Source organism: Thalassoglobus neptunius, from assembly GCF_007859735.1.
GTDB classification, from domain to species: Bacteria; Planctomycetota; Planctomycetia; order Planctomycetales; family Planctomycetaceae; genus Thalassoglobus; species Thalassoglobus neptunius.
In genome coordinates this window covers 1-57,671 of the sequence record NZ_SIHI01000022.1, presented here as the reverse complement: position 1 = coordinate 57,671, position 57,671 = coordinate 1, and the positions used below count along the sequence as shown (strand labels likewise).

The 57,671-nt window shown below is 52.3% G+C and carries 40 protein-coding genes (1 of these 40 running past the window's edge); 19 read left to right on the top strand and 21 right to left on the bottom strand.

What is annotated here, in order from left to right; genetic code table 11:
- The 5 genes from KOR42_RS19465 to astB form a co-directional block, all read left to right on the top strand.
- On the top strand, nt 1-982 hold the 3' portion of the coding sequence (locus KOR42_RS19465) for a hydrolase (protein ID WP_146511510.1). The gene continues 257 nt to the left of window position 1, outside the view; 982 of the gene's 1,239 nt are visible here — the last part of the coding sequence; its start codon lies beyond the left edge, outside the window; the stop codon is at nt 980-982.
- Nucleotides 983-1,028: 46 nt separating this feature from the next.
- Entirely contained in the window at nt 1,029-2,420 is a 1,392-nt protein-coding gene (locus KOR42_RS19460; protein WP_146511509.1) for an aminotransferase class III-fold pyridoxal phosphate-dependent enzyme, read from the top strand.
- A 277-nt stretch (nt 2,421-2,697) separates the two neighbouring features.
- Entirely contained in the window at nt 2,698-3,762 is a 1,065-nt protein-coding gene (locus KOR42_RS19455) for an arginine N-succinyltransferase (RefSeq protein ID WP_146511508.1), read from the top strand.
- 7 nt (nt 3,763-3,769) lie between these two features.
- Nucleotides 3,770-5,236, top strand: coding sequence for a succinylglutamate-semialdehyde dehydrogenase (gene astD / locus KOR42_RS19450; RefSeq protein ID WP_146511507.1), 1,467 nt, complete (start codon nt 3,770-3,772; stop codon nt 5,234-5,236).
- The gene (astB, locus tag KOR42_RS19445) at nt 5,233-6,576 is read left to right on the top strand and encodes an N-succinylarginine dihydrolase (protein WP_146511506.1); all 1,344 of its coding nucleotides are present in this window, start codon (nt 5,233-5,235) and stop codon (nt 6,574-6,576) included. Before astD ends, astB begins: the two co-directional genes overlap by 4 nt.
- 16 nt (nt 6,577-6,592) lie before the next feature.
- Here the strand turns inward: astB and KOR42_RS19440 are convergent, their stop codons facing one another.
- The gene (locus KOR42_RS19440; RefSeq protein ID WP_146511505.1) at nt 6,593-7,399 is read right to left on the bottom strand and encodes a DUF1338 domain-containing protein; all 807 of its coding nucleotides are present in this window, start codon (nt 7,397-7,399) and stop codon (nt 6,593-6,595) included.
- 287 nt (nt 7,400-7,686) lie between these two features.
- On the opposite strand from KOR42_RS19440, the gene KOR42_RS19435 reads away from it, so the two are divergent.
- The 3 genes from KOR42_RS19435 (at nt 7,687) to KOR42_RS19425 (ending at nt 14,738) form a co-directional block, all read left to right on the top strand.
- The gene (locus KOR42_RS19435) at nt 7,687-9,009 is read left to right on the top strand and encodes a DUF1501 domain-containing protein (RefSeq protein ID WP_197441364.1); all 1,323 of its coding nucleotides are present in this window, start codon (nt 7,687-7,689) and stop codon (nt 9,007-9,009) included.
- A 173-nt stretch (nt 9,010-9,182) separates the two neighbouring features.
- A complete protein-coding gene (locus tag KOR42_RS19430; RefSeq protein WP_146511503.1) occupies nt 9,183-12,992 on the top strand; it encodes a PVC-type heme-binding CxxCH protein in 3,810 nt (1,269 codons plus the stop codon).
- Nucleotides 12,993-13,160: 168 nt separating this feature from the next.
- Nucleotides 13,161-14,738 carry a glycosyltransferase family 39 protein gene (locus KOR42_RS19425; protein ID WP_197441363.1) on the top strand — a complete coding sequence of 526 codons (1,578 nt, stop codon included), beginning with the start codon at nt 13,161-13,163 and terminating at the stop codon, nt 14,736-14,738.
- Nucleotides 14,739-14,805: 67 nt separating this feature from the next.
- Here KOR42_RS19425 and KOR42_RS19420 read toward each other — a convergent pair whose 3' ends face one another.
- The 3 genes from KOR42_RS19420 to KOR42_RS19410 form a co-directional block, all read right to left on the bottom strand.
- Nucleotides 14,806-16,320, bottom strand: a complete 1,515-nt coding sequence (locus KOR42_RS19420) for an NAD(P)/FAD-dependent oxidoreductase (protein WP_197441362.1) — start codon at nt 16,318-16,320, stop codon at nt 14,806-14,808.
- Nucleotides 16,308-17,252, bottom strand: coding sequence for a radical SAM protein (locus KOR42_RS19415; RefSeq protein WP_146511500.1), 945 nt, complete (start codon nt 17,250-17,252; stop codon nt 16,308-16,310). Before KOR42_RS19415 ends, KOR42_RS19420 begins: the two co-directional genes overlap by 13 nt.
- Nucleotides 17,253-17,354: 102 nt before the next feature.
- Nucleotides 17,355-18,683, bottom strand: a complete 1,329-nt coding sequence (locus KOR42_RS19410) for an asparagine synthase-related protein (protein WP_146511499.1) — start codon at nt 18,681-18,683, stop codon at nt 17,355-17,357.
- 437 nt (nt 18,684-19,120) lie between these two features.
- Here KOR42_RS19410 and KOR42_RS19405 point away from each other — a divergent pair, with 437 nt between their 5' ends.
- The 6 genes from KOR42_RS19405 to KOR42_RS19380 all read left to right on the top strand — a co-directional run bounded on the left by KOR42_RS19405 (nt 19,121) and on the right by KOR42_RS19380 (nt 24,721).
- Entirely contained in the window at nt 19,121-19,600 is a 480-nt protein-coding gene (locus tag KOR42_RS19405) for an FxsA family protein (protein ID WP_146511498.1), read from the top strand.
- 146 nt (nt 19,601-19,746) lie between these two features.
- Nucleotides 19,747-20,142, top strand: coding sequence for a DUF2254 family protein (locus tag KOR42_RS19400; RefSeq protein ID WP_146511497.1), 396 nt, complete (start codon nt 19,747-19,749; stop codon nt 20,140-20,142).
- Nucleotides 20,078-21,109 carry a DUF2254 domain-containing protein gene (locus tag KOR42_RS19395; RefSeq protein WP_146511496.1) on the top strand — a complete coding sequence of 344 codons (1,032 nt, stop codon included), beginning with the start codon at nt 20,078-20,080 and terminating at the stop codon, nt 21,107-21,109. The genes KOR42_RS19400 and KOR42_RS19395 overlap by 65 nt, the downstream gene beginning before the upstream one ends.
- Before the next feature lie 33 nt (nt 21,110-21,142).
- Nucleotides 21,143-22,210, top strand: a complete 1,068-nt coding sequence (locus KOR42_RS19390; RefSeq protein ID WP_231741016.1) for a DUF4185 domain-containing protein — start codon at nt 21,143-21,145, stop codon at nt 22,208-22,210.
- Between the two features lie 235 nt (nt 22,211-22,445).
- A complete protein-coding gene (locus KOR42_RS19385; protein ID WP_146511494.1) occupies nt 22,446-23,522 on the top strand; it encodes a ZIP family metal transporter in 1,077 nt (358 codons plus the stop codon).
- A 341-nt stretch (nt 23,523-23,863) separates the two neighbouring features.
- On the top strand, nt 23,864-24,721 hold the full coding sequence (locus tag KOR42_RS19380) for a transporter (protein WP_197441361.1): 858 nt from the start codon (nt 23,864-23,866) through the stop codon (nt 24,719-24,721).
- Between the two features lie 95 nt (nt 24,722-24,816).
- Here KOR42_RS19380 and KOR42_RS19375 read toward each other — a convergent pair whose 3' ends face one another.
- The 6 genes from KOR42_RS19375 to KOR42_RS19350 all read right to left on the bottom strand — a co-directional run bounded on the left by KOR42_RS19375 (nt 24,817) and on the right by KOR42_RS19350 (nt 33,899).
- Entirely contained in the window at nt 24,817-26,310 is a 1,494-nt protein-coding gene (locus KOR42_RS19375; RefSeq protein ID WP_231741015.1) for a sulfatase, read from the bottom strand.
- A 99-nt stretch (nt 26,311-26,409) separates the two neighbouring features.
- Nucleotides 26,410-29,016 carry a DUF1588 domain-containing protein gene (locus KOR42_RS19370; RefSeq protein ID WP_146511492.1) on the bottom strand — a complete coding sequence of 869 codons (2,607 nt, stop codon included), beginning with the start codon at nt 29,014-29,016 and terminating at the stop codon, nt 26,410-26,412.
- The gene (locus KOR42_RS19365) at nt 29,004-30,311 is read right to left on the bottom strand and encodes a DUF1552 domain-containing protein (protein WP_146511491.1); all 1,308 of its coding nucleotides are present in this window, start codon (nt 30,309-30,311) and stop codon (nt 29,004-29,006) included. Before KOR42_RS19365 ends, KOR42_RS19370 begins: the two co-directional genes overlap by 13 nt.
- Before the next feature lie 189 nt (nt 30,312-30,500).
- Complete coding sequence (locus tag KOR42_RS19360) at nt 30,501-31,430, bottom strand: alpha/beta hydrolase (RefSeq protein ID WP_231741014.1); 930 nt, start codon at nt 31,428-31,430, stop codon at nt 30,501-30,503.
- Nucleotides 31,431-31,552: 122 nt separating this feature from the next.
- Complete coding sequence (locus KOR42_RS19355; RefSeq protein ID WP_197441366.1) at nt 31,553-32,968, bottom strand: sulfatase; 1,416 nt, start codon at nt 32,966-32,968, stop codon at nt 31,553-31,555.
- Between the two features lie 304 nt (nt 32,969-33,272).
- On the bottom strand, nt 33,273-33,899 hold the full coding sequence (locus tag KOR42_RS19350) for a TetR/AcrR family transcriptional regulator (protein WP_146511489.1): 627 nt from the start codon (nt 33,897-33,899) through the stop codon (nt 33,273-33,275).
- A gap of 308 nt (nt 33,900-34,207) precedes the next feature.
- On the opposite strand from KOR42_RS19350, the gene KOR42_RS19345 reads away from it, so the two are divergent.
- Together KOR42_RS19345 and KOR42_RS19340 are read left to right on the top strand one after the other, a co-directional pair.
- On the top strand, nt 34,208-35,509 hold the full coding sequence (locus KOR42_RS19345) for an efflux RND transporter periplasmic adaptor subunit (protein WP_390620904.1): 1,302 nt from the start codon (nt 34,208-34,210) through the stop codon (nt 35,507-35,509).
- Nucleotides 35,506-38,859: an efflux RND transporter permease subunit gene (locus KOR42_RS19340; protein ID WP_315861343.1), complete on the top strand. Its 3,354-nt coding sequence runs from the start codon at nt 35,506-35,508 to the stop codon at nt 38,857-38,859. Before KOR42_RS19345 ends, KOR42_RS19340 begins: the two co-directional genes overlap by 4 nt.
- Nucleotides 38,860-38,888: 29 nt before the next feature.
- Here KOR42_RS19340 and KOR42_RS19335 read toward each other — a convergent pair whose 3' ends face one another.
- The 5 genes from KOR42_RS19335 to KOR42_RS19315 form a co-directional block, all read right to left on the bottom strand.
- A complete protein-coding gene (locus tag KOR42_RS19335) occupies nt 38,889-40,139 on the bottom strand; it encodes a cytochrome P450 (protein WP_197441359.1) in 1,251 nt (416 codons plus the stop codon).
- Between the two features lie 271 nt (nt 40,140-40,410).
- Nucleotides 40,411-42,414, bottom strand: coding sequence for a SulP family inorganic anion transporter (locus KOR42_RS19330; RefSeq protein WP_146511486.1), 2,004 nt, complete (start codon nt 42,412-42,414; stop codon nt 40,411-40,413).
- A 3-nt stretch (nt 42,415-42,417) separates the two neighbouring features.
- Nucleotides 42,418-43,881: a proton-conducting transporter transmembrane domain-containing protein gene (locus KOR42_RS19325; protein ID WP_146511485.1), complete on the bottom strand. Its 1,464-nt coding sequence runs from the start codon at nt 43,879-43,881 to the stop codon at nt 42,418-42,420.
- Nucleotides 43,881-45,269 carry a proton-conducting transporter transmembrane domain-containing protein gene (locus tag KOR42_RS19320; RefSeq protein ID WP_146511484.1) on the bottom strand — a complete coding sequence of 463 codons (1,389 nt, stop codon included), beginning with the start codon at nt 45,267-45,269 and terminating at the stop codon, nt 43,881-43,883. The genes KOR42_RS19325 and KOR42_RS19320 overlap by 1 nt, the downstream gene beginning before the upstream one ends.
- A complete protein-coding gene (locus KOR42_RS19315; RefSeq protein WP_197441357.1) occupies nt 45,266-48,421 on the bottom strand; it encodes a DUF2309 domain-containing protein in 3,156 nt (1,051 codons plus the stop codon). Before KOR42_RS19315 ends, KOR42_RS19320 begins: the two co-directional genes overlap by 4 nt.
- A gap of 329 nt (nt 48,422-48,750) precedes the next feature.
- Between KOR42_RS19315 and KOR42_RS19310 the strand changes: the two genes are divergently transcribed.
- The 3 genes from KOR42_RS19310 to KOR42_RS19300 are packed head-to-tail and all read left to right on the top strand — an operon-like array spanning nt 48,751 to nt 52,176.
- The gene (locus KOR42_RS19310; RefSeq protein ID WP_146511482.1) at nt 48,751-49,416 is read left to right on the top strand and encodes a carbonic anhydrase; all 666 of its coding nucleotides are present in this window, start codon (nt 48,751-48,753) and stop codon (nt 49,414-49,416) included.
- Between the two features lie 31 nt (nt 49,417-49,447).
- Nucleotides 49,448-50,815 carry a two-component system sensor histidine kinase NtrB gene (locus KOR42_RS19305; RefSeq protein WP_146511481.1) on the top strand — a complete coding sequence of 456 codons (1,368 nt, stop codon included), beginning with the start codon at nt 49,448-49,450 and terminating at the stop codon, nt 50,813-50,815.
- 5 nt (nt 50,816-50,820) lie between these two features.
- On the top strand, nt 50,821-52,176 hold the full coding sequence (locus KOR42_RS19300; protein WP_146511480.1) for a sigma-54-dependent transcriptional regulator: 1,356 nt from the start codon (nt 50,821-50,823) through the stop codon (nt 52,174-52,176).
- Between the two features lie 47 nt (nt 52,177-52,223).
- Here the strand turns inward: KOR42_RS19300 and KOR42_RS19295 are convergent, their stop codons facing one another.
- The 6 genes from KOR42_RS19295 to KOR42_RS19270 all read right to left on the bottom strand — a co-directional run bounded on the left by KOR42_RS19295 (nt 52,224) and on the right by KOR42_RS19270 (nt 57,074).
- The gene (locus KOR42_RS19295; RefSeq protein WP_146511479.1) at nt 52,224-52,751 is read right to left on the bottom strand and encodes a hypothetical protein; all 528 of its coding nucleotides are present in this window, start codon (nt 52,749-52,751) and stop codon (nt 52,224-52,226) included.
- 80 nt (nt 52,752-52,831) lie between these two features.
- Nucleotides 52,832-53,386, bottom strand: a complete 555-nt coding sequence (locus KOR42_RS19290) for a sll1863 family stress response protein (protein WP_146511478.1) — start codon at nt 53,384-53,386, stop codon at nt 52,832-52,834.
- A gap of 89 nt (nt 53,387-53,475) precedes the next feature.
- A complete protein-coding gene (locus tag KOR42_RS19285; RefSeq protein WP_146511477.1) occupies nt 53,476-53,685 on the bottom strand; it encodes a dodecin in 210 nt (69 codons plus the stop codon).
- Between the two features lie 150 nt (nt 53,686-53,835).
- Nucleotides 53,836-54,306, bottom strand: coding sequence for a hypothetical protein (locus KOR42_RS19280; RefSeq protein ID WP_146511476.1), 471 nt, complete (start codon nt 54,304-54,306; stop codon nt 53,836-53,838).
- 322 nt (nt 54,307-54,628) lie between these two features.
- Nucleotides 54,629-55,132 carry an MgtC/SapB family protein gene (locus KOR42_RS19275; protein ID WP_146511475.1) on the bottom strand — a complete coding sequence of 168 codons (504 nt, stop codon included), beginning with the start codon at nt 55,130-55,132 and terminating at the stop codon, nt 54,629-54,631.
- Between the two features lie 397 nt (nt 55,133-55,529).
- Nucleotides 55,530-57,074, bottom strand: a complete 1,545-nt coding sequence (locus KOR42_RS19270; protein ID WP_390620903.1) for a hypothetical protein — start codon at nt 57,072-57,074, stop codon at nt 55,530-55,532.
- Nucleotides 57,075-57,671 lie beyond the last annotated feature (597 nt).

Genomic DNA, 57,671 nt, shown 5'->3' with positions numbered 1-57,671 from the left:
TCGACCAGAGGCGCCGCGCCGAGTTTTACTTGTGATCCATATGGATACGGTCTACGGAATAGAGTCTCCATTCCAGACCGTCAGACGCGATGACGTTCACCTTTATGGACCTGGAGTTGCCGACGCGAAAGGCGGAGTGGCAGTGATGCTGGTGGCCCTGCAGGCGCTGGAACGGCACGTTGAGTCTTCAGGAATTCGGGAGCTTGGATGGGAAGTCCTCTTGAATCCCGACGAAGAAATTGGCTCCCCAGGATCAGCACGATTGTTGGAGGAAGCCTCGCGACGCAATCATGTCGGGCTGTTGTTCGAGCCTGCACTTCCGGATGGAAGTCTTGCTCATCACCGAAAAGGTTCGGCGAATTTTCACATTCGGTGTGTCGGGGTTTCCGCTCACGCTGGAAGGCATTTCGAAGACGGAAGGAATGCTGTCGCTGCGGCAGCCTTCATTGCTTCGGGAATTCATCAATTGAATGGGGACTGGGAAGGGACGACGCTGAACGTCGCTCGTATTGATGGAGGGGGACCATTGAATATGGTTCCGAGCATGGCGGTCCTTCGTTTTAACGTCCGTTACTCGAAATCAGAAAATGAACCGGCGATTGCAGCTGCTCTTGATGAGCTGCAACAACAGGCCTCTCGGCAATTTGGTGTTGATGTCGAACGATTCGGAGAGTTCAACACTCCCCCCAAAACGATCGACGATCGAGGTCAGTTTCTGTTTGATCAGATTCGTGAGACCGCAAAAAGTTTGGAAATTGATTTGAACTGGAGATCGACCGGAGGTGTCTGCGATGGAAATCGTCTCGCAGGTTGGGGAGTTCCCAATGTCGATACCCTTGGCGTGCGTGGAGGCGGAATTCACAGCACAGACGAATTCATGGTTTTGGACAGCCTCACGGAGCGAGCCACTCTCACCGCCCACACACTCATCAACTGGACGCTGAATTCAGACCTTTGGCCATGCCCTTCCCTGCCGAGCTAAGCAAAACACCGAAGACGCCCACACTGTACATTAGAAAGCGACTCAAATGCCTGATCCGACAACCCAAGCGGCCGCGTGTTTTCACGATGAGCGAATTTTGAAAGCTCGACAATTAATTCGAGAAACGATTTCGGAATACCGCGAAGCACTCACACGACCCTCTCCGCCGGTGGACGAGAACAAGCTTGAGTACGAAGTGATGCTGAAACACTTCGGGCATTTGCGGGGCGGTGCGTTGTATTACCCGTTTCTGGGAAGTGGTTTCGGAAATGGAGCGCTTGTTGAGCTTGCCGACGGGAGTGTCAAGTTCGACATGATCACCGGGATTGGGGTTCATGTTGCAGGACATTCGAATCCCGATTTGATCGACATGCTTGTTCAAGCGGCGATTTCTGATTCGGTGATGCAAGGCAACCTGCAGCAGAATCTCGAGTCGCTGAAGTTATGCAATGAAGTGGTCGGAGTCGCCCGCGAGAGCGGATCGAGAATTCGCCATTGTTTTCTTTCAACGAGTGGAGCGACGGCCAATGAAAATGCTTTGAAGATGATGTTTCAGGCAAAGTTCCCGGCCGATCGAATTCTGTCTTTCGAAAACTGCTTCGCCGGACGGACGATGGCACTCGCTCAACTGACGGATCGCCCCAAAAATCGTGATGGCCTTCCCCAGAACATTAACGTCGATTACATCCCGTTTTATGATCATGACGACCCGACGGGCAGCACCGAACGCTCGCTCGCTGCACTGAAAAAACTACTTTCGCGATACCCGGGGCGACACGCGGGAATGTGCATTGAACTGATTCAGGGAGAAGGTGGCTATTATTCCGCTCCACGAGAGTTCTTTCTGACGCTCATCGATCATCTCCGCGATCACGATGTCCCGATTTTCTTCGATGAAGTGCAGACCTTCGGGCGGACTTCAAGACTCTTCGCGTTTCAGGATCTTGAACTGGATGAGTATGCCGATGTCGTTTCCATTGGGAAAATGAGTCAGGTTTGTGCCACTTTGTTTACCGAGGAATTTAAGCCTCGTCCGGGTCTCGTCAGTCAGACTTTTACGGGGGCCACATCAGCGATTTACGCAGCGCGTTTCATCATCAATGAATTTCGTGAAAAGAACTTCCTGGGCCCCGAAGGCCGGACGATGCAGATTCACGAGCGCTTTGCCAAGCATCTCAACAAGCTGCAATCCAAGTTCAAAAAGTCGATTCACGGTCCCTGGGGATGCGGCGGCATGATCGCTTTCTCTGTCTTTGATGGAAGCCCGGAGCGGACGAAGGAGTTTCTCGACAAACTCTTCCATGCCGGAGTCATCGCGTTCCCAGCTGGGCAGCATCCGACACGGGTGCGCATGCTTCCGCCGCTGCTGGTCATTACTGATGAACAGATTCAACAGGTCTGTGAGATCATTGGTGACGTGTTAAATGAACTGGGGTGATTTCAGGAATCGGATCGCGCGGCTACGTCGTCTTATTTCGTCGAATGGTTCACGGACTCACTCGGCAGACGGTCGTGCGAATTGAGAATTCCGGGAAAGTCGTTTCAAGTCAAGTCGCCATTTCAGGAATGGATCGCTTCAGAACTTGACAAACAAATTCCACCGTTCGAAACGGGACGAAGTGCGTAGAATGCTGGAGAGCGTATTTCGATGAGGAAGAGTTTCAGGCATTTGGTGCGTTTTAATGCGTACAGATCGTGAACAACGGAGGGGAAATATGTTTGTCATCCGTCCAGTCGAACTTGACGATCTCGATGATCTCGCATCGCTTGCGGATCTGACCTCGTTCGGACTGACGACACTTCCGCGAGATCACGCACTTCTGGAGAAACGTGTCCGGGAATCCGTTCAGTCGTTTGCAAATATTCCCTCAGGAACTCCGCGCGGACAGTCTTATCTCCTCGTCCTTGAGGATTTATCAAGCTCAAGGGTGATTGGGACCTCCGGGATATTATCGAAGGTCGGCGGATTCGAACCGTTTTATGCTTATCGAATCGAAATGAGCATTCACGAATCGACAATGCTTCAGATTCGCAAGGAAGTGCCTGTTCTTCATCTGGTTGCAGAGCACGACGGTCCCTGTGAAATCGGAAGCCTGTTTCTTCATCCGGACTATCGGCACGGCGGCAACGGACGACTTCTTTCGCTTTCTCGCTTTCTCATGATTGCACAGTTTCCGCACCTGTTCGATTCGCAGGTGATTGCGGAAATGAGAGGAGTGATCAACGATCAGGGACAAAGCCCGTTTTGGGATGCGATCGGGAAGCATTTCTTCGATCTCGAGTTTCCCAAAGCAGACTATTTAAGCATCGTGAACAAAGAGTTCATCGGTGACCTCATGCCCGTTCATCCGATTTATATCAATCTTCTTCCTCAAGAGGCTCAGGCGGTCATTGGAGAAGTTCACGAGAACACCGTTCCAGCGAGAAAGCTACTTGAGTCGGAAGGTTTTCGATTCAATCAGATGATCGATATTTTCGAGGCGGGGCCAATTCTCGAAGCTGCGGTCGATTCAATTCGTGCAGTTCGGGACAGCCGTGGTGCGTGTGTGGTCGAACTCGTTGATCACATCGAAGATGGTGAGCTTCGCATTGTCGGCAATACGTCTCAAAACTTTCGAGCGACGACGGCTTCTCTGAAGTTGAGCTCAGAAGGAGTCACGATCGAACGGTCGACTGCAGAAGCTTTGCAGATCGAGTTGGGAGACATCGTGCGGCATGTCACACCCAAAGGGGCTCAGAGCCAACCATGGAACTTACGTGACTCCAATTCGGGAAGGTGAATCAACGATGACTCACGAGGGAAAGAACTGGATCGACGGAAGCTGGACTTCGGGATCGGGGGAGTCCTTCTCTTCTCTGAATCCGGCAACCGGTGAAGTTCTCTGGAACGGATGTCATTCGACCTCCGACGATATCAATTCAGCCATGCAGGCCGGGCGGAATGCAGCTGAGCAATGGGCAGGTCTGCCACTCAACCAACGAATTGAGATTCTCGACGCATTCGGAGCGGAACTGGATCAACATCAGGATTCACTGGCTCGCGCGATCAGCGAAGAAGTCGGCAAGCCTTACTGGGAGTCGAAGACTGAAGTTCAGGCGATGATTGCGAAGATTCCGACTTCGATCGATGCCTTGAAGGAGCGGCGCAGCCCGATCGAGTCACCGCAGAAATTTGGTTCCGCGAAAACGTGGTATATGCCTCACGGGATTATGGCTGTATTCGGTCCGTTTAATTTTCCTGGTCATATCAGCAATGGACACATCATCCCGGCGCTGCTCGCAGGGAATACCGTCGTTTTCAAACCGAGCGAATTAACTCCCCTCGTTGCACAGAAAACAGTCGAACTCTGGGAAGCTGCGGGCCTTCCTCCGGGAGTTCTGAACCTTGTCCAGGGAGGACGAGAGACGGGAGTGGCCATCGTCGATCATCCTGAGATCAATGGAGTTCTCTTTACGGGAAGTGTGCCTGCAGGAATTGCAATCTCGAAGGCTCTGGCAGCTCGTCCGGAAGTACTTCTCGCTCTCGAACTGGGCGGAAACAATGCATTGATCGTCGATCAAGTCCACGACCTTGATGCCGCTGTTTATACGGTGATTCAATCGGCCTATGTGACTTCTGGACAGCGATGCACCTGTGCACGTCGACTGATTCTCCCAGACGGAAATCAGAAAATTCTGGATCGGTTGATTGAAGTCATTCCAACACTGACAGTTGGAGCATGTGGTGACGATCCCGAACCGTTCATGGGACCGCTCGTCTCCTCTTCCGCTGTCGATCAGGTCCTTCAGCAGCAAAGTCATTTGAAATCGATCGGCGGGAAAATTTTGGTTGAAGCACGTCGGCTCCCCAACGGACCGGCCTTCATTTCACCGGGGGTGATCGATGTGACGGACATCGCCGAGCGTCCCGATGAAGAGATCTTCGGGCCCTTGCTGCAAGTGGTTCGGACTTCATCCTTCGACGAAGCAATCGCTGAGGCCAATCGAACTCGTTTCGGGTTAGTCGCTGGGCTGATTTCCGATGATTCTTCTCGTTACGAATTGTTTCAGCGGAGAATTCGTTCCGGTCTTGTGAACTGGAATCGACCGACAACCGGAGCAAGCGGTCGGCTTCCATTCGGAGGAGTTGGGCTCAGTGGAAACCACCGGCCTGCGGGATTCTTTATGATCGATTCCTGCAACATTCCGGTTGCTTCTCTTTCCGCTCCGGTCCTTGAACTTCCCGACCAGTTACTGCCTGGAGTTGAATTGTGAACGAGGCTGCTGTAGCGGTTGAATTGAATCTCGACGGACTTGTGGGACCGACGCATCACTATGGGGGGCTTGCTCCCGGAAACATTGCTTCGCAAAGTCACCGGTATCAGGTTTCTTATTCCAAACGGGCTGCGCTGGAAGGTCTCCGTAAGATGAGACGACTCGCAGAGCTTTCGATCCCGCAAGGGGTGTTGCCGCCTCACTATCGCCCGGACATCGACGCGTTGAGAGTGTTCGGGCTGACTGGAACGGATGAAGAAGTTCTCGCTCAGGCCCTGCAAGAACATCCCGATCTTCTTTCGAGCGTCTCGAGTGCATCGGCAATGTGGACGGCGAACGCGGCGACCGTTTCTCCCAGTGCTGATACGCAGGACGGGCGAGTTCACTTCACACCCGCGAATCTGCAAAGCACTCCTCATCGCCGGTTGGAAACGCAATTTACAACAACGGTCTTAAGAACCATTTTTAATAACTCTCAACACTTCGTGATTCACGATCCACTTCCCGCGACGGAAGAGTTCTCGGACGAAGGGGCTGCGAATCACATGAGAGTCTCAAGCGAGTACGGACAACGCGGTCTCGAAGTGTTCGTGTATGGTCGCAGCCCGGAACTTCCTCAATCTCAGCTCCCAGGGAAGTTTCCAGCGAGACAAACACGGGCAGCATGCGAAGCCATCGCACGCAATCATCTGCTCAATCCGGATTGGGTGAGTGTGGTGCAGCAGACACCCCGCGCAATTGACGCAGGAGTTTTTCATAACGATGTCATCGCAGTCGCGAACGAGAGATCGCTGTTCTGCCATTCGGCGGCGTTCGTCCAACAATCCAATCTGATTGACGAATGGAAATCTCTTTTGCCGGGCATGCGAGTGATCGAAGTCTCAGAAGATCGGCTGTCGCTTGAGGAAACTGTTGGAACGTATTTGTTTAACAGTCAACTCGTGACACTGAAAACGGGGGAAATGCTTTTGCTCTGTCCCGAAGAGTGTCGGAAGTCAGAATCGGTCATGGAAGTTTTGGACGAACTTCGACAGGATTCGGCTCTGAACTTGCGAATCGAATTTGTCGACCTTCGTCAAAGTATGCAAAACGGGGGCGGCCCCGCTTGCCTTCGGCTGCGAGTGGTTCTCACAGAACGTGAACTGCAAGCGATGAGTCCGTCGATCCGTTTGACACCCGAACTCGCATCGACGCTGGAGCACTGGGTGAACCGGCACTATCGAGACGAACTGACTTTGCCCGATCTTGCCGATCCCAAGCTCTTAGACGAAGTGCAAGCAGCGCTTGATGAACTGACCGGGATTCTGAATTTGGGGGCGATTTACTCGTTCCAGAAATGAAGGATTCCGTGAGTCCTTAGTTGGCGTTGCGTCGATCGGTACTCTGGAAGATCTTGTCGGCGCTCTTGGCAACAAATCCGCTGAACAGAGTTCCGTCGGCCATTGGGTATCTTTTCGCGAACTCATAGTAACAGCCGGGAATTCGCATCGGTCCGTCGGCGAAATTGACGTCGATCATCGATGCGAGAGTCGATGACTGTTCGAGGAAATCCGAAGGTGATCCTTTGATTTCACCCCCCTCAGAATTCAGTTCGAACCCCTGCTCTTTCAAGAGAGAATTCAGTTCTTCGAGGCTGTCGATGTGCGCGAGTGCATTCACGAGCACCGTAAAGTGGTTCGCACAGTATCCGTAAGCGGAGAGCCAACCGGCGTACTCGCTTTCTTCGGAAAGAGCCGTGTATTGCTGGCTGGTGACCGTCCATGGACGACCGAGCAAGCAGAGTTCCGGTGCCTTCGAAATGAGTTCTTCACCCTCAGAGAGTAGCTCTTGCACAGTGCTCTGCAGCTGCGGAGACATCTCTTCGAGAAGCAGTTCGCTGATAAATACTTTCGGTCGTTCAGGGAGTGGATGTTCGTAGTGACGGGCGAAAAGTTTCTTTTGCGGAAACTGGTATTCTCCCTTCGCTGCGTATCCGCTTTCGACAAACGGTTTCGCAAGAACGTCGATCGACACGCGCGGGTCGTTGAATGTCCGGAAGGCGACATGGTCATTCACGACACGTTCGCCCCGTTTTGTGAGCATCTCGACAATAGCACTTGATTGCGGATTCATCTCGCAAAAACTGATCCAGAGTTTGTCGAACAATCGGTCGATCAGATCCATGAAAGTCACCTTCAGCTTTCGGCGATGTTTCAACTCAATATTTGAATGACGTGCGTTCTCATTATACGCCTTCGCGTCCCACTGAACATCGGGTGTTATGAAATGCGTTGCGAAGACTGACGGAGCTTCGCGATGGGTTGTTGTCTCCTTTTGGGCGAGGCGCTTGCCAACGACTTTCCCGAACCACTACAACGGACACCACATATTCGAAAACACAATTGTTTGATTGAGTTGCACTGTTGGCTGCATGAGCTGCACTGTGAAACCGCCCTTTGGAGATGCAATCGATGCTTGAAGGAATTCCATTGGCTCGGCGATCTGTGCTTCAGATCGGGGCACTCGGGTTGCTCGGGAAAACGCTTTCGGCCGATGCCGGTCAAGAGGCTGTGCCTCCTCATCGCAGTTGTATTTTCATGCACCTTCAGGGAGGTGCGAGTCACATCGACCTTTTTGATCCGAAGCCGCATGCCGTCTCCGAAGTTCGTGGACCGTTTCAGTCGATCGAAACAAGCATCCCGGATGTGCGTTTCGGCGAGCTGATGCCTCATTCCGCCCGAATTGCGGATCAGCTGTGCGTCATCCGCTCAATGACACACAAGTTCACCAACCATATTGCCGGGACGTACATTTCTCTCACCGGATCGGAGAATCAGCAGGACCGGGATCGAGAAGCACACGGCGACGACTTTCCGGGACCGGGGGCGGTTCTGAACTATCTCTTCCCCGGCCAGCACAGCGTGCCACGAAGCGTCTCTCTTCCGAACTGGCTCAGCATTCCTGGTCCTTCCAACCGCATGCCGGGACAATACGGAGGGTTTCTTGGAAGCCTCCACGATCCGTTCGTCATCGAAGGAGATCCTGCGTCACCCAACTATCAGCCACTCTCGCTGTCTATTCCAGAGGGGCTCACTCCTCCGCGGCTTCGGAAGCGATTGTCTTTGACAGAGAAGCTGGAATCTGTTGCAAGAATCCTCGATGCCGATGTCGCGACTCGGCACGATCACTTGAGGCAATCGGCACTCGAACTTGTGGTCGATGGGAAAGTCCGGCAAGCGCTCGATTTGAGTCAAGAGTCGGATGCCATGCGTGATCGCTACGGGCGAAATCGACTCGGGCAGTCGCTGTTACTGGCACGACGACTGGTCGAAGCGGGGGTTCAATTCGTCTCGTTTAATGAATTCAACCAGAAGTGGGACACTCACGGAAATCTCGAGAATCGATATCGACACATCGTTCCTCCCATGGATCAGGGATTCGCTGCGCTTGTCGACGATCTGAGAGATCGCGGAATGTTGGAGTCGACACTCGTTGTGAACACAGGAGAATTCGGTCGGACTCCGGTGATCAACAATCTTGCTGGTCGCGACCATTGGCCGAATGTCTATTCGACTGTATTGGCCGGCGGAGGATTTCGGCCAGGAATCGTGTACGGAGAGAGTGACTCGAAAGGGGCAGAAGTGGCGAGTCATCCCGTCAGCCCGGCCGATTTGCTCGCCACATTCTGGTCACAGATGGGGATTGACCCAACGACCGAAATTCACGACCGGCTGAACCGACCAATGCAGATCTCCTCCGGGTCGATTCTCGACCCGTTGATCGCCAGGAGTTAAAGTGAAATTCATCGAAGTGCCTCGTTCGCTCGATTCGCGAAGTCGAGTTTCTCATCTAGGGAGAGAATCCGATGAGTCGGAACGATCACTGAAGTCGTTATTCGGTTACTGACAAAGACACGAGCTAAGAACCCGAACACAATTCATTCCTTGCCTCGCGGAAAGCACTAACAATGAGCAAACAGTTATCTCGAATACGTGTTGTGGAAGTCTTCGTGATGGCGAGTTTCCTCACATTTTTAGTCACTTCTTTCGACAGCCTTCCGGCCCAGTCGAAAGATTCCCGGTCTCGTCAACGCAGAGTCAACGACGCAAAGAATACCCGGACGGAAAACTCGGAACCCAAAGAAGATCCTGATCTGATTCAATACGGAATCTATCACGAAACGGCACCCCGAGCCGCAACGACAACTCCACGAAAAACGACGCTCCCGCTCAAGCTTCATCCCGATGATCGCATCGCTCTGATCGGGAACTCTCTTCTCGAAGGAACTCAGAAGTACGGAAACCTTGAAGCCCTGCTCCACCAGAAGTATCCGGAACACAGATTGATTGTCCGGAACCTGGCGTGGAGTGCTGACACCCCTGACCTGCAACCGCGTCCCGCAAATTTTGCAGATCTCCATCAGCACCTGACTCATGAAGAAATTGATGTCATCTTTGCTGCGTACGGGTTCAACGAGTCCTTTAACGGCGATGAGGGGCTCGAAGCTTTCCGGAAGTCTCTCACGCGACACGTCCAACATCTTCAATCACACGCTTACAATGGAGAGAGCGGACCGCAGATCGTACTCGTTTCTCCGATTGCCTGCGAGAACATTACAAACGTCCCGGCAGCAGACTTGAATAATCAGAACCTTTCCAGGTATCGGGACGTGATTCAGGGTGTGGCAGAAGATTTGCAAGTCGGATTCGTTGACGTCTTCGACGAAACGAACGCGACATTCTTGGCTAATGACACTGATTGGACAGTGAATGGAGTTCATCTCAACGAACATGGTGACGAGCTGTTCTCCCGCGCTCTTTATCAAGGTCTCTTTGGAGAAGAAGCTTCTGCCATCGATGCCAATTTAAGAGACGTCATTGTCGATAAAGATCGTCAGTATTTCCGGCGATACCGTCCCGCGAACACGTTCTACTATACGGGTGATCGCAACAAATCTTACGGGTATCTCGACTTCCTTCCGGCGATGCGCAATTTTGACATGATGGTTGCCAACCGCGAGGAACGGATTTGGGATCTCGCACAGGGGAAACCGACCGAAGATGTGATCGACGATTCCAACATCCCTCCGCTTCCGAAGACGAAAGAGTCCCGCGGCGCCAACGAGTGGATGACGGCAGATGAAGAACTCGCCTCGTTCGAGATTGACCCTCGATTCGAAGTCACGCTCTTTGCCGGAGAAGAGCAGTTTCCTGAACTGGGCGCGCCGATCCAAATGCGGTGGGACAATAAGGGCCGACTCTGGGTCAGCTGTTCGACGACCTATCCTCACGTTTATCCCGGGAACGAACCGGACGATAAAATCGTCATTCTTGAAGACACGGACCAGGATGGACGGGCTGACAAGTCAACGATCTTCGCTGACGATCTCCATATTCCTCTTTCTTTCGAGTTTGGCGATGGCGGCGTCTACGTCTCCGAGATGCCGCATCTGACCTTCCTCGAAGACGTCGACGGTGACGATCGGGCTGACCGTCGAACACAGCTGCTGACCGGATTCGGAACCGAGGACTCACATCATGCACTGCATGATTTTACCTGGACTCCCGATGGTGACCTTCTCTTTCGTGAGTCGATCTTTCATCACTCACAGGTGGAGACTCCCTACGGGCCCGTTCGCCAGCAAAACAGTGGTTGGTTTCGCTACGAGCCGAAGTCGCATCGTCTCACAAGCTTTGGAACCTACCACAGCACGAATCCCTGGGGAGTCACATTCGACGACTGGGGAAATCATGTCGCCAGCCATCCGATTTTCGCTGCGGCGTTTCATTCGCTCGATCCTGTCTATCCGAATCAGCATCCGAAACCGGCCGGTCTGCAGGCATACTCCGGAACGTGCGGTCACGAGTTTGTTGATTTCGCGTCCTTTCCCGAAGACCTTCAAGGCGGGTTTTTGAAAGCCCGCTATAAACCGACGAATCGCCTGGAGATTCATAAGTGGAACGAAACCCCCTTCGGGTTCGAAGAAGAGTATGTCAGTGATCTGATCTTTTCGCGGAATCTCAGCTTCATTCCCGTCGACCTTCGCTATGGGCCTCGCGGCGCGATGTATCTGTGTGACTGGTACAACCCGGTGAAGGGGCACGCTCAGTATTCGCTTCGAGACGAACGTCGAGACCGCCATTCCGGTCGAATCTGGCGAATCACAGCGAAGGGATATCCATTGAGTGAATCTCCGAAAATCGCAGATGCATCAGTCCTAGAGTTTGTCGAAAATCTCAAACGCCCCGAATATCGGATTCGATACTGGTCCAAGCGTGAGCTCAGAGATCGCGGTCCGAAGGAAGTTTTGCAGGCGCTCGATTCCTGGGTTGAAGGTCTCGACTCTTCCGACCCTCGCTACCGGCACCATCAAATGGAAGCCATCTGGACATACCGGTGGATCGACGAACGGAACGGAGAACTTCTTCGAGAGGTTCTCGCTTGTGATGACCATCATGCACGAGCAGCAGCAACGCAGCAGCTCCGCTACTGGCACGCATCTCTTCCCGATGCGATTGAACTTCTGAAGAAGTCCGCGAACGATTCGAATGGACTTGTTCGAATGGAAGCAGCCATCGCGGCAACGTATATCGGTACAGAGCCCGCCTTTGAAGCCTTGCTTGAAGTGGCTCAGCATCCTGCCCAAAGTCATCTTGCCTATGCAATTCAGTCAGCATTCGGGGCAGCTTCGATGGTTCGACATTGGGAAGATCGACCAGAGTTGAAAGTCGAATCGATTCTCGCACGACTTCGAAGCAGTAGCCAACTCAAAGAACCGAATCCGTCCGCATCTCAGAAGCAATTCGATCTTCAAGATGATCTTCTCACCGTACGAATCTCCTGCCTTCCGGAGAGGATGCGGTATTCAGTCACAGAGATCACCGCACTCGTCGGGCAACCGGTCAAAATTGTGTTCTCCAACCCGGACGCGACCGACCACAACCTCGTAATTGTCAAACCCGGCGCTCTTGAAGAAGTCGGGATGGCAGCCAACGAAATGGCAAAAGATCCGAAGAATGCGAACTCTGACTTTCTTCCTTCGGACAAACGAAATCTGATTCTGCATGCCTCTCCGATGATTGGGCCGACGCGGAAAACTCAGGTGGACGTGCTGCGATTCAAGGCGCCTTCGAAGCCCGGAATCTATCCGTTCGTGTGTACGTTTCCCGGTCACTGGGTCATTATGAAGGGAGATTTGATTGTCGCCAATGACCTTGAAGAAGCAGAGCGTCTCCGCGCGGAACGCGAACCGACTTTCGTTCAGGAATGGGTGATGGAGGACTTTGCAAACCTTCAAGTCGCCGACGATGACGAAACGATCATGCGGGGAATGCAGGCGTTCGCGAAAGCACGCTGCACTCAGTGCCATCAGATGCACGGTCACGGTGTGAATCTCGGCCCTGATCTGACGAAAGTTCACGAGCGATTTCAGGGAATGAAGCTGTTGGAGCAGATCATCGTTCCGTCCTCAGAGATTCACAAGGATTTTCAGAACGTTCAGTTCTTGCTGACCAACGGTCGAATTCTGACCGGTGTTGTTGTGAAAGAAACAGACACCGAGTATCACATCGCTTCGAACCTGTTGATCCCCGATCAGGTGACGCGAATTCGAAAGAAACAAATTGAGGAACAACATGTTTCAATGATTTCCCCGATGCCTGCAGGGCTTGCGAACGTGCTTGAGAAGCAGGAAATTGTCGATCTTGTCTCATTTCTGCAAGCTGGCGGGTATCACCCTCCAGAGCATCTCAAACACCACCATTCAACCAAAGAATGATCGACCGAGTTTCTTATGTGAAGCTCGGTGACCACTTTCACGCGGCAATATTTTGGGAATGCATTCCGATCGTTGAACGGACGTGAATTGTCGAGGCAATGATTTGTTCACGTTGCAAATGTCGAGGTCTTAAACCGTCTTCTCTCCATGGATGGCGAGCGATTAACTATGAACGAATCCGATTCGCAACAGCCGTTAAGATTGTCGTTTCCTGACATTCTTTTGTTTGTGCTCGGTGTTGCCATCGGGAGCTTCTTTTTTCTGAAAGGTGTCGCAACGCATCCACTTGTTTTGGATGAGCATGTCGCCTACTGGATCGCCGGGTCTGACAATCCGGAAAGTCTATGGCAGCGCAGCCTGAACTACTCAGCGACTCCGCCGTTCTCCTCCGCACTGCAATCGGTCGCGATGCAAGTGTTCGGGAAATCGGAACTCGCCATCCGGCTCCCGTCGTACATGGGCTATCTTCTGGCCATCACGGGCACCTTTCTTCTGAGCCGTGAACTCTTCGGAACCCGGGCAGCGGGCCTCGCGTCGTTGATTGTTGCCCTCCTTCCAGCTTCTCTCGAGTGGTCGCGCCTCGCGCGTCCCTACGGAGTCAGTTTGGGGTTGTCCGCCTTGAGTCTTTGGCTCACCGCTCTTCGACTTCGTCAACCCTGCCGATGGGATACACTTGTCGCATGGGGAGGATGCGGTGTTCTATTGATATGGACGCACTACCTAAATTCTCCACTCATCGCCCTTGAGTCAATCGTGCTGCTGGGGATCGGGGCCTGGACACGAGAAGACACCGTTCGACCTCGAATCAGAACGCTCGTGGCGATGGCCTTCATCGCTCTTTCTGTTCTTCCGCTGGTCCCGAGTCTCGTTCGGATGGCAAGATGGTCTGCGATCCTCAATTTTCGCCCGACTCCCCCGTCGACTCTGGAAATATTAGGACCGATGTGGTGGGCAGCTTTCCCGGCTTCACTTCTTCTTGCGGTCCTGATTTCCAGTTTAACGCTCAAGCGATCCACGCAAAGTTCCGCTCCGAATTGGAGAGTCTTCGGAATCGCTGCGTTCTGGGGTCTCGGTGGTGTGTTGCTTCTGGGAGTTGCATCGCAGTGGATTCCAACACTCGCTGAAGATCGATACCGCGTTATCTATTTACCAGCAGCGGCAGCGTTTTTAGGGGGGCTGCTGGACCATCGATTCGGGAGACCGATCGCAACATTGGCAGCGATCTGCCTCATCTCCGTGACGTGGTGCCTTAGCGAAGGAGTTCTCTGGAAGCCGGAAAAACTTTCAACGTCTGCCGCAATGAACTGGAGAGAGATGGCGAAGATTCTGGATGAAGAATCCCTCGATGATCAGCCTGTCATCGTGGGAAGCGGTTTGGTTGAAAGTCGCCTCGTGCCGGTCATGTTCGAAGATCCTGTGCTCATGGATTACATCGCCTGTCGAATGGGGCGATTCTATCTACCGGCTGATCAACAGCGGACTGCCCTCCCATGGGTCTGGATCGATGACATCAACCTGAACCGTTACTATCTCGAATTTCTTTCAGAGCATGCACAGTCGAAGTTATGGGTCGTGGCTGGGACCGATACTGATTTGGGACGAGGTGGTTTGATTGGGCTTACGAATCTTCTTCTACGGTCGGGGTATCAGAAAATCAGGGAGGTCAAAACGCCGACCACTGCCCTTCTCCAGTTCGAACGCACCGAATCGATTGGAGAAAGTGCGATGAACTCCATCGTTCCGTGAGAAGACGCTTCCCTCGGCCGTTTCTGCAAGTTCACACGAGCAAATGCATCGGGGTCATTGGGCAGATCTAAGTCTTCTCTGCCGCAGTCCTCGCGTACATTCCAGGGATCGACGGTTCGAACAGGCCGACGTGATTGTAGGGAGCAAGCTGATCGCGGAGAAAGTTGAGATGTTCCACGATGCGTTTTTCACAACGGCCTGAAGCATTGAGTTGATCAAGAGATTGAGAGAGTCGCGAGACCGTCTTAAGAAACGACGAATCGTCGCTGCAGAGAAAGTCTCTTCGGCCGGAATTGTAGTTCTTCTCGAAAGTCGTCGCAGCGGCAAAGTAGACCATCGTCCAGGCTGAGAACAATTCGAAACTCCAGAGCGATCGGTAACACCCCGAAACCATTTCATCGATCAAACGATGTTCGGTCAGAATCGACTGGGAATATGCCTGGAGTTGTTCTCTTGCCGACGTTGAGTTCCCGGAAAGAATGATTTTCGCGAGTCGCTGGATTCCGCTGAGAGAGTGAGCAATCCCGGTGCTGTGCAGTGGATCAATGAAGCCCACGGTCGAAGGGAGAGCTGCCCAGTCTGGCCCAGCCCCGGATTCTCGCAACCTTTGCAGACGCCCCGTTGAGAAGACTTGTCCGGGGATGGAAGAGCACTGACTCCCCCCAAACAGACTGGCCGGAAATCGGTTTTTGGGATGATCCCATTGGCCTGTTTCGAAGATCGGCTTCATCTCGCGAAATTCGCTCGAATCTGGAGTTGTCACAAAACCAACGCTGGTGGGACCACCGCGAAATCTCAATTGCCAAAGCCATCCTTCTTCGGTCACGTGGTGAACTGCTGAATGATCAATCGAATACGGGAAGTCCTTCGTCCTCGCCTGAGACTGTGCGAGCCAGTCCTCGCATGACGGGACGTGATCGAAATGGCTGAAGACGGCAGCTGTGTTCGTTCGGAGTAACTGAGTGACATCTGCAATATCCAACGACGAAAGCAGCACCCCGCTGGCCCCAGATGTATCGATCAGAAAGTCCGCTCGCATCCGCTCGGTTTGTCCGGCTCGAGTGACGGCGAGAGACCAACTTTGGGGCTCGACATGTTGAATCGTTTCTATGGTTGACGATGTCCAGTCGCTGGCTCCGAGATTGATGGCCTGTTCGAATATGAACTGATCGATATCCGTCCGATACCACTGAGTGTCCGCGAGTTCATTGGATTCGCTTGCTGTCACCAGTAACTCACAGTTGTGATTGGCGGTCGCTTGATAGCCGGAATCTCCTCCATGCCAGACATAACTGAAACCGCGTTTACATCCACATCGAATTTCCGGGTATGTTTGAGTCCATGATCCGTAGCGACACAGCGGTGCGAGTTCGTCGAGTTCATAGTCTTGCACGAGGCTGGAAAGAATCAGGTCAGCAGATGGAGTCGACGATTCTCCAATCGCAAATCGCGGGTGAGTGGCTGAGTCCACGAGTGCGACGTTGAGGCCATTCTTAGCGAGGATCGCTGCGATTAAGCTTCCGCTGAAACTGGCTCCCAGAATGACGACGTCCCAATGAGTCACTGGCTTCAACTCCGACATTCCGCACATTCGATCGAAGGTTCAATCATTTGTGTGAGGTTCATATTCTGGAGACGTTGAATCCGTTTCACACGGCAGTTTTCGCAAGAGAAAAAACGCTCTGCGTCCCAGAGGTCGATGGTGACTCGTCCGCGTTTCATCTCAAGACAGCGACTCAGGATCTGTTCCATTGAATCACCTTCCGGAGGAGAGAAATGCCCTTCCAACTCCAGCTGTTCCATGATTCCGTTTCCGGCCCGTGTTGGGATGACTGCACACAAACTGACTCCTCGGTCAAATGCAAATGTGACAGTTCGCTCGGCCCACTCAATGCCTTCCGCCTCATTCATGAAAGGAGGACGCAGTAAAACAAAAGCTCGAGTTCGAATTTGCGATTGATTTAGAAAATCAGTCGCTCGGTCGAAATCGGTGAGTGTCATATCTTTGTTGAGGGCAGCGAGAACTTCGGGGTGGCACGTCTCCAATCCAAGGGCAATCTCCAATTGGGCGGGAGCGATTAAATCGCGAAATCGCTTGCATTCGTCCCCGCAAAGCTTTGGATGGTTTTCGACGATAACAGTATCAAAGCGGCGGACGAGTTCTGCAATCTCACCGTATTGATGACGAGGTATTGCTTTCGGATCAAAGAAATTTCCGCTGTTATATAATTTAATCTCGCGTGCCAATGGCAACTCACCGAGGGCTGTTCGGATCTGATTCGCTATTGAAACTTCAGGGCCTGAGCGAGGGAGTGTGTTTTTCCAGAGATCACACATCAGACAGGTGAAAGGGCATTCCGCATTTGTCAGAAGGAGCGTCGCGACATCGACAACGGCACCGGATGCGTTGTGTTCTTTCTCAACGAAAAATGCATACGGTTTCTCCGGGACGACCGGGTTGCGGGCTGGGCGAGCGGCACGAATCTGTTGAGTGGTTCGGGAATTGATTTTCATCAGACCATTTTCATGGTTTCTCTGCACTCGCGTGAACCGAATTCGGTCGGAGAAAACTGCGTTTGCTTGTGCGAATCGCTTTCGACGAATCAAGAAGTTGCTCTAACGATAGAGCGAGTGGAAGCTTTCGCGATAAACACGTTCGTCCTGTGGGAAGAAATTTTCGAACTCGCCTGCAGGAGTGACTCCGTGTTGGAAACGTCTCTTTCTGTAAATCGGCATGTCGAATCCAGTGACTGCTTTCACACCACGCGAAACGATTTCTCCTTTTAAGTTGTAGAGCTTTTCATGATCCCAGTCAGTTAACTCAATAAAAGGGATTCCTTCAGCGACTTCAATGACATTAGGAAGCGCAAACGGGCTGAAGTCGTGAAAACCGAACATCCGTCCCGGTGCCCAAGAGCGGACATGACCGCGACTTTGACCTCCTGAATAAGTCAATGAGTGTTTAACGGCATCAACTCCCCAACCTTCCTGATACAACATGACGTTGTTCAAAACACTCCGGATCGTTAACTCGGGGTTCTCTTCAATAGGGTAATCTTTGAGGTTCTCGTCTCCGCCGTCGCCGTCGATCAGCCACTTCCAGTCGGGATACTTTTCGCGAATCTCTCGACAGAGTGCGACTGCCAACGTCGCCACTTGAGTGTCGAGCGGTTTGTAGTCCTCCATCACACGAATCCCTTCACGAAAATCAATCGTTTGGGCTGTGACAGGAACTGGTTCAAGAAAGAGTTCGAGATCTAGCTGCTTCAAGAAATCACGCGACTGAACTTCGTCCGAGCCGGATCCGTCGATGGAGAGCGTGAACGCTTTCAAGTGGGACGGAGACTCACCGCGTTTCAGCAAGAGATTGTACAAGACAAGAAAAACCGCTCCGCTGTCGATTCCACCGGAGAACAAGACTCCGAGCGGTTCTTGTGAACCAACGAAGTCGAGAAATCGTTCGCATTCGGTTTCAAGTGCGCCGATATACGCAGCTCCGATTTCATCGAGATTCGATGGCAATGTGTTTTGTTTCGGCGAAAAGAATCGGCGCGTGACGGGGTTTGGATCCGGACACCCGATCAGTTTGAGTTCCAGAAGGTGGTGTGCTGGAACCATTCGTGTATAGCTCGGATGGAACTGTCCATCGAGCCCTTCAGATTCCAGAAATTCCGCGATTTGATCAATTCTTTCGGCAACGATCAGGCACGGGCCTTCGGTACGCTTGGCCAGAAAATACCGCATTGGGCGTCCCAGCGACCGTGCCATGCGAATGAGTTGTCCTTCTTTCGCGAGCAGTGCGAAATGTCCTTCAATCTTTCGAATCTCAGCAACGTTCCCGCTTTGTACCACGCTGCAGGCGTCCTCAACACTCATGTTGAAGATTTGATTGGCTTCGGGATCGAGCAAGTTGACCAGACGTTCGACAGGTTCTTGAAACTTCATGTTTGATAGAAACTTTTGAGAGCTTTGTCCGAATGAAAATCATCGACTTGCATGGGCAGACTCATCGGATTGAAAGAGCCTGCGTCCGAATTTGCAAGAGGAAGAATGGTGTTCTTGAGCGTATCGTACCGTTTGAGGCGGTCTGATTGAAACCATGTACGGTTGGACGCATGAATGCGAGTTTCATCTCAGAGGATCAATATCGACTCGATACAGGCTCGGTGGAGCATCGTTCATCTTTGCTGTTGCGGAACTTTGAGATCAATTGATGCTGTTTCAAGTGGGGCCTCACGTCGAAATTTTCAGCATGTTGCGGAAGCGAATTTCGAGTCGCGCAGCTCGTTTCAAGCAGAGTTGAATCGGGAATTCCGAACGTTTGTTCACATCTTGCCTTCACGTCGCCTTGGATTCCACGCTTGCACTGTCATAATCGTGACATGATTTACCGTCTCTTTCTGCTCTTCACAATCGTTCCGGCAATTGAACTCGTCGTCCTGCTTCAAGTGCACCATTACGTGTCCGAAGCTTGGGGGATGGGAACGGGGTTGCTGGTGACGATCGGAACAATTTTCCTGACAGGAATCGTCGGCGCCTGGCTTGCTCGGCAACAGGGAGCGAGCGTTTTACGTCAGCTTCAAACGCAATTGCGAAATCAGCAAATGCCCGGGCAGGCGTTGGCAGATGGAGTTCTCGTGCTGATCGGTGCCGCTCTTTTGCTGACTCCGGGATTTCTGACAGACATTTGTGGTTTCAGCCTTTTGATCCCGACGACGAGAGCCACGTATCGTCGAATGGTGATGAAGTGGTTTGAGCAATACTTGCGTCGTCGACGTGCTGGCGGAGCCGACGTATTTGTTGTCGATGCTGTTCCCAGCGATAAATCTCCGACTGATCAGAAATCGGAGAAACGTCTGTAGACGCCGCTCCATTTTTGCGATTCGCTCCAGAATACTTCGCCTCACCGGTTTTAGAGGTTTCCGCACCGGATTGAGTCGTTCCATGGTAAGATGTGTCAGTTTCTGCCCTATCGAATCATCGGAAATTTGGTTGCAAAAGAGGTCGTATGCTTGAAACGTGGTTGATCAACCAGTGGGATCGTGTCCGCAATAGCCTATGGTTCATTCCGACGCTCGGGCTGGTGGTATCACTCATCGCTGCTGTCTTGATGTTGAACGTCGATGCCACGGTTCGTGCAGAAAGAATTCCCGCGATTTCCTGGGCCACGACGACTTCGTCGGCCGCAATGGCGACGATGACGACTCTTGCTGGCTCGCTGGTTGGCGTCACAGGTGTCGTGTTCTCAATTACAATGCTGACGCTCGCTCAAACCTCGTCAATGTATGGTTCGCGGTTATTGCGATCGTTCCTGAATCACGACATTGCCCAGGTGACTCTTGCGACGTTTTTGGGAACGAGTCTCTATTGCTTTACGATTTCTATGGGCGATCCGGGGCGATGAAGACTTCGGGACGTTTGTTCCTCATTTGTCCGTGGGGGTCGGGCTGATTGGCGGGATGCTGAGCTTCGTCGTCTTCATTTCGTTTATCAACCATGTTGCAGAGGCGATTCAGGCGACGAATGTGGTGAAAAGCGTCGCACACGATTTGTCCGATGCGATTGATCGATTGTTTCCGGAGGAAATTGGTCAATCACGCCATGAACACGACGATGCGGCGGACGAAGAGTCAGATGCTGTGAGCACCGGGAGTACGATTCGATCGACCAAAGAAGGCTACCTTCAGGCAATCGACGGAGAGACGTTGTTGCATCTCGCCCGCAAGGAAGATCTTGTCATTCAACTGCGTTGTCGGCCCGGTGACTTTCTCATCAAAGAAATGCCGATTGCAGCGGCTTCTTCCGTCGCAGATATTGACGAGGTCAACAAAGAGATCAATCAATGTTTCCTCGTGGGAAGTCGCCGAACTCCACGGCAAGATGTGGAATGTGCAATTTTGGAGTTGGTCGAAGTCGCGGTGCGGGCCCTTTCTCCCGGAATCAATGATCCACAGACCGCGATTGCCTGCTTGAACTACCTGGGAGCAGCCGTGGCCAAGCTCGCGGAGAGAGAATTTCCGGACCCTCGCCGCCGCGACAAAGATGGAAAAGTTCGAGTCATCGCGTTTCCACTTCGCTTCTCCAGTGCGTTCTCAACCGCATTCGACGAAATTCGTCGGCATTCGCAGAACACCTTCTCCGTCACTGTTCATCTGGTGAAAGTGATCGGAGTCCTCGCTCATCAGGTCCGCCGGACGCACGATCGGGAGGCGGTTCTCCAGTTTCTCGATATCATCGAAGCCGAAGCGACCGATTGTCCGCACAACATTGACGATAGGACTCAAATTCTTGTTCTCGTGAACAACGTTCGGCAGACTCTCAGCGTCGAGAGTTTGAGGTCCGATGGGGTATCTCAACCGAGTTTCGACTGAATCCGGGTGGATCATTTCATGAAAATGAGTCGAATGAAAACGCTTGGTGTGATTGCTTTGGCGTTGCTGATTTGTGAGGGGTTAAACAGGCGAATTCCTGCTCAGCAGAATTCGTCGAGACTTCCCCCGTATCCGAAAAGCAACATCATTCGTGATGTCCGGTGGGCTCCGATGGAAACCGTTATACGCAAAGCGAAAGGCGGTGATAACTGGCCGGTCACATGGGCACGGGATGGATCGCTCTATTCGACATATGGGGACGGATGGGGATTTGAGCCGAAACTGGAAGAGAAACTCAGCTTGGGGCTTGTTCGAATCGATGGCTCTCCGACGGACTTCAGCGGAGTCAATCTTCGTTCGCCAACAATCGAACAACGCGGCCAGGGACGAAATGGAAGAAAGTCATGGGGAATTCTGTCTGTCGACGGAGTTCTTTGTCTGTGGCTCGGACACAACAATCTTCAGGGCGGAGAATCAACTCTCGCATGGTCAGAGGATCATGGAGGAACCTGGTCCACTGTCGATTGGAAGTTCGAAGAGTTTGGACTGATGGGGTTCGTCAACTTTGGGCGAGACTACCAGGGAGCGCGGGACGAGTTTGTGTATGCCTATTCACATGATGGGCCGAATGCGGATAGCCCGGCGGATCATTTTGTCCTGATGCGCGCCCATAAGGATCATCTTCTCAAGCGGGATGCATGGGAATTCTTTGTTCGCAGAGATGCCAATCAGCAGCCGGTCTGGTCGAAACGGATTGATGAAAGAGGACCGGTTTTCGAACATCCTGACTCGTGTCTCCGGTCAGCAATTACGTTCAACCCCGGTCTCAATCGTTATCTGTGGTGGCAGGCCATTCCTCAACCGCCTGGTCATCCTGACCGTGGAGATACTCGATTCGAAGGAGGATTCGGGATTTACGATGCCCCCGAACCGTGGGGACCCTGGACGACGGTCGAATTCGTCCCGGCGTGGGATATCGGTCCCGGAGAACATGGCGATTTTCCGACAAAATGGATGAGCGAAGATGGACGTACGCTGCATCTCATCTTCTCTGGAGACGACTGTTTTTGCGTCCGGAAAGCAGTTCTCGTGACTCAATAGCTGAAATTGAACAGGTGCCGTTCAAATGGCTTCAGCTGGTTTGCAAAAGGTAAAGCCGGTCTTTCTACCCCGAAGTCACGGCGCCGCAGCGATTCGAAATGCTTCCGCGATTGTTTCTGAAACTTGATACTTTTTGCAGTTCTTGTGCGATTCAAGACGCAGTCGCTTGCATCCGCATCGAATCAGTCCTAAGAGAGTCGTTCTTGCGTTTGAATTTTGATAACAGGCGGCGAAGATGGACTTATGTCGACTTAACAGGTTTTCCTCGGTCATTTTGCCGACGTGGATCGTTCTCCTTGTCGCCATCGGAGCGACGCCGACATTCGCCCAGTCGGTCGATTCTCACGATCATGACCACGCACACGTCCATGAAAACGAAGATGGGCACGATCACGGGCATGACCATTCTCCCGCAGAAGGAAGTGACCCGATTCCAACCAAAGTCTGGTGGTTGATCGTCGTTTACAGCTTGCTGATCGCTTGTTCTTCATTGTCCGGCGGAATTCTCCCCGGACGTATTTCTTTAACTCACACGCGGATGCAGCACGTGATCAGTCTAGTGGGCGGGCTCATGTTGGGCACGGCGATTTTCCACCTGCTTCCCCATTCGCTCTATTACATGGGAAGTCAGGGAGTCGAAACCGTGGCGCTGTCGCTCATGGCCGGTGTTGTGACGATGTTCTTTCTGCTGCGTGCGTTCCACTTCCATCAGCATGAGTTCCCGGAGAACGCAGATCCCAATGAGATCGCCAAAGCAGCGGAAAGCGGAACGCACGAGCACGATCATTCGGACTGCGGCCACACTCATCATTCTCAGAGTGTTCACGAAATGAGTTGGGTTGGGGTCTTTATTGGACTTGCGATTCATACGATCATCGATGGGATTGCGTTGGGCGCAAGCGTTCAGGCGGAGGCGGGGCATTCGTCGGCGATCGGGCTTTTCGGGTTGGGGACGTTCGCTGCGATCGCTCTCCATAAACCGTTGGATGCGGTCTCGATTACGACGCTCATGGTTGCTGGCGGATGGTCGAATCGGTCTCAGTTGATTGTCAATATTGCCTATTCTCTCCTGTGTCCGATCGGAGCGGTTGTTTTCCTGTTTGGGATTTCTTCTTTCGCTGCGGAGTCGACCACGGTGATTGGAACAACGCTCGCGTTTTCCGCAGGAGTGTTCCTGTGCATTTCGCTCAGCGATCTTCTTCCAGAAATGGAATTCCATTCGCACCACCGTCGAACTCTCTCAGCAGCTCTGCTGTTTGGCATTCTGGTGGCGTGGCTTATCCGTTTTCTTGAGCCGGCTCACATTCACTAGTCTGAGGATCGGGACTGAAATCGAGTTCATTGACCGCGATGGCTGTCGCATTGAGTCAAATAAATGTTCAGTCTTGCTGAAATGCGACGTGTAATCTGAGGGCACGTTCGCTCTGCACGCGAGGGCACAAGATCCTCGTGATCGCTACAACCGGCATCCTCCGAAATAGTGTCGAGCGAGTTCCGGCTGCCCGGTCTTCCCGTGGAGTTTGGACCGTTCGGATCCGATCAATGTGAAAAGAACCGCACGTTCGATTGTAGAGATAGCGCACGTTATTACTCTTGACGGGGTTTCCCGCGACCTCTGTCTCTGGCTGAGATTTCCACAAGGACGCGATGTCGATGAATCAATCCACTCAATGGAAACTTCTTCTGCTGATCGTCCTTGCCTCGTCCTCGAACCTGCATGCGGGTGAAGATTTCTGGTCTCGATCGGCAATCTTCGGAAGCGGCGGCGAGAGCGAACGGGAAATGGAAACAGATCGTGATTCGTTCACGCCAGCGACGACAACTGTTCCCGGGCAAATGACGATGATTGAGTCGGCCTGGTCGTTTGTCGACAATCCAATCGTGTCTGACACGAACAGCTTCCCGGAACTTCTGGTGCGTCACGGTGTGAGCGACTGGCTCGAAGCACGCTTCGTCGTCAATTATGAAGTGGGCGGGGCTGGCAGTTCTGTGACGGGGGGATCGAATTCTGACTTGGATTTCGAGGAAGAAGATGCTGGTGAAATCGAACGTGAATCGTCCATCAGCTACGGTCTGAAAGCGGCCCTCACCCAACAAGATGAGTGGATTCCGGAAAGTGCATTCATCCTTCAGGCTTCAACGCCAATGTCTGGTCCGGAGACAGCTACGAGCTTTGTTTCCACTTACGTGATTGGATGGCGGCTTGCGAACGATTGGCTCTGGGATTCGTCAATTCGCTACGGTTACGGATCGGCGGAGGGAGATCACTTCAATCAATGGGCTCCATCGACTGTTCTCAAGATCCCATTCGCTGAACGTTGGAACGTTCACGCCGAGTACTTCGGAGTCTTCTCGGATGGTCAGGAGCAAGAGACTGTCCGTCACTTTGCAAGTCCGGGCATTCACTGCCTTGTCACCGAGAATCTCGAAGTCGGGATTCGTGTCGGATGGGGACTAAATCGACAGTCGGCTGACTTCTTCTCAAATATCGGGTTCGGCTGGCAGTTTTAGGGACACGCAGGTTTGGGTGCGCTCGCTTGAACTGATCAGCATTGGTGACCGCTGAATTGGCCCGCGCGACATCTTCGAGCTGAGGAGAAGCTGGTTTACGGATTCGCAGTCGTGCCAGTTTCGACACGGACTCCTGTTGCGGATTTCGCACACAACTCGGCCAGGTGTGGAAGAAATATTGCATACGATGGATCGGCAGCGACATTTCGAGTTGCTCCGGGATTAGTCTTGAAGTCAATCAGTTCAATCGCATCGAGCTCACCCGTGGTTCGATTTCTCCAATCTGTGTAACGGAACCGTTCGGTCCGAATACTGGTGCCGAGCATCGGGATTCTGGGAGGTTTAGATTTTCGATACTGGCTGAGTGCAGCCTGCTTCCACTCTCGGTGAGGTTCTTTCAGGACCGGGACGAAACTTTGACCCTGACAGTGTTCGGGAATGTCCAGATTGGCCAACTCACTCAGCGTCGGGAAAATGTCAACGAACTCGACGAGCGCGTTCGACTTCTGCTTTTCCGGAATTCCGGGTGCGGAGACGATCAGAGGAACTCGTGTTGCGATTTCGTAGTTTGTGTGTTTGCACCAGTCTCCAAAGTCGCCGACATACCATCCATGATCACCCCACAGCACGACGATTGTGCTGTCCCGGAGGTTGAGACGTTCGAGTTCGTCAATCAGTTTACCAACTTGTGCATCGGTGTAGCTGACTGCAGCGTAGTAGCCGTGAATTAGTTCAGCGGTCAATTCGTCATCGAGATACGGCACATCGTTCGGGATTCCCGGATAGTTTTTGAGCTCTCCCCAGCCCGATCTCGCATATTGAACACCATCGATGACGTCTTCTCGAGAAGGGATCTGAATGGATGCACGATCGTATAATTCCCAATATTTCGCCGGGGCATTGAATGGGAGATGAGGTTTCAAGAATCCGACCGCGAAGAAGAACGGTTTGTCCTGCTCCGCAAGATGCTGCATCACTTTGACAGCTCGGTCAGCTGTGTGTCCGTCGGCGTATGCGTCATCGGGAACGTCTCCTCCGTTCTCAAACGCAGGACCTGATTTCCGGTTGGAGTTTGCGGGTCGCTGATTTGGCAGCGGGACTCTCGGCAGCACATATCCTTTGCCTTTGGTGCGATCGGCAGGTGCAATGCGATCAGCGGAGAGGCTCCAACCTTGCGGGTCATCTGTTCGAGAGTGATACACTTTTCCGAGAAATGTGGTTTCGTATCTATTGTTACGGAAGTGCTGCGGGAGGGTCAACACATCGGGCATCTTGGCGCGAAGTGGAGTCTTGTAGTCCCAGCACTGCGTCGTTTCCGGACGACATCCACTGAGAAGACTGGCTCGCGATGCTCCGCAAACGGCGATTTGACAATATGCTCGATCGAATCTAACACCTGACTCCGCGAGCCGGTCAATGTTCGGGGAATGAATGTGATTCGCCCCGTAGCACGCCAGTTCCGGACGCAAATCGTCCACGGCGATCATCAAAACATTGGGACGATCCGCCGCATCTGTTTCAGAGCGGAGACTGCCAACGATACAGAGGAATGTGATTCCCAGCATCAACGTGCGAGCATTACTGGTCATTGTCATATGGAGATCCTACTGATCGACACGACGGACAGTTTGAAGATTTTGGGCAAGCGATCGCTATGGAGTTTTGCTCTGCGAGTGAAACGCGCGAAGTTATTTGGTTCGAAAGATCGGGGAGTCAATCAGTTCGAGCAACAACGTCTTCAGGCGAACGTCTTCCCCTTCCTGTTGATCGATGATCTCTCCGACCAGCGTTCTTTCTCGATAGCTCAGTGAGCGGCCTGTTGCGTAGGTCAGCAGTTTCTCAGACAAACATTGCGTGAACGGTTTCGGATTTTCGATGAGCCATTCTTTCAGGTCGGACACATTTGAGAGCGGAGATCCGTCCGGAAGCGTTCCGCTTGCGTCGACTTCCAGGCCGTTTGTTGTCCGAACCTTGCCTCCCGTTTCGGTGTAGACCGGATAGGAGGTTCTCCATCGTCCTACGGGATCGAAATTTTCCAATACAAAGCCGAGTGGATCAATTTCACGGTGGCAACTCGCGCAACTTGCTTCCTGCATATGTGCTGCGAGGCGTTCCTTCGGCGAGTTTGCACCGCGAGTGTCTGGCGTCAGTGCCGGAACGGCGTTGGGAGGATCGGGAGGAGGCGAACCGAGTATGTTCTCAAGGACCCAGACTCCGCGCAGAACCGGTTGTGTATCGACTCCGTTTGCAGTCGCCATCATCACCGCTGGCATGCAGAGCAATCCGCCTTTATTGGATAATCGAGGGACGGTCACGCGCGTTAATGTGCTCTCGTTCTTCTTCGATTTCTTTGACGCAACGTCTGCAAACTCGTCCAGTTGATAGATCTCTTTTGCGACCAGTTCGCTGGTGAAAACAAAGTCGGGAGCGATTAAGTCCTTCACAGGCAGATTGTTGTCAAGAACCCACCAGAACGTTTCCGTGACCTCTTCCATCATCGCGCCGCGATGTTGCTTCGTGAAGTTGCGAATCAATCGGTTGTCAGGCATCAGACTCTCGATGGCAGAGAGGCCGAGCCATTGTTTCGGAAAGTCCGAAGCGAAACGACGGTCGATCAAACGTTCCGCTTCCGAAAGCAAGACTTCGCGTTGTCGAAGAACGTGCGTTTCTGCCTTCTTCATCAACTGCTCATCGGGAGGACCGGCAGTGAGGAAATAGGACAATCGGCTTGCCAGTTCGTAGTCGTCGAGTTCTCCTGTTCCGATGCTGCGATACAGGAATGACGGAGAAATGAGCGCCATGCGAACTGCGAGGTGTAATCCGTTTCGAAGTGAACCTGAGCGAGCATGTTCATTGAGAGTGATCTCGACGAACTCCTGCGCTTCTGCCGGAGAAACGGGACGACGAAAGGCTTTTCGAAGGAAACTCGTAAAGAATGCCTCCAACGACTGACGATCCGTTTGTCCGTCGAATTCGCCCATCAGCTTCATGCGGCGTCGTTCTCTCTGTTCATCCTCACGGTCAGTTTGCGGGTTGAGTGCCCCGGTGATGCTGACATGATGAATGGCGACATAAGGACCTTGTTCAAAGAACCGGTAGACGAGGGTCTCCCCTGAACCGACCGCGTTGCGAGCCATTTTCTGGATGACTTTTTCCACCTCAGCATCTTCAATCGTGAGGGGTTCCCCGCTCATTTCTGCTGATTCAAGAACCTCCCGAACGCGTTGCCAACCGCTCCCGCCTCGAGCTGGGGTGCCGACCTCCGCCCATGCTGCGGCGAGTTGTCGGTCTTCTTGAAAGAGGTCCGCGAGGAACTTCTGGTAAATGTTCTTGTCGTCGTAGTTGAGGGGTCCGTTTGGGTAACGGAAGAACAACGATTCTCCTCGGTCGAGTTGAATGTCGAATTCGACCGTACTCCGTTCTGAATGTCCAAGTTCGAATTCATGGAACTCTTTAAGCGTATCTCGAAAATCTCGCATCGCTTCGATTCGCAAGATCGGGGTTTTCTCACACCCTTCAGTCGACGAAGCAGTCACTTGAACTCGGTAGGTACCTCGCTGCGGAGCGACGAAACGTGACGGCCATGTCGCATGGCGGCGAGTGTTCTTTCCGGAAGACGCCAGTCGCATTGCTCCATCGATATAACATGCCGAGGAGTAGCTGATCGTGAGATCGCCTGCTGCGACTTCGTATTGCCTGGAAGGAACGATGGGACGGGGAGGTGCAAAGAACGCGTAGGCGACCACTGCTGCTGTTTCGGCGAAGGCTTCAAAATGAGAAGGCGAAATGACCAGCGCGTCGCCCTGATTGTCAAAACCGTGTTGAATGTTGTCCCGAGGAAAGCTGTTAGGAAGTTCGAAGTCTTCGAGATCGAAGAGAGAGGCGATCGAATTGCGATATTCGCGCCGGTTCAATCGACGAAGCGGAGTTCCTCCAACGGGGCTGTTCTGACTCAACTTTTGATCAAGCCAACTCAGCAGCAACTCTCGATCCTGGGGAGTGAGCGCGGTGCCTTCGGGAGGTGGCATGATACGCTTGGAGACCATCGTCAGGACTTTCTCCCACTCGACTAAAGAGTCGGGGACTGACCAGTCAACGTTGTTACCGTCAAGCCGAAGGTTTCCTTCTGCATAATCCTCGCTGTGGCAATCGGTGCAATACGTTTGAAGCACGACCTGAACAGGCTGCGGAATGTCTTCAGCAGCGCTGGTGACCGAAATGCCGAGAACGAAGAATGACCAGAAAAACGTGAGTAGTGATCGTTGTTGCTGGGACCAGTTCTTCATGTCGTCCATTCTCGAAATTCTCCCGACGCATTCGAAAACGTCCCTGTTTCGATTCCGAGTTGATTGAGGAGAGTCACATAGAGTTCGCCAAGGAGCGGGGATTTTTCGTCACTTGGATCAACAGAAACGTGTTGCCCATGTCGAAATCCTCCGCCAGCGATGATCGTCGGCAGGTCGCGATTCGAATGTCGACTGGAATCGCCCATTCCCGTTCCGAACATCACAATTGTCGAGTCGAGAAGTGGTCGTCCTTCCTGATCCGTTTTCTCCTTCAATTGGGAAATGAATCGGCTGAGACACTTCATGTGTTCTCTCTCAACGCGGATCAGGTCACGAACCAGATCAGGATCGTTTCCGTGATGTGACAACGCGTGATAACCCGCGCGAAGTGTTGATCCGTCGAGGGTAAAGACCTGTCCCAGACCGGCGATGAACAGTGTGAGCACTCGAGTTGAGTTTGTTTGAAGAGCGAGAGCCATCAGATCGAACATGATCTGCTCACACTCCAGCATCAATGTCGGGGCAACGGGATCATAAGGAGGCAATTCGTAGTCGACTTCGATTGTGCCACTCGCCAAATGATCGAGTTGACGGCCCATTCTGAGTTCCAGTTCCCGGAGCGACGTGAAGTACTCATCCAGCTTGGTCTGATCGGTTTGGCTGACGGTTTGTTTTAATCGCTTCGCTTCTTCACGAACGAGATCGAGTGAACTTCGCCCGGAACGAAGAAGATATTCTGAGCGGGCCCGGTCGTCTTCTGTCGAAAACAATTTCGAATAGATCACACTTGGCCGGTTGATCATCGGCAACGGAACGCCTGTCCGTGTGTAGACCATTCGCTGTTGTGGGATGTCTCCGGCACAGAGCTGAATCGATTCAAATCGCGTCGATCTTCCAACTTGCTCTGCGACAACCTGGTCGAGAGTCATGTCGCCGACGTTTTTCCCGCACAGGTAGTTGTCCCAGTTTTTATGACCATTGCCTGCCCGATGATCCAGTCCGGAGAACAGGGTGAAATCGTTGCGGTGTGCAGCCAACTCTTCCAGCAACGGAGTCATTTCATAATCACGCCCTGTTTGTTCCGGGTAAATCGCGGGGCGGTAGAGTCCGAGATTTGAACCGACGCAAACGAGGTTCTTAGCGGGCGCGGTGGATGAGACGCGAAGTTCGTCCCCGGAATTTTGCTCACTGGCGACAAGTTGATTCGAACGCGGAACAGACTCCAGGAGCGGGAGTGTCAATGACGCACCAGCTGCCTTCAAGAAGTGTCTTCGCTGAAGGGAGGGAGTGGACTTGGTTGTCATGGGGCAACTCGACAGTGTAGAGATCGGGGCGGGAAAGAACGTCTCTCAATATGGTGGGTCTTAAAGGTATCGACGTTCTCCGATGTCAAATGTTGACCCAGATTCGGAGGTGGCGAAACCCTCAATACTCTCCGGGCAGGTTTTTTCGTTGGGACTGATCAGTGCAGCGCAGGCGTCTTTAAGAGTGCCTCAACGTTCTTTGGATGATTCACTTCGGCAAGCGAGAAAGAATTCCCCAATTTTGTGGAGTTGTTCGTCCTTGAAGAATGATTTTCCGCCGTGCCCTGCCCCATCGAGAACGATCAGTTCGACGGGGAGATCTGCCGACTGATAGAGTTCAAGAATGCGTTCACTCTGGTCGAGAAGAACGGTCTTGTCCGCCGTACCGTGAAAGATGAGGAGTGGGGGATCGTCTGAAGTGACATAGGTGGCTGGGCTTGCTTCGGATTCCATTTCAGGAGCGACCTTTCCGTGCTTCAGTCCGCCCAAAAGTGCAAAGCTGCCGGACTTTGTTGTGTAAGCGCGATCCGGTTGAGTTTTTCCACGAAGAACGAAGTCGGAAGGACCGAAGAAGTCGACGACTGCTTGAACACGTGAGGATTGATCAACGTTTCCTCCGACGGTCCCTTCAAGCGACTCAACATCACCTGAGGTTCCCAGGAGCAAAGCGAGGTGACCGCCCGCTGAACTTCCTCCGACTCCGATCCAGCTTGCGTCGTAGCCGTAATCATCCTGATGAGCGCGAAGCCATCGGATTGCGCCTTTGCAGTCATGGATCTGGGCGGGGAAAATCGCGGTATCCGTAAATCGGTAGCTGAGGCTCGCGACAGCGTATCCATCGTCAACGAAACTTTGGAACTTGGGGTTCTTCTTGGATCCCGCACGCCAGCCTCCTCCGTGAATCCACACGAGCAGCGGAGGAGAGTCGACATTCTCGGGAAGCATGAGATCGAGAGTGAGGTCTCTCTCGCCCACCGTGGCGTAAACAAGGTTGCGATAAGTTGTCTGCTTCTCCGAACGTTTTGATTCGTTGACCTGCGGAGAGTCGTCTGCCTGACAATTCCATCCACTCATGACGGCAAGACAGAAGACCAGAAGACGGATGTTGGGAGAATACATGTTCAATGAAACCTCTTCATAAGGTGATGTCAGAGATCGCTTTTTGAATCGTCGAGTCAGGTGCGCATCGAAGGGTGTTCAGAGTCTGAATGCCTCCAATTGATAGCGGCACCCTATTCAATTCACTTCTTGCCGAGTCGCTCATCCAGAACCTGATTAAGGCTCTCAACAATTTCCGGGTGTTGATCCGCAATGTTCTCGGTCTCGCCAGCTTCCGAGTTCTCATCGTAAAGCTCAAATTCGCCTGACGAGTGTGCAATGAGTCGGTAGTTGTCGGTTCGAACTGTCCCTGCTTTTCGGAAGTAAGAAATGGCCGGATGTCCTTCGAGTTCCGGGGAATCGATCCATGGGCGAAGAGAGACGCCGTCGACGTCATCCAGAATTTCGATTCCCGTCAGATCGCAAACTGTTGGGAACACATCGATTGTTTCGACGATTGCATTTGTGGATGCGCCGGGCTGAGGCATTCCCGGGTAGGAGATAATGAGCGGCGAACGCAGCGACTCCTCGAAGAGGGTGTGCTTGCCCCAGACTGCATGCTCACCAAGATGCCAGCCGTGATCTCCCCAGAGAACAATCACGGTGTTATCAGTGAGTCCAGCCTGTTTTAGTCGCTGCAGCAGTTTCCCGACTTGAGCATCTGCGTAGCTGACGCACGCTGCATAATGTCGTCGAACTGCGAGAGCAAAATCGGCGTCGAAGTTCGGATCTCGTCCCCATCGATGATACTTCATGAACTCGCCCGAACCGTGCCATGTTGTCTTTCCGACCGGACGCGCAGGGTGAGGAATTTCGGGGAACGTCGCATCCGAATAATGCGTCAAATATTGTTTCGGCGCTCCGAATGGGAGGTGGGGACGCAGGATACCGACTGCCAGAAAGAATGGCTTAGGGTCAGCTGCCAATTCATCGATTTGCTCCAGTGCCGTCTCAATTGTGATACCATCTGGATAGATTGCGTCGGGGCCCTCCTCTGCCTGAAAGACATCCATCTCTTTCGCGTTTTCGCGAATCTCTCCATGGGCCAAGCCGTGCATCCATCCTCGAGGATGCTGCCACTGACCTGCGGGAAGAAGGTGACGATCCCACGAGTTCGGCATCTCAGGTTGGTTATCGTCATTCCAGTCCGAGCCCCCTCGACCTCCCGGGTGATGTGACACCTTCCCGACTGAGACAGTTGTGTATCCATGTTCCCGGAACCAGGCAGGCATACTCGGGGAGATCGACTCTGGTTTCGCGAGCAGTTTCTTCGCTCGATCAAAAATGGCGTTGTTGCTGGCTCCCCCGTACCGACCGGTCAACAGCGTGTAGCGCGAAGCACCGCATGTCGGAGCCTGAACGTAATGTCGATGAAACGCCCGTCCACGCTGGGCGAGTTGATCAATGTTTGGGGAGTGAATGTGGTTCGCGCCGAAGCTTGCCAACTCCGGTCGCAGGTCGTCGATGCAGATCAGAAGAACATTTCTCGGTGCTTCTTCTGCGGACAAGTTGGGAATGAGAGAGAGAAGTAGGAGTGGAACGCTGAGGAGTCTGAACATGGGCATGGTTGGGTGGGGACAAGAAGGATAAAGAGAGCTTGATGTTCGTTTGAGGATGACACTTCATGCACGAAAGAGCAATGCAGCAAGCGGTAAGAGCATTGGACCGATCGACCGGAATTCTCGAATCAGTTCGAACACTTTTTTGCTAATTGAAAGTGTCGAGAACAAATACTTTCGGGGAGCACGAGTGGCGGTCACGGTGAGAGAGTTTTTCACACCATCGGCGTTCCATCCATTCGCTCTTATTCTAGGTGGGCAACAGCGTTCATTAAGAAAGCCGATGCAGATGATCTTCGAGCACCTACCGAATGGCATATTCATTCAGAAACATTGAGACGGTCGACTCGACGACACATTTCCGAATGGCTTTCGACGGAGCGGGATGACCTCCGATCAAGCGTGGCCAAAGGACACCGGCATTGAGCAGTCCGACGAATTGTCGAGCAGCGAATTTCGGGTTGTGAACGGCAAGACGTCCGTCCTCTGTGGCGTCATGAAACCACTTTAGAATGACACCTTGAGAAGCATAGAACTCGCAATATGTTGACTTAGCGACGTCGACGGAGCGCAGGCTGAGCGGAATGGAGATGCGTGCGAAAGAAACGAATGCGGGAGAACAAAGCTGTTCGACCTGCATTGTTGCAATCGTCTCTAGCTGAACCTCAAGTGGGGACTCAGTGTCATACTCGTATTCGATGTCAGCGATTTGTGCGAAGACTTCTCGACGAATTTCCGCGAAGAGCATTTCCTTACTGCAGAAGTGGTTATAAACCGTCCGCTTGGAAACTCCTGCCCGCGCCGCGATTTGATCCATGCTCGTGGATTCGAAGCATCCGGCATCAAATTCCAGAATGGCTGCATCAAGAATGGCCCGCCGTTTCCGATCAGAAACTGACTGTTTTTTAGGGGGGGTATTGCTTTCTCCCATGTCTCCTCTCAAAGGCCTTTACAATTTGGAACTCGTGCGTAAACTATACCGTGTAGTTTACTCTCAGGCAAGTCATCTCAACGATGTCATGATTGTATCGAGGCATGATTTATGCCTGCAAGTGCATTTGCAACGCTCGGAAATGTAATGTAATCGAGCAAGCTGACGGCTCTCTGTGTCGTTTTCTGTAGGACTCTTCAAGTATGCGAACTTTGTCTGTTGTCGCTCCTTTTGCGTTGTTGTTGTCGTTCTTGATCAGTGGATGTCAATCTGAGTCAGTTGAGGTCCCCCCTCCCCCACCTCCGACGATGACTGTCGCCGAACCGGTGCAGAAGCGGATTGTGGAATGGGACGCGTATACCGGTCGCCTGGAACCCGTCGATTTTGTTGAAGTGCGAGCCCGAGTGAGTGGCTACCTTCAGACGATTCACTTCGATGAAGGTCAGGTTGTTCAGGAAGGCGATCTCTTATTCGTGATCGACCCAAGGCCATTTGCCGCGGAGTTGAATCGCGCTGAAGCCGCCGTCAGACAAGCCCAGTCTCTCTGGGTGGAAGCACAGGCAAAGCTCAAAGAAGCGATGGCGGACAAGCTGCAGTCCGACGCGCAGCTTGGACTGGCCCAAACCCGAGTTCAACGGGCGCGTCGACTTGCTCAGAACAATGCGACTTCGCAAGAAGAAGTTGATCAGCGGGAAGCGGAATTCTTACAGGCTCAAGCGGATGTAGAAGCAAGCAAGGCGGGAATCAGCTCTGCGGAAGCTGCCATCGAAACGGCACAAGCAGCGGTCGAGTCTGCACAGGCAGGAGTCGAAACGGCACAGCTGAATCTTGAATATACACGCGTCAACGCTCCAGTGAGTGGGCGAATCAGTCAGAAGTATGTGACCGAAGGAAATCTTGTCAGCGGCGGCACCGCAACATCGACATTGCTCACGACCATCACTTCGGTTGATCCGATCTATTGCGTGTTCGATGCGAATGAGCAGGAGGTGCTGAAATACACCCGGCTTGCACTTTCCGGAAAGCGGGCGAGTTCGCGAGACGCGAAAAACCCGGTGTTTCTCGGGATCGTCGACGAAAAAGGATTCCCGCATGAAGGGCACATGGATTTTGTCGACAACCGCATCGATCGAGATACTGCTTCCATGCGAGCCCGTGCTGTTTTCCCGAATGAAGACAAAGTCCTCGTTCCGGGGATGTTCGCTCGAATTCGAATTCCTGGAAGCTCGGCGTATGAGGCGATTTTAATTCCCGATTCTGCCGTTGGGACCGACCAGTCGTCTCAATTCGTCTATATCGTCACTGACGGAATCATCGAGCGTCGATCGGTGGAGCTTGGTCCAATTGTTGACGGGCTGCGAGTCGTTCGGGAAGGCCTCGAGGGAGGCGAACAACTTGTGATTGAGGGAATGATTCTGGCCAGACCGGATATGGAAGTTCAGACTCAACCGGGCGAAATCAAAGTCGTCGAAGATGGGCTTCCGGACGACTATCAACCGTTGCCGCCGGAAAAGTGGATCTCTCCCGAGCCTGATCAACTGCCACAACCATTGTCTTTCAGATTGAATCAGAAGCGTGCTGAGTCAGAGCAAGGAGGCGAAGTCCAATGAAGTTCCCACATTTCTTTATTGAACGCCCCATCTTTGCCTCCGTCCTTTCGTTTCTGATTTTATTGGTCGGCGGAATCACGTATTTCTCGCTGCCTGTTTCGCAGTATCCGAATGTTGCTCCTCCAACCATTGTTGTGAGGGCCAGCTACCCCGGAGCGACACCGGAAGTGATCGCGAATACGGTTGCGACACCGATTGAACAGGAGATGAACGGTGTCGACAACATGCTTTACATGGAGTCGTCTTCCAGTGCTGACGGCACAATGCAATTAACGGTGACGTTTCAGCTTGGAACGGATCTCGATGACGCACAGGTCCTCGTGCAGAATCGTGTCGCCATCGCCGAAACTCGATTGCCCGATGTGGTCCGCCAGATCGGTGTGACAACCCTGAAGCAGATCCCTGATATGCTTATGGTTGTTCACCTGAACTCTCCAGATGAAAGTCGGGACTCACTTTATATTAGTAACTTTGCTTTCCTCCAGGTCCGTGATGCATTGATGCGTCTCGATGGCGTCGGCGATATTCGTATTGCTGGGGGAAATGAATATGCCATGCGGGTTTGGCTCGACATTGAGAAAATGACTCATGTCGATCTGACAGCCGGAGATGTGATTCAAGCGATCCGCGAACAGAACGTTCAAGTCGCAGCTGGGGTGATTGGGCAGCCTCCCACCGACGACGCGGGGGCGTTTCAGCTAAATGTTACGACGACCGGACGACTGAAGGACATCGACGAATTCGGTGAGATCATCGTTAAACGCGGTGAAGACGGACACGTGACTCGACTCAGCGATGTTGCTCGCGTCGAATTGGGAGCACAGGACTATTCTCGTTTGAGTTATCTGGACGGGAAACCCGCGATTGCGGTTCTCATCTATCAACGTCCAGGAACCAACGCCGTTGACACTGCCGCTGAAGTGAAACAGAGAATGGCAGAATTGCGGGAAAGCTTCCCGGAAGGTGTCGACTACGAAATTGCCTACAATCCGACTGATTACGTTGAAGAGTCGATTGAAGAGGTGTTTGCGACACTGTTAATTACAACCGTCCTCGTCGTATTTACGGTCTTTACTTTCCTTCATCACTGGCGACCAACGATCATTCCTGTGGTTGCGATTCCCATCTCTCTCATCGGAACGTTCGCAGCCATGCAGTGGCTCGGCGTGACTTTGAATACGCTTTCACTGTTCGGATTGGTGCTCGCGATCGGAATCGTCGTGGACGACGCCATTGTGGTCGTCGAGAACGTGGAACGGCTGATTGCTGAGGGATTAAAGCCGCGAGAAGCTGCGCATAAAGCGATGGATGAAGTGGGCTCTGCCCTCATCGCGACGACGCTGGTTTTGATTGCGGTGTTTGTTCCCACCGTTTTCGTTCCCAGCATCAGCGGAAAGTTCTATCAACAATTCGCGTTAACAATTTCGATTTCAACGGCGATCTCAACATTCGTCTCATTAACATTAACTCCTTCGCTGTGTGCTTTGTTGCTGAAGCCCAAAGACGCCCCCAAGAATCGTGCTGGGCGGGTGATGGATTTCATGTTCGGTTGGTTGTTTCGTTCCTTCAACTGGACTTTCGATCTGACAAGTAACATCTATGCGAAGATGATCTCCAGTCTGATTCGAGTTTCGGTTGTTGCGATTGCGCTTTACGTCGGGCTTCTCGTTTGTACGTGGTACAGTTTCGGAATGGTGCCTGCCGGATTTATTCCGGAACAGGATCAGGGTTATCTTATTGTGAGTATCCGTCTGCCTGATGGTGCTTCGCTTTCAAGAACAGATGAAGTGACGAAACAAGTCGCCGAGATTGGAAGCAAGATTGACGGAGTCGCTCACTCGGTCGGAATCGTGGGGCTTTCCGGTTCGACATTTACAATTAGTCCCAACGCTGCCGTGGCATTTCTTCCGTTGGAAGATGCGAAAGAGAGAGCCGCGAGGGGGCGTGGAGCGGACGTCATTGTCAGTGACATGCGCGCCGCTGTCAGTAAAATTAATGAAGCACAGGTCTTCATCATTCCGCCACCTCCCGTCCGGGGGATTGGTCGCGGTGGCGGATACAAAATGTACATTCAGGACCAAAGCGGTGCTGGGTTGGAAGCATTGAATGACGTCACTGAGAAGATGGTCATTGATGCCAATCAGCAACCTGGACTCGTTCAAGTCTTTTCGAACTATCGGTTGAGTGTCCCGCAAATTTATGCGGACATCGATCGAGTCAAAGCGCAGATGCTCGATATTCCAATGAGCAATGTGTTCGACGCATTGCAGGTTTATCTCGGCTCCACTTATATCAACGATTTCAATTTGCTCGGGCGGACTTATCGCGTTACAGCGCAGGCCGAACAGGAGTTTCGTGATGAACCATCGGACATCCTGAGGCTGCGGACACGAAGTGCGAAGGGCGATACCATCCCGCTGGGATCAATCGTTGAGGTTCGACGGACTGTGGGACCAGACCGGCTGGTGAGATTTAATCTTTATCCGTCAGCAGACATTAATGGTGCAACCGTTCCGGGATATAGCACTGGACAGTCGATTGAGTCGCTGGAAGCTCTCGCAGACGCGAATCTTCCACCGGGATTCGGATATGCATGGACAGAAATCGCCTATCAGGAGAAACAAGCAGGAAACACTATTGTCTTCCTGTTCCCGCTCGCAGTTCTGTTTGTGTTCCTGACCCTGGCTGCCCAGTATGAGAGTTGGTTGTTGCCGTTGGCGATCATTTTGATCGTTCCGCTCTGTTTGCTGTTTGCCATTCTTGGAATCTGGTATCGAGGAATGGATAACAACATCCTGACGCAGATTGGCTTTATCGTCCTGGTCGGACTGGCCTGTAAAAATGCTATTCTGATCGTGGAGTTCGCGAAGCAGGAAGAAGACTCCGGAAAAGATCGTTTTCAGGCGGCCGTTGATGCGTGTCGAATGAGATTGCGTCCGATTCTAATGACAGCTTTTTCGTTCATTTTGGGAGTGATTCCACTTCTCATTGCGACTGGTGCCGGGTTTGAGATGCGTCGGGTTCTGGGAACTGCTGTGTTCAGTGGAATGCTCGGCGTGACATTCTTCGGACTGTTTTTGACTCCTGTTTTCTATGTTGTCCTTCGACGCTTTGCCCGTAAACCGGATGTTGCAGTCGCTGGTGGCGATGGAACCTCAGTGTTGGCAACCTCAGCGTTGGCAACCTCAGCGTTGGCAACCTCGGATGTGGCTGCATCGTCGAATGCGATAGCTGTCGCGACGGAACAGCAGGCAGAAACGAACTCTGATAAGCTCTCAGAATTTCCGAAAGAGATTCCAAAGATCGAAGCCGCTACGTCACCCTCAGAAAATTCGAATCCTGAGTCTTAAGTCGCGGTCGGAGAATTGAAGGCCGAGTTCTAAAAGCTTGCCTGAGTCGGCGACTGAGAGAACTTCAACGGAATGTTTTGAAAGCATCGCAGGTTGTAGTTCTGCTGATGCCGAAGGTCTTGTGTTTTGACTTTCATTGACTCCATATGTGGAAGCAATGTGCGGAAAGCGATCGTGGCTTCCATTCTCGAAAGCTGCGATCCAACGCAAAAGTGTGGTCCGTGGCCGAACGCGAGGTGATGGTTGTTCGGCCGCGCGATGTCAAATTCATCGGGACTCGGAAATCGTTCGGGATCCCGATTGGCAGAACCGAGCATGACGAGCACAAGGTCTCCCGGTCGAATCGTCCGTGAGCCGATGGCGACTTCTTCGAGAGCGATTCGCCCGACAAACTGAAGCGGGCTGTCGTAGCGAAGACATTCTTCGACAGCACTCGGAATGAGAGACGGGTCTTTGTTCAGTCGTGACAATTGATCGCGGTTTTCAAGGAGCGCGATCAATCCATTGCCGAGAAGATTGGTCGTCGTTTCATTTCCTGCGGTGAGCAGCAACATGCAGTTTGCTATCAACTCATCATATGAAAATTCCGCGTCTGTCCCTTGCGACTGGACCATCAGTTCGAGGAGTGTCATATCCGCTCCGGGAGCGATTCGTTCCGCCTGATGGCGAAGATATTTCCGAAACGCATCGACACTTTGAAGACCTCTCTGAAGTTGCTCGTCCGTGATCTCCGCGTAGAAGTTCGTGGCCACAAACGCAAAGTCGTCGCACCACGCTTTGACTTGAGTGCGGTCTTCAATCGGGATTCCAACAAGTTCGGAAATCACCATCACAGGAAGTGGAATGGCGAAGTCTACGAGGAACTCCATCTTGCCGAGGTCGACTGCGATTTCGAGGAGGTCATCCACACGATACTGAATGACAGACTCCCAGCGCTTCATCGCCGAGCGTGTGAAAGCATCGTGGACGATTGCGCGAAGGTGTTTGTGAGTCGGTTCATCATGCTGCAACATCAAGTGGCTTAGATGATCGAAGAGAGGTTCGAACTCTGGCATTGGGTGAAGCTTTCGACCCACTGCGATCCGATCCGATGAAAACCGATGGTCGTTGAGAACGAACGCAACGTCTTCGTATCTCGTGAGGACCCAAGCTTCAAGCCCTTCGTCCCAGTGCACCGGATCCGTCTTTCGAAAGACGGAATAGATCGGGTACGGATCTTCGAACATCGCCGGTTGGAAGAAAGACGTACTTGGTTTGAGTGAAGCGATGCCGGCCTTCATAGTGATTCTCTCAGTGGAAACACAATGTGACCGGCAAGTCATTGTGTACGACTTGATCTTGATCGATCGAAGACAAATTCGAATTGGTTCACCGTTTGGTGAGCAATTCGGAAGTCCCGCTCTTCAAAGAATTGTCTGGCCGGCCCCCAAACTCTCTGAGTCGAACAGATTAACGTAGCGACCGCATCAGAATCAATCATCCCCCGGGCAGGGAATGGAATTGTGGGACCGAAGCGTTCTTGACGTCCGGCGAATGAGAAGGCGTTCTGGCTTACATACTGGTGGAATGTTCGACGATTTGAGAATTGTTCGCTGGGTCGAACTGGTCTCTCCGAATGACGTCCACTGTTTCAACGCAAGCAGTGACCGGATGTCTCGGAAGCACATCTTTTCGTAGGAATTCGAGAACGGATTCGCACGTTTCGCCCGTCATGATGACTTCGATTCGAACGCGTGTTTCCGAAATTGCTGTCCCTTCGGCAATTCCCCGGCGTCCGACTCCGCGACACGTCACCGATGTGAATCCAGTTGCGCCCAAAGCGACAAATTGTGATTCGAGCCACTCTTCAAGGTCGCTCTCAGCGACGACGGTCAATCGCCGCATCATCGCAAGACCGCGTTTTCGAGCAGCGTAGGCATTGTTGGCCAAGGGTTGGAGTGAGTCGAGGCCATGAACTTCGAAGGTCAGCCCTTCGTTTGTGAAGTCTCGCTCGATCTCATGCAGCTTCTCCATCACGCTGTGGTCGACGAGTTTGGTTTCGGAGACATCGATGATGAGATTCCGTCTTTGGACGAGTCCAATCTCTTCGATCTGGCGTTTGAAGGGAATCCAGTTACTGAAGACTGCGGATTCACGCGCCAGGATGAGGCTCGTCTGATCATCAATCTCCTTCACTTCAATATAGGGCTTGAACAGCGATCGAATGGGGACACCATTCGCAAGGTGGATGATCAATTTGAGAACGATACCTGCCGCAACACCGATAAGTAGGTCGGTCGCCAGAACGACAAGCAGAGTCGTCGTGAAGATTGCAAGTTGCTCTTTTCCAATCCTGTAGACCTGCACAAATTCCGTTGGGTGAGCAAGCCGGTAACCCGTATACACCAGCATGGCAGCGAGTGCCGCGAGCGGAATTCGATGTAAAACCATTGGGATCAGTGCAACACAGGCGAGCAGAAAGACTCCATGCCACAGATCGGCGAACCGGGTCCGGGCTCCGTTATCGATGTTGGCCTTGGACCGCACGATTTCGGAGATCATGGGAAGACCTCCGACCATGGCCGCCAGCAAGTTTCCGATCCCGACAGCTGTGACATCCCGATTCATATCGGTCTTGCGCTTCCACGGGTCGAGGACATCAATTGCCTTCGCGCTGAGAACAGACTCCAGACTTCCGATGATGAAGAACATGATCACCCATTTCCATGCCTTCACTTGCGATAACACACCGAACTCGGGAGTGGTGATATCGTTGAACATTCCGAAGACTCGGTCGGGCATCTTGACCAGATACTGTTCCCCGAGTTGGTATTGATGTCCTTGCAGTGTGTAAGAGTGCTCATGCAACAGGTCGAAACCCATTCCCATCGGAACGGTCACGAGCAGAACGATCATCGGAGACGGGATTTTCTTCAGGAATCCCATCTTCTTTCCGGCAATCGGCCAGAGAAACATGATGAGCAGGCTTGTTACACCAATTGCCGCAATTGCCGGATTGGCTTCGAGGATGTAATGCGGAAACTCCCTGAGCATTTCGAGCGGTTCACCGCCTGCCGAGACGCCGAGTGCGACCGGGAACTGTTTAATGATGATGATGACGCCGATCGCGGCCAGCATTCCATGAACTGCGGAAATCGGAAAGAACTCTCCCAGAATTCCCCCGCGAAAGAGGCCGAAAAGAATTTGAATGACCGCGGAAGCAGCACCGACGGCCAGTGCAGCTCGGTACGCGGTCAGGTCGGCATCCGTCCAGCCATTCGTCATTCCGTTGCCGCCAAAGTCTTCAATACATCCGATCGCAATCACAATCAGACCGGCAGCAGGACCTTTGATTGTCAGCTCGCTGTTGCTGATGAAGGTGGTCGTGAATGCGCCAATGATCGCCGTAAAGATTCCCGCAATCGGAGGAAATCCAGAAACGACGGAGATTCCCAGGCACAGCGGAAGTGCAATGAGAAAAACGAGAAACCCGGACAACATGTCCGAATTCCAGTAGGTCATAAATCCCTGACGGTTGCCTCGAGGGACTTCCTGAATGTTCGAGTTGTTGTTCATGATCTATTCCGTGGACATGCCGGAATCCTTCGTCGAGGATTCCGGTGAAGTGTCATTTTCGCTGAGTGTGTGAACGGAAACTGGCAGGTTGCGATGCTCCAGAAGTGACTTGGCAGCGTGGTATCTGGAGTCAATCCCCGGTTGAGGGACGAGTCCTCCGCCAATCATCATTAAGGAAAGAACGACAATGATGATCCGTTCGGGAGGACGACAGCCGATGGAAACCGACGACTGATGATGCGTACCGGTGAAGATACGGAAGTAAGCGTTCAGGGCTGCGATTCCATTGAGAGTGGTGGCGAGAACGACAGTGAACCCGACCAACGGGTAAACGTCGACTGCCCCTTCCACGAGCAATTCTGTCCCGATGAATCCGACCGTTCCGGGGAATCCAATCGACGCCAAACCGGTCAAGAGAAACGTTCCGGCTAAATAGGGAGTCTGTTCGTAAAGGCCGTGAAAGCGGTTGAGCTTAAGTCTTCCGATTCGAGCTTCAACGCATCTCAAGATAAGCCCCAATCCCAGCAGAGAGATCCCGACCGAGATCCAGACGCACAATGCTCCCGTAAGCCCGACGGGTGTCACCATCTCCAGCCCCACCAGAACCAGAGCACTGTTGCTGAGGAAAATGAAGCAGAAGAAACGCCGTGCATCTTGCTGCACCGTTGACATACAAGCAGCGTAAAACGCAGTGATAAGCGATATCACAGCGATACTCTGAAGGGCCCATGTTGGTGCGATCGGAAACACGAGCCGCATGACCGTGTAGGCCCCTGTCATGGGGATGACATATAGAATCGCTGTGCCGAAGGTCGCGTTCTCGAACAGGTCTGTCATCCAACAATGCAGCGGGAATGTTCCGTTGCGAATGAGGGCTCCGCCTGTCAGGAGGCATCCTCCAATAATTGAAAGGGCCACCGAACCCGAAGAGGCGTCTACAAGTAGCTGTCCTGCGACGAGCAGAGCGACGAATAGCCCCATGTGAAAGACATAGACTCGAGTGCACTCCCCTCGCTGACGCAATTCGACCCAAGGAGGAATGGTTGCAGCTGAGAGAAGTCCAATCAGTAACCAGGGGGAGCGGCAAGCGAGGGTCGCCATCAGGAGTGATTCCGACAAAAGCGTCCACCCGAACGAGAAGCGGTTGACCTTTGTTCGAAGAGTTGTGACGACGATCGAGAAATAGAGAAACGCTCCAAGCGGGAGCAATGGTGCGCTCAATTCATCGACCACCAGGACATCGTGGTTCAACACTCTTTCGAGGAAGTCCCACTGATCATGTGCTTCGAAGGACTCGAGCAAACCGAAGTCAATCCATTCCCCGGTCGCGCAAACAAGCGTCAACGTACATGTCACGATGCCGATAAGGCGCGCGAGATGTTGGTTTCTCAGGGCAAAGACAAAGATGGCTCCGAGCAATGGCAAGACCACGCTCAATTCGAGCCAGGGCAGGTGGAGTCGCGGCATCAAACCATCTCCTCCACTAGCTCCAGATCTGCGGACGGTTGACGTTGCTCGTCCGGTTTGGTGCCGGACAAAGCTTCCGTCCACGACCGTTCGCATTCATTAAAGAAGCGGAAGAGTTTCACAAAGGGTTGGACGAGAAAACTATCAATGAGGGTGTCCAGGTATCCGCGTTCATAAGCGAATCGATAGACAACGAGCTGTAGCGGTGATGTTGTTTTGGGCACGGCACAATCGTTTGTGTTCAGGCGAATTCCAACGGCGTTCTCCATCGCCTTGTGATCGTGAAGGAATGAAGGGGCTCGCAGAAGTTGAAGTGTTCTTAAACAAGCGTGCCCGATCATATGGATGAGCGCGATGTATCTGAGACCGAGTCCGATTTCGACGGTGATGACTCCGATTTGTGTGAGCGATGCGTACGCAAGTGAGTTCTTAACATCGTTCTGGACACGAGCCATGAGCGACCCGGAGATCGCCGAAATCGCCCCGAGCACGACGACCGCAAAACTCAATGTCGGCGAGGCGTTGAGAAGCGGACTGATCCGCAGAAGGAGATAAGTTCCGAGATGGATCGAAAGCGCTCCGTAGAAAACAGCACTCGAAGGAGTGGGGCCTTCCATCGCCCTTGGGAGCCAACCTGAAAACGGGACCATGCCCGATTTCCCTGCGGCCGCCAGAAGGAGCAATAGCCCGACAGGCAGAGCTTGCCAGGAAGTAATGACTGCCGTTCCGTTTGGCCAGGTCCCCTCCCCCATCAGGATGTCGAAGTCTCCTTTTCCCGTCAGGTGGTGTAACAGCAAAGCGGCAACGAGAAACGCTGCGTCGGAGAAGCGATAGATTGACCAGATCCGCAACCCGTTTCGCACAGGCCCCGGCCGTTCATGAAAGTAGGCGACCAGCAACGCTGACGATAAACCGACAAGTTCCCAACCAAAGAACAGAGTCTCAATCGTTCCAGCGACTGTCGAGACAATGATTCCCAGCATGAAAAATGCGTATAGAATGAAGAATCGATCATAGCCCCGATCTCCCTGAAGATAGATGTTCGCGAATGCTCCGGCTGTGCCACATAAGACATACGATAGAATCGCAAACGGAACTGACAGGCGGTCGAAAACGAGTTTCAGGTGAAAGTGAAAGCCTTCCTCGTGAACTTCCACCCAGTTCCCGAATTCAATGGGTACTTCTCGGATTCCGGTGATCAGCATCGTGATCAGAATTGCAACGGCACTCGTCAGTCCAAGATAGGCACACCCTTTAGCGAGGCGTGTTTGAGTTGATTCGGTCAACGGTCTTCCGAAGAGCAATGGAAGGCCAAGCCCGACGACGAGCATCGTTGGACACAACACGACAGCAACACCAAGCAGGTACAGGATCGTGGATGTATTCATCTTGCACCTGCCGCACCAAATTGCTGTTCGGAAAGACTCTCGCGGAGTGGTTGCGAGCGGTGACGGGGTGGCTCAACAATTGAGTAAAACGGGATGTTGGCGCGGGACCCTTGATAGCACTCAAGTGAAGATGTCATCTCCGGAAGTTCATCGAGCGATACATCTAATGGTTGAAACTCGTTTCCGTCGAAGACGAATGCTTCCGATGTTTCGGGATTAAAGACCGACAGCTTCACCCAGTGTCCGCGGCATAACCGACCAATCGATTCGTTTCGATCCATGATTGATAAGAGTGCTTCTGGTGTTGATTCGATGATGAACTGAATTCGAATCGGTTCATGGATTTCTGTCATCTGCTGATAGAGTCCTGTCCTGAGGTCACTTGAGGTTCCTTCCATCACTCCAATCATTGAGACGATGTTGTGCGGCAGTTTTGAACCGGCCCCGTATATTTTTGAGTCAACGGTGGAGAAGTAGTATTCGAGACTGATTCCGGCACATACGGGAATCGCTGCCGAAAGAATTCGGAGCAACACTGAATGGTCGTCGTCATCCGTGGCGGGGTCGTAGGAATTCAGAAACGCCCGACGATCGAGAAACAAGCCTCGCGTCCATTTTCGTTGACCAACCACACATAGGGCGTTGGTCGCATGGTTGTATTCAGGTCGTGCCTGGGAGATGTCTTGCGAGCGAGCTTCAACGTGCCGAATGGCGTCTTGTGGACTGACAGTGAGCGACACAGAGGCGAACCTCCGGCAGCGTTCATGGGCATTTCGACGTCGTGCTTCTTCGATAGCGACTCGTGCGGATTCAATTGTGTTCCGGTGAGATGCGGGAAGTCGATCGAGGTCAAAGAAGACGAACGAGTCATCACAGGTGTTGTGATAAGCTCCGACAAATTTCGTGTCGTCGGGAATCTGTATGTTGGCTTCTGCCACTTTGGATCGCACACGCCAATCGTTCGCCATCGCCGCGAACGCACGTGCATTCGGGCCTCCGCGTTTTCCGGCACAGGCTCCGCAGCAATAGGCGGATTCATGGGGATTGTTCAAGCTCGACGAACCATGACCGGTGATGATCACGAGTTGTGAAAAGTCTTCCGGCTTGAGGAGTCCCAGTTCCTGAAGCATTCGAACAACGTTCTCTGCCATCTCATCGACTGAGAAGCCAATGTGTCCGTTCGTCGGACCGGGATCACTTTGATAGCGTTCGAGTTGAAGTTTCGTGACAGGAGGCAGACGCAGAAACGCTCCAAAATATTCACGGGTTCTGGCTGTCAGACGGGGAAAAAGAACGCGCGCGACGAGTGGGACTGTGGCCAGAGATCCGCCAATCCCCGCGACAATGCCGCCGAAGAACGTGCGACTTTGTGTGTGAATCGCATGGTTGGCCCGTTCCAGTCGCCGTCTCAAGCGAGTTCGGTCGCGATGAATCCTTTCGAACGTGTATCCCACATCTTCGACGACGTAGTGATTGGGAGTCATGACGCCTGGGCAGAGTGCTTGAAAGAAGCTGTCTGCTGCGCCTCGATAATACATCGCGACACTAAAGAAGCCCGCCACACTGAGCGTTTCGCAACGTGGTTCGGTTTCTTCGAGGTGTCTTCGAAACGATTCTTCTCGGTCATCGATGCATGTCACCAACTGAAAGAGTGGTCTCTGAGTCGATTGCTGTGTCTCATGGTTGACTCGATGAGAATGCGCCAGCACGGCTTTCAAAGCGGCATCGTGATACTTCCGCTCATAAGCTTCGTGAAATGTCCGACGACGCTCGATCTCCGGAAAGCTGTCGGCTTCGTCTGCGAGCTCTTTCCATTGTTCGGGTGAAAGCTCACTCAGTTGAGCGGGTGTCCAACCCAGAAACTGCGCCAATTGGAACAATATGAACCCTCGTCTCTCGGCCGGAATTTCGTCTCGATGGACGATGCTTTTTCGAGCGTGGCTGAGTTCCGTTGCAATCGATCCATCAGAGGAAGTTGTTTCTCTTGTGAGATGACGCAGCGCATGTTCTTCGAGAATCAATCGAATGGCGAGGAATTCGATGAGCGTTCCATGCGGAACGGGACGGCCGACTTTGTTGCGATGGGTTTCAAGAATATTAATCATCCCTGCCCATCCCCCGAGAGCGAGAAGCGTCTGACTGACAAACTCCTCTCGGTCAGCTTCGCCGATCCCCAAACGCGACAGCGACGATTCAATCGATTCTTCGGGAGTGATTCCGGAGGATGACAACTCAGAGAGTGCTTGCGGGACGTCTCGAAACCAGGGCGGCATTCCCTTCGATGGATGAGAATGCAGACTGGTGAATGATGCCAGAAAGCCAAGTTCCCGGTTCGGAAGATGCCAGTCCGAAAAGCCTTGATCGAGGAAAGCCCCGCAAAAGCGAATCAGGATTTCGTTGACAGTTCTGTCGATATCCTCGCCGGTGGTGTGCAGAAAAACATCACGCGGGCGGACAAACTGGAGCGGCTTCTCTTCGCAACGGGGCAACTTCTCGACGCCGTTGAGGCACAGGTTCCAGAGTGAGTGAAGAGCAAAAGTCTCCCAATCCGACGCATTCCATGTTGACCGGCGGTGTCCGATTTTCGATCGAAGTTCTTCAAGCTCCGGCAGCAGCTTTCGATTCGCTGCATCGAGTTTTCCGACCCAACTGCGAGTGGATCGGATGATGTTCTCTTGTGACTCTTCACTCGTCGTCGGACGAAATCGCGTGAGTGCGTTGCACTCGTGGATGATCCATTGTAATTCTGCTGCGGACCCATCGAGGATCGGATGGCATAACATCTCCATTCGGATTTGTTCGCGAGTTGCGAGACCCGCGATGATCTGATCAGAAGCTTCGCCGAGATCGCTTGCAACCACCGCTTTCAGGTCGCCATCAGAAATTCGTTCCTCAGCGCAAAGCTGTCGATACTTCGCCTCTGACAAATATGGTTCTGCCTGAAACTGCTTTTGACCGTCAAGGACCGCTTGATGGAATGGCCGATCTTCATAGACATGAAGCGTGTTGTGGTGGACGAATTCTTCGATGGGGCCTTGCGAAGGCAAAAGATGCGACGCGCGTTGGACAAGACTTCGAATCGACTCAATACGCTGGTCGCGTTCGGTCGAAGCGATTGGAACCGAATTGGGAATTGAAGAATCTTGGAGCACGTTGAAAACAGGTCTCGTAAGATCGATGTGTGTGGAGTGGTCGATGGTTGGGTGAGGTGGGTCGCGAGGCAAAATGAACAAGCTGGCATAAACAGCAAGAGCAGTGCCAATTCAGGCGAAAAGCTGTGCTTGCGGCGACATTGAAGAAATGGCGGCCTCTTTCCCAATCTTGAGATCGTTCGCCAGTCCTAGATCCCTGAAGAAGTCCCAATCGGGCGGCCTCGCGGAGGACTCGATTCTTCAAGAAGAGTATTGAATGTGCAAGACGTTGCAGAGGTTGTGCAATATACTGCAGTCGGTAGCAACAATCAGATCACAGGAGTGCCGACATGCAAAAGCTCGTCGAGGGAATCCATCAATTTCAGACAACGTCATTCAGCCAACAACAAAAGTTGTTCGAGACGCTCGCCGAGGGACAGCATCCGCTCGCTCTGTTCATCACGTGTTCAGACTCGCGAATCGACCCGAACCAACTCACGCAAACCAAGCCGGGTGAACTTTTTATTCTTCGGACGGCAGGAAATATTGTCCCGCCGTATGGCTCTGTCTTTGCAGGGGAAGCTGCAACAATTGAGTACGCAGTCACAGCCCTCAACATTCGCGACATCATCGTTTGCGGCCATTCGCATTGTGGTGCAATGGGTGGGCTCCTGAAACCTGAAGCAGTCGAAAGCATGCCCGCCGTCAAGTCGTACCTGAAGTACGCAGAGTCGACACGGCGGATTGTTGAAGAGAACTACAAGCATTTGACTGATCCGGCGAAACGCCTCACGCTGACCGTTGAAGAGAATGTCCTCGTTCAGCTGGAGAGTCTTCGCACACATCCATCGGTCGCTGCAGCACTCAGTCGAAAAGAACTGAAGCTTCACGGTTGGGTCTACAAGTTTGAGACAGGTGAAGTCTTTACCTACGATCCTTCGAAGAATGAGTTTGTCGGGCTCGGCGAAGCGACCAATCTGCTTGCTGAAGAAAGTCGATCGTTGCCGCCCATCTAAAGCCTGAACTTGATCCCCATTGCAACTGCTGATGACCGAGAAAAACCTAGAGCCTGCTCGAAACAGTTATCGTCTGGTCATTATCGGACTCATGGTTTTGAGCGCGGCATCACTCGCCGTGACGATTTGGATCATGGTCGATTTTCTTCGCGAGCAGAAGATCGTCGACGAGTTGATTCGGCGGCTTCCAAGCGATGCGACAGCCTCAGCTGTGGAACTTGCTGGCGAGCTGAAATGGCAGTTCCGACTGGCAATTCTGGTGTTGCTGAATCTCATTGTCACGGGAATTGCCGTCGTTCTGCTATGGCGTGCGTATCGTTCTTCACTCGATTCATTGAGAGATTTCAAAGCCCTTGCTGGCGATATTCTCAACAGCATGGATCAGGCGGTGATCACGACCGACCTCGCTGGGCGCGTGACGAGAATTAATCGACGGGGAATTGATCTCCTGTCGTCTGGAGCCGACTGCATTGGCCGCTCGCTCGAAGAACTTTCGAAGAGCGTCCCCTTGGAATCGTTTCGCAAGGAGTGGATGAGTTCTCGATCGCCAAGCGAGACACGAGATTTAACTGTTCAGTTTCAGGGAGACGATCGAACGCTTCGGGCCTCCTGTCTGACATTGTGTGACATTGAGAACAATGAAATCGGGAATGTTCTCCAGGTGCACGATGTGACCGAACGAATTCTCATCGAAGAAAAGATGTTGAGAATGGAACGGTACATGGGACTGGGCGCTGTGGCTGTCGGTCTGCATCACGAAATTCGCAATCCTCTCGCAGCGTTGTCGCTTCACGTTCAACTTTTGGAGGAGGAGCTAGAACAGGTCGGCTCCGGGACCGAAGTGGTCAGAATGTTAGAAGTGATTCAAACGGAGATTAGTCGGGTAAGTGGCGTCCTGGAGGGGTTTCGAGACTTTGCTTCGATTGGCCGCCTCGAACTGGAGATGCTGGATCTCGGAGAGATCATCGAACGAATTGTTAAGCTTCTGTCTCCGCGAGCAACACAACAAAATGTTAGTATTAGCTTTCTTTCCTCAGAGACCCCGCTTCCCAAAGTTGCTGCCGACCAGATGAGATTGGAACAGGTCTTGCTGAATCTCTTAATCAACGGAATGGAGGCCATGTCGGACGGAGGGAAACTGACTGTCGTCGCTGAAGTTGAGAATGATCTCGCAATGATTCGTGTCACCGATTCAGGTCGTGGAATTCCAAAAGATCTCCACGATCGTATCTTTGACCCCTATTTCAGTACGAAAAGTGACGGCACAGGTTTGGGATTGGCTCTTTGCGATAAGATTATGAGGCAGCATCAGGGGAAGCTTGAGTTTCAAACCTCGAATCGCGGAACAACTTTCCAGCTTTCGTGGCCAGCTACCAAGATCGAAGAAGTGATGGCTTAGAGAGTATGGATAAACTATTCCACATTTTGATTGTCGACGACGAGCCGAATATTCGATCGGGGCTGGCGAAAGGACTCGAAAGGCACGCAGAATTGATCACGACAGCGGGTTCGGTCAATGAAGCAGTTGACATTCTAGTGAAACAAACGGTGCATCTTGTCATCGTCGATGTGCGTCTGCCCGGAGATCGCGACGGACTCGATCTGGTCAGCTTTGTCCATCGGAACTGCTCGGCGACGACAATCGTCATTACCGCTCACGGAACCGTCGAAACTGCTGTTGAAGCGATGAGACGTGGGGCTTTCGATTTCATCACAAAGCCGGTGGATCTGAATCTCATTCGCGAACAAGTTGCCCGCGCAGCTGATCATTATAAGCTTCAGGCGGAAAACCGAATTCTGAAAGGAAAGCTCGCTGAAGCTGGTGAGATCGTTGGCATCGTCGGGAATTGCCGAGCGCTCAAAGACGTTCTCGATCAAATTCGGCAAGTTGCTGATACCGATGCAACGATCCTCGTTCGAGGCGAAAGCGGAACCGGAAAAGAATTGATCGCGCGCGCAATTCATGACCTGAGTCATCGGTCGAATGGGCCATTCATTCCCATGAACTTGGGAGCACTTCCAGAGACGCTGCTTGAAAGCGAATTGTTCGGCCACGAGAAAGGCGCCTTCACAGGAGCGTTGCGACAGAAACCAGGATGCTTCGAACAGGCTCTTTCGGGAACGCTCTTTCTCGATGAAATCACGGAAATCCCACCGAAGAGCCAGGTTGATTTGCTTCGCGTTCTGGAAACAGGACGTTTCGCACGAATCGGCGGAGAAGAAATGCTGACTTCCGATGCAAGGATTGTCTCTGCGACGAACCGGGACATTGAACAGCTCGTAGAGGAAGGGACATTTCGGGAAGATCTGTTTTACCGATTGAATATCGTTCCGATTGAAGTGCCCCCGTTAAGGCAACGCCGAGAAGACATACCTCTTTTGATAGCGTATTTCCTGCATCATTTCTGTCATCGACATCAGCGACCAGAGAAGTCACTCGACAGTGATGCTGTTCAACTCTTGGTGCAGGCGAATTGGCCTGGGAATATTCGTCAATTGCGAAACGTGATCGAACGGCTTGTCGTGACAGTCGGTCGAGATGTCATTCAGGCGAAAGACTTGCCGACGGAGTTTTCCGTTAGCAATGATCAGACGGAGAAGGAATCTCGATCACTCGCTGAAGTGACAGAGGCCGCCGAACGGAATGCGATTCAAAATGCGCTCACAATGAATAACTGTCACCGGGAGCAGACAGCGAAAGTCCTTGGGATCAGTGTTCGAACATTGCACTATAAAATGAGTCGATACAATCTCCATTAAAATTAAGTAGACGAGTACCGCTTGGCATCTATGCGGTATCGGTCTTCTTAAGAAATGGATTCTGCGTTCGGAGTTTCTCGAGGAAGAGCGGTCTGCTCGCCGCCACCATGAGAAAGAATTCGATCGGCGACTTTCTGGCGTTCGACGTCCTCAGTCTCCACAGCAACGATAATCTTTCCTGAAGTGATCGCCTGATCGTAGTAGTCTGCGACCTCTTTTTCTGCTCCACGTGTGACCATGAGTGCTGCGAATGTACCCGTGAGTGCGGCTCCGAAGAATACACCAAGGATTGCCACTGCAGTTCCGGCAGTGGTTAAGAGACCGGCCGCGACTGCTGCTGCTCCCATTCCGAGCGCTGCTAACCCGGACTTGTTTAACGCATCATTGCGTTTTTCTTCACCGGGATGTTGGTGAATAAATTCCTTAAATTCACGTTCACAGGCGTCCATTGAACAGACGACTCCGATTTCCTCATGGCTGAATCCTTCGTTCTGGAGCTCGCTAATGATATGACGAACCTGCTGAGCGTTGTCACACACTGTCAGGCGGATGGGATACTCTGGTGACGTCTGCATTGTAAAGATCCTTAAAGATGAAATGTGTTCTCGTGTTAAGTCGTGCGCTCTGTCGAACTGGGAACTTGATCTCAGATTGATTAGCGCTCGTCCGAGTTGGACTGTTTCGATTCGCTTCGATAGCGATCCTGTGCATCGCGGAGAGCTTCTTTGAGTTGTTTCCAGGTCTGGGCGGTTTCTTCCTGCAATTCCTCGGAGGCTTCTTCGCCTGAGTCCTGAAGCTCAGCAAGTTGTTCACGCAATCGCTCGCGTTGTTCATCGATTTCACTCACGAGATCGTTCCAGTTCTCCTGAGCTTCGTCCTGCAGTTCGTCGCCGCAATTTTTCAACTGTTCAATCTCGTCATTGGTTTCTTCAAGTTGCGAATTGATCGCTTCAACGAATTCATCTTTCTTGAGCTCGACGAGATCTTTGAACGACTCAACAGCTTCGGTTGTCTCATCGATGACTTTGTTGGCGGTGACGGTTTGTGGCTCGTCAGTTGAATCCATTCCGGGGTTTGCGTTGTCGAATTCCTCTGACTCAAAAGTCGATTCATTTTGGGCGATGTCATTCGATGTGTTCGAATCATTGCATCCAAACGTAAACAGGCAGAGTGAGGTCAATGTGATCAGGGCGAGGTTTCGGTTGGCCATTGTTTCAATCCTTTGCTTAGTGGGACATGAAGAGTTTTAAGTACAGCTTGAAATCGTGTTGTCTTGGGTGCATCAATGATGTGTCGTTTTTAATCGTCGAGTCGGAACCCGATTCGAACGGTTGCTTGCCAGTGTGCAATTTCGTTTCCGTCGATATCTCCACGGAGTTCAATCACCTCAAACCATCGAAGACCGCGGACGGTTTCAGATGTCTTTCGAATGGCATTCTGAATCGCGTCGTCACTACTCACTGTCGATGTGCCGACAACTTCAACGCGCTTGTAAATGTGATCTGACATGGTCAGTGCTCTCTTTCAGTTTCGATTCATTCCAGTTCTGTAAGAGCGATCAGCTTCGAGAGATCGAGTCGCAATTCGCATGCCGGAAGGTTGTCGAGATGACGAAGGCACCGAAACCGATCGCTCTACGCGGTACGATGAATGTTGGTGCTATCTGGAAATCTTGTCGCCCGCCTGGAATTCGCGGATCCGCCATGCCTGGGAGGCGGATCGAGTGTCGACATATTCGGCCAGTCGGAGAAACAATTCTTCAACGCGTGGTGTATTCGCGGCACCAGCCAGCTGTTTGAGAAAGCACGTCAATGCATCGTCAAACTCGTGCTTGAGTGCAACAACTTCGTCGGCACTCATCCCGGGTTGGAAGATGATCGAATCGAGAGTTGTTTCAATTTCTTCGTCTCCAGCAAACTGAAGCCAAACGTTCAGGACGCCTCCTTGATCTTCCAATTGGAAGCGTGTGACTGCGGATTCGAGATCGTGTTCTTCTTTTTCAAGAGTACGGTAGATCAGTTCCGTTCTTTGGTCACAAATCCAGCGGCTTGGAGGAGCGAGCCCCAGTCGCAATCTCTGCTGGCAGCGTGAGATGCGTTGTAAGACGTCTTTCACCTGTTGGTAAGTCATGAATGAATTCCTGTTAAATACCGAAATCCGTTCAGATCGTTTCGCACCTCTGCTCCGCCTGGAATTCGGAGCTGTCGAACAACTTTTGCTGGTAGATGAGCAGTCGCGTTGATGCGTCACCGTCCAGTTCTTTTGAACGTTGTCTGTCGGCAAGATGCAGAAAGCGATGATGAGCGTTCTGCGAACGGAGAACAGCTGTGATGCTGTTCTCTTCTCTGAGTTCGCAAGAAACGTTCCGATATTTCAGGACGACAACTCAGTGAGTCTTCTCAGGAAGCTTTGGAAGAAGATCTCACCCCAAGTTTTGGCGAAGCAGGTCGAATCAGCTCGACTGGTTGTTTGAGTCGTCCGCTGATTGCTGGGGGGCTTTGGAGTCCGTATCGCTGGGCGAGATTTTATCAATCCAGCGGTACTCAACTCGACTGAGCACAGTCAAAAAGATGATGGCAAGAACTGTCACTTGAATGGCGAGCCACACACGTCCAACTGCCACAGCGATTCCGATTCCCGTTGTCAGATAGATCGAGGCGGCGGTTGTGAGTCCTTCGACCTCTTCCCCTCGATTGTGCACGATGGTGCCAGCACCAAGAAAACTGATTCCGACGATAATCGCCTGTATCACACGGATCGGATCAGGTGTCAGTTCTCCTGAAACGGACTTTCCGAGTTGATCGAGTGTGCTGGGAGTAAGAACGACGAGCAGTGCTGAACCGGCTGCGACGAACATGTGAGTCCGCAGCCCGGCGGGTTTTCCCGAGAGTTCGCGCTCAAGTCCGATGATCGCTCCCAGAAGTGAAGCAACGATGATCTCAGCAAAATCAGACACGAATCCTCCTCAATTCTGGTGCAGGTCGATCAACGCCGAGGCAGGATGTCCCGTCTGCGAATGCACAGATGACGGCGGAAATGATCGAACAATCACCCGATCGAGGCACTTTGCCGGATCGATTCAATGCTGTCGGACAGTCCTTGAAACCCGAAGCAAGTCCGACTCAACGACTATCCGCGAAAGCTTTGAATCTTAGACACGATACTCCAAGAGGTGATCACGGGAAGCTTCGCAATTGTTGTGCCAAGCCTCCCGTGATTCGTACCCTTAAATGAACAACGCTACGCAACTCGGATCAGAAAAGCTTCATGGGAATTGGGACTTCGGTGTTGAAACGAGTCGGCCTGATTCTTATCAGGCGAGCAAGAACGTCGGTCGCTCCGCTATTCGTTATTTATTCAAACGATAGCTCTAAGCTTTTGATCATCGGTTTGGATTTGTTGTCAGTCGAGTCCGTCAGCTTCACTTCCAGTTGAAATCCATAACCTTCGGGGAGACTCGATAGGTCGAGTTGTGCAGGTGTTTTACTGACCTGTTTTGCAAAGCCAGTGACGTAGTCGTAAGTCTCTTTAACTTCCTGCCAATCTGACCATTGATCGATGGTTCCATCGTTGTTTGTGTCCACACCGGCTCGGGCTTCAACGGTTTCGACCCATGGGCCAGGACTGACGAAGTCAGAGTTTTGTTGTGTCACGAGATAGAATTGCCCCTCAGCGAACATAATGTCCGGATCAGGATGGCCGTTGCCCACGTGATCACAGAACGTAAACTGTTGATCGAGTGACGAAGACGTGAACCAACCGACGCTCATCTGCTTTGTGTCTACCGGGTCGTAATCGCAGAAGAGATAGTATTGGCCGCCGACGCAAATCGCTGCCCAATCGCCAAAGGCGTTTTGTTCCGGTTCGTGAATTTCAAATTCGGCAACGTTGGTTTTGAATCGTTCGGGATGCTCTTTGACCCAGTGTGGATGTTCGTAGGTTCCGATCTTTCCCGTGGATTTCGTTCGTTCATCGACTGGCGGAGCAAGCGTCCGAAAATCGCTGACGCCATCATCGCTGACAGCATGCGCAGCGAGTGGAGAGTCCCACGCATGGGTTCGCGCGTTGATGGGGCTCCAGTCTTCGACAATTAAATGAAATCGTCCATCGAGATCTCTGATGATTCCGCAGTCCGAACCATGTGTGGGATCGTCGTAAGCCATTCCCTTGTGGTCGCCCGGAAGTCCGTCGAAGAGATTGTCGTCGACATAAACATGCGGGTCCTGATCGTTCGGAAAGTCGTAGTAAAAGTAGGCTTTCCCGTCCGCAAATTCGGCAGTGGTCATCCAGGCAGAGAACTTCTCGGTGATCGGTCCATGATGGACCCAGTTGATCATGTCACGACTCTGCCACGCGTGATACCCGCCCAGTGGCGGCATCAATCCCCCAGGAGCGTTGTATTGATTGGGGAACGGTGTGGTTTGCAGTGGAATTTCGAATCCATCGAGAGTGGCTGGTTCGGGAGTGAATGCAGGTGTTGAGCTGGCATTCTGACTGCGTGAATTTCTCGGCTTATCACCTTTGTAACGACCGAAGATCCAATAGTTTTGCGGACCCACTCTTAGAAACACAGGAGCGTCTCCGAGATTGACTGGGCCAAGGTTGTCAATCGGATTCCAGTTTTGCCAAACCGGTGATTGTGTGATTGTGACAGACGATGGCTTTTTCTTTGTGTCGGTTGTCAACACTTTCGTCCGCAACGCCCCTTCTTTGCCCGATGGGAGAATGAAGTCGTCGACGACTTCCAAACCTTTCTGGCTTTCCAGTTTGGTCACCCACCCATCTGAGCCTTCAATCACAAGGGAATCGTTCGCCAGAGACGTTGTCGCTGGGAAGATGATGCACGTGAATGCCAGTTGTGCTGAGAGGATTTGGATTGATCTCGGAATCGTCCGCATCAACGCCACTTTCTTTTCTCGATACCACAACGGCGAGTCGTTTGGAGAGAACCCAATCTTGCGTCTTTCCAAAGTGGTCACCATTGCCAGTTCACGACCACTCGACACTCTTCGCGTGCTCTCAGAATCGTGTCCGCTTTGAGGAAAGCAATTGTTGGAGCTGATTCGGTGAGGCAGCGACGGACGTCGTTTCAATTGCACGATGATCTGTTCGCCTTTGGGGAGAACGCTAAGAGATCAACGTTTGTCGATATGATATTCGATCGTTGTGTTGGATGCGAGCATCCGAGAGAAGGTGATAACGGAGCGAATCGAGTGACGGAGACCACTCGTGTCATCCAAAGAGAAGAGTCGGGACACAATTCTTCCGCTGTGGCCGGAACGGCATCGAAACCCTCTTCGGAATTGGCCTTCCAATCGTGAGTTTAACAGCCGCTGGTCTTAGAGGCTATCCGGAAACTGAGGTTTTGTGAAAGTCTGGTTTTGTTCACACTTTGCGGTTCATCAACGCAAAGGAGTGCACGGTGTCCGAGGCGATTCGAAAAGCGTACCCAAGTGACCTGACTGACCTTCAGTGGGAGATGATCGAAATGATTC

Bases quoted from the DNA above. Each gene is read 5' to 3' on its own strand.
- KOR42_RS19460 (WP_146511509.1), top strand. From the start codon at position 1,029: ATGCCTGATCCGACAACCCAAGCGGCCGCGTGTTTTCACGATGAGCGA.
- KOR42_RS19455 (WP_146511508.1), top strand. From the start codon at position 2,698: ATGTTTGTCATCCGTCCAGTCGAACTTGACGATCTCGATGATCTCGCA.
- astD (WP_146511507.1), top strand. From the start codon at position 3,770: ATGACTCACGAGGGAAAGAACTGGATCGACGGAAGCTGGACTTCGGGA.
- KOR42_RS19440 (WP_146511505.1), bottom strand. From the start codon at position 7,399: ATGGATCTGATCGACCGATTGTTCGACAAACTCTGGATCAGTTTTTGC.
- KOR42_RS19435 (WP_197441364.1), top strand. From the start codon at position 7,687: ATGCTTGAAGGAATTCCATTGGCTCGGCGATCTGTGCTTCAGATCGGG.
- KOR42_RS19430 (WP_146511503.1), top strand. From the start codon at position 9,183: ATGAGCAAACAGTTATCTCGAATACGTGTTGTGGAAGTCTTCGTGATG.
- KOR42_RS19425 (WP_197441363.1), top strand. From the start codon at position 13,161: ATGAACGAATCCGATTCGCAACAGCCGTTAAGATTGTCGTTTCCTGAC.
- KOR42_RS19420 (WP_197441362.1), bottom strand. From the start codon at position 16,320: ATGTCGGAGTTGAAGCCAGTGACTCATTGGGACGTCGTCATTCTGGGA.
- KOR42_RS19415 (WP_146511500.1), bottom strand. From the start codon at position 17,252: ATGAAAATCAATTCCCGAACCACTCAACAGATTCGTGCCGCTCGCCCA.
- KOR42_RS19410 (WP_146511499.1), bottom strand. From the start codon at position 18,683: ATGAAGTTTCAAGAACCTGTCGAACGTCTGGTCAACTTGCTCGATCCC.
- KOR42_RS19405 (WP_146511498.1), top strand. From the start codon at position 19,121: ATGATTTACCGTCTCTTTCTGCTCTTCACAATCGTTCCGGCAATTGAA.
- KOR42_RS19400 (WP_146511497.1), top strand. From the start codon at position 19,747: ATGCTTGAAACGTGGTTGATCAACCAGTGGGATCGTGTCCGCAATAGC.
- KOR42_RS19390 (WP_231741016.1), top strand. From the start codon at position 21,143: ATGAAAACGCTTGGTGTGATTGCTTTGGCGTTGCTGATTTGTGAGGGG.
- KOR42_RS19385 (WP_146511494.1), top strand. From the start codon at position 22,446: ATGGACTTATGTCGACTTAACAGGTTTTCCTCGGTCATTTTGCCGACG.
- KOR42_RS19380 (WP_197441361.1), top strand. From the start codon at position 23,864: ATGAATCAATCCACTCAATGGAAACTTCTTCTGCTGATCGTCCTTGCC.
- KOR42_RS19375 (WP_231741015.1), bottom strand. From the start codon at position 26,310: ATGACCAGTAATGCTCGCACGTTGATGCTGGGAATCACATTCCTCTGT.
- KOR42_RS19370 (WP_146511492.1), bottom strand. From the start codon at position 29,016: ATGGACGACATGAAGAACTGGTCCCAGCAACAACGATCACTACTCACG.
- KOR42_RS19365 (WP_146511491.1), bottom strand. From the start codon at position 30,311: ATGACAACCAAGTCCACTCCCTCCCTTCAGCGAAGACACTTCTTGAAG.
- KOR42_RS19360 (WP_231741014.1), bottom strand. From the start codon at position 31,430: ATGTATTCTCCCAACATCCGTCTTCTGGTCTTCTGTCTTGCCGTCATG.
- KOR42_RS19355 (WP_197441366.1), bottom strand. From the start codon at position 32,968: ATGTTCAGACTCCTCAGCGTTCCACTCCTACTTCTCTCTCTCATTCCC.
- KOR42_RS19350 (WP_146511489.1), bottom strand. From the start codon at position 33,899: ATGGGAGAAAGCAATACCCCCCCTAAAAAACAGTCAGTTTCTGATCGG.
- KOR42_RS19345 (WP_390620904.1), top strand. From the start codon at position 34,208: ATGACTGTCGCCGAACCGGTGCAGAAGCGGATTGTGGAATGGGACGCG.
- KOR42_RS19340 (WP_315861343.1), top strand. From the start codon at position 35,506: ATGAAGTTCCCACATTTCTTTATTGAACGCCCCATCTTTGCCTCCGTC.
- KOR42_RS19335 (WP_197441359.1), bottom strand. From the start codon at position 40,139: ATGAAGGCCGGCATCGCTTCACTCAAACCAAGTACGTCTTTCTTCCAA.
- KOR42_RS19330 (WP_146511486.1), bottom strand. From the start codon at position 42,414: ATGAACAACAACTCGAACATTCAGGAAGTCCCTCGAGGCAACCGTCAG.
- KOR42_RS19325 (WP_146511485.1), bottom strand. From the start codon at position 43,881: ATGCCGCGACTCCACCTGCCCTGGCTCGAATTGAGCGTGGTCTTGCCA.
- KOR42_RS19320 (WP_146511484.1), bottom strand. From the start codon at position 45,269: ATGAATACATCCACGATCCTGTACCTGCTTGGTGTTGCTGTCGTGTTG.
- KOR42_RS19310 (WP_146511482.1), top strand. From the start codon at position 48,751: ATGCAAAAGCTCGTCGAGGGAATCCATCAATTTCAGACAACGTCATTC.
- KOR42_RS19305 (WP_146511481.1), top strand. From the start codon at position 49,448: ATGACCGAGAAAAACCTAGAGCCTGCTCGAAACAGTTATCGTCTGGTC.
- KOR42_RS19300 (WP_146511480.1), top strand. From the start codon at position 50,821: ATGGATAAACTATTCCACATTTTGATTGTCGACGACGAGCCGAATATT.
- KOR42_RS19295 (WP_146511479.1), bottom strand. From the start codon at position 52,751: ATGCAGACGTCACCAGAGTATCCCATCCGCCTGACAGTGTGTGACAAC.
- KOR42_RS19290 (WP_146511478.1), bottom strand. From the start codon at position 53,386: ATGGCCAACCGAAACCTCGCCCTGATCACATTGACCTCACTCTGCCTG.
- KOR42_RS19285 (WP_146511477.1), bottom strand. From the start codon at position 53,685: ATGTCAGATCACATTTACAAGCGCGTTGAAGTTGTCGGCACATCGACA.
- KOR42_RS19280 (WP_146511476.1), bottom strand. From the start codon at position 54,306: ATGACTTACCAACAGGTGAAAGACGTCTTACAACGCATCTCACGCTGC.
- KOR42_RS19270 (WP_390620903.1), bottom strand. From the start codon at position 57,074: ATGCGGACGATTCCGAGATCAATCCAAATCCTCTCAGCACAACTGGCA.